Origin of the sequence: Rhodococcus sp. D-6 (genome assembly GCF_040256695.1) — a bacterium.
Classification (GTDB): domain Bacteria; phylum Actinomycetota; class Actinomycetes; order Mycobacteriales; family Mycobacteriaceae; genus Rhodococcus; species Rhodococcus pyridinivorans.
The window spans coordinates 2351576-2409246 of the sequence record NZ_CP132970.1 but is presented as its reverse complement, the minus strand read 5'-3'; the positions used below and the strand labels follow the sequence as shown (position 1 = coordinate 2409246).

At 68.5% G+C, this 57671-nt stretch carries 48 protein-coding genes, 3 tRNA genes, 1 other RNA gene and 4 pseudogenes (2 of these 56 running past the window's edge); 36 read left to right on the top strand and 20 right to left on the bottom strand.

Translation table 11 applies throughout. The annotated features are described in order from the left end of the window. Window positions 1-1727: the 5' portion of an NTP transferase domain-containing protein gene (locus tag RBB84_RS11340; RefSeq protein ID WP_019288474.1), read on the bottom strand. The gene continues 10 nt to the left of window position 1, outside the view; only the first 1727 of its 1737 coding nucleotides appear in the window; its start codon is at window positions 1725-1727; its stop codon lies off the left edge, out of view. A 143-nt stretch (window positions 1728-1870) separates the two neighbouring features. Between RBB84_RS11340 and RBB84_RS11335 the strand changes: the two genes are divergently transcribed. The 3 genes from RBB84_RS11335 to RBB84_RS11325 are packed head-to-tail and all read left to right on the top strand — an operon-like array spanning window position 1871 to window position 4225. Further along, window positions 1871-2284 (top strand): DUF6412 domain-containing protein, encoded by a 414-nt coding sequence (locus RBB84_RS11335; protein WP_033097107.1) that lies wholly within the window; start codon window positions 1871-1873, stop codon window positions 2282-2284. Next, window positions 2217-2870, top strand: a complete 654-nt coding sequence (locus tag RBB84_RS11330; protein WP_033097108.1) for an ABC transporter ATP-binding protein — start codon at window positions 2217-2219, stop codon at window positions 2868-2870. Before RBB84_RS11335 ends, RBB84_RS11330 begins: the two co-directional genes overlap by 68 nt. Continuing rightward, window positions 2861-4225, top strand: a complete 1365-nt coding sequence (locus RBB84_RS11325; protein ID WP_033097109.1) for a DUF6297 family protein — start codon at window positions 2861-2863, stop codon at window positions 4223-4225. The genes RBB84_RS11330 and RBB84_RS11325 overlap by 10 nt, the downstream gene beginning before the upstream one ends. On the opposite strand, the gene RBB84_RS11320 is transcribed toward RBB84_RS11325, so the two are convergent. Both RBB84_RS11320 and RBB84_RS11315 read right to left on the bottom strand, forming a co-directional pair. Further along, complete coding sequence (locus tag RBB84_RS11320) at window positions 4184-4525, bottom strand: MGMT family protein (protein WP_006550258.1); 342 nt, start codon at window positions 4523-4525, stop codon at window positions 4184-4186. The genes RBB84_RS11325 and RBB84_RS11320 overlap by 42 nt on opposite strands. Before the next feature lie 3 nt (window positions 4526-4528). Further along, the gene (locus RBB84_RS11315) at window positions 4529-5323 is read right to left on the bottom strand and encodes an alpha/beta fold hydrolase (RefSeq protein WP_019288472.1); all 795 of its coding nucleotides are present in this window, start codon (window positions 5321-5323) and stop codon (window positions 4529-4531) included. A 145-nt stretch (window positions 5324-5468) separates the two neighbouring features. Between RBB84_RS11315 and RBB84_RS11310 the strand changes: the two genes are divergently transcribed. Further along, on the top strand, window positions 5469-8795 hold the full coding sequence (locus RBB84_RS11310) for an ATP-dependent DNA helicase (RefSeq protein WP_033097207.1): 3327 nt from the start codon (window positions 5469-5471) through the stop codon (window positions 8793-8795). Next, window positions 8792-12148: a UvrD-helicase domain-containing protein gene (locus RBB84_RS11305; RefSeq protein WP_033097110.1), complete on the top strand. Its 3357-nt coding sequence runs from the start codon at window positions 8792-8794 to the stop codon at window positions 12146-12148. The genes RBB84_RS11310 and RBB84_RS11305 overlap by 4 nt, the downstream gene beginning before the upstream one ends. A 7-nt stretch (window positions 12149-12155) precedes the next feature. On the opposite strand, the gene RBB84_RS11300 is transcribed toward RBB84_RS11305, so the two are convergent. Together RBB84_RS11300 and RBB84_RS11295 are read right to left on the bottom strand one after the other, a co-directional pair. Then, entirely contained in the window at window positions 12156-13220 is a 1065-nt protein-coding gene (locus RBB84_RS11300; RefSeq protein WP_033097111.1) for an NAD-dependent epimerase/dehydratase family protein, read from the bottom strand. A gap of 49 nt (window positions 13221-13269) precedes the next feature. Beyond that, window positions 13270-13659, bottom strand: coding sequence for a membrane protein (locus RBB84_RS11295; protein ID WP_033097208.1), 390 nt, complete (start codon window positions 13657-13659; stop codon window positions 13270-13272). Between the two features lie 121 nt (window positions 13660-13780). Here RBB84_RS11295 and RBB84_RS11290 point away from each other — a divergent pair, with 121 nt between their 5' ends. After that, a complete protein-coding gene (locus RBB84_RS11290; RefSeq protein ID WP_006550264.1) occupies window positions 13781-14869 on the top strand; it encodes a potassium channel family protein in 1089 nt (362 codons plus the stop codon). 9 nt (window positions 14870-14878) lie between these two features. Further along, window positions 14879-15778, top strand: coding sequence for an NAD(+) diphosphatase (nudC, locus tag RBB84_RS11285; protein WP_006550265.1), 900 nt, complete (start codon window positions 14879-14881; stop codon window positions 15776-15778). A gap of 126 nt (window positions 15779-15904) precedes the next feature. Here nudC and RBB84_RS11280 read toward each other — a convergent pair whose 3' ends face one another. Next, the gene (locus RBB84_RS11280; protein ID WP_024101470.1) at window positions 15905-16159 is read right to left on the bottom strand and encodes a mycoredoxin; all 255 of its coding nucleotides are present in this window, start codon (window positions 16157-16159) and stop codon (window positions 15905-15907) included. Between the two features lie 121 nt (window positions 16160-16280). Here RBB84_RS11280 and RBB84_RS11275 point away from each other — a divergent pair, with 121 nt between their 5' ends. Continuing rightward, window positions 16281-18413 (top strand): ATP-dependent DNA helicase UvrD2, encoded by a 2133-nt coding sequence (locus RBB84_RS11275; protein ID WP_156666057.1) that lies wholly within the window; start codon window positions 16281-16283, stop codon window positions 18411-18413. Between the two features lie 666 nt (window positions 18414-19079). Next, complete coding sequence (locus tag RBB84_RS11270; protein ID WP_228044579.1) at window positions 19080-19406, top strand: WhiB family transcriptional regulator; 327 nt, start codon at window positions 19080-19082, stop codon at window positions 19404-19406. 19 nt (window positions 19407-19425) lie between these two features. On the opposite strand, the gene RBB84_RS11265 is transcribed toward RBB84_RS11270, so the two are convergent. The 3 genes from RBB84_RS11265 to RBB84_RS11255 all read right to left on the bottom strand — a co-directional run bounded on the left by RBB84_RS11265 (window position 19426) and on the right by RBB84_RS11255 (window position 23169). Continuing rightward, on the bottom strand, window positions 19426-20751 hold the full coding sequence (locus tag RBB84_RS11265; RefSeq protein ID WP_033097113.1) for an AarF/ABC1/UbiB kinase family protein: 1326 nt from the start codon (window positions 20749-20751) through the stop codon (window positions 19426-19428). Further along, window positions 20748-21638, bottom strand: a complete 891-nt coding sequence (locus RBB84_RS11260) for a hypothetical protein (protein WP_064255714.1) — start codon at window positions 21636-21638, stop codon at window positions 20748-20750. The genes RBB84_RS11265 and RBB84_RS11260 overlap by 4 nt, the downstream gene beginning before the upstream one ends. 85 nt (window positions 21639-21723) lie before the next feature. Further along, window positions 21724-23169 carry a zinc-dependent metalloprotease gene (locus tag RBB84_RS11255; RefSeq protein ID WP_024101466.1) on the bottom strand — a complete coding sequence of 482 codons (1446 nt, stop codon included), beginning with the start codon at window positions 23167-23169 and terminating at the stop codon, window positions 21724-21726. A gap of 115 nt (window positions 23170-23284) precedes the next feature. Here RBB84_RS11255 and RBB84_RS11250 point away from each other — a divergent pair, with 115 nt between their 5' ends. After that, window positions 23285-24310, top strand: a complete 1026-nt coding sequence (locus tag RBB84_RS11250; protein ID WP_006550272.1) for a PDZ domain-containing protein — start codon at window positions 23285-23287, stop codon at window positions 24308-24310. A gap of 63 nt (window positions 24311-24373) precedes the next feature. Here the strand turns inward: RBB84_RS11250 and RBB84_RS11245 are convergent, their stop codons facing one another. After that, window positions 24374-24979 (bottom strand): PPA1309 family protein, encoded by a 606-nt coding sequence (locus tag RBB84_RS11245; RefSeq protein ID WP_006550273.1) that lies wholly within the window; start codon window positions 24977-24979, stop codon window positions 24374-24376. A 192-nt stretch (window positions 24980-25171) separates the two neighbouring features. Between RBB84_RS11245 and RBB84_RS11240 the strand changes: the two genes are divergently transcribed. Next, window positions 25172-28186, top strand: a complete 3015-nt coding sequence (locus RBB84_RS11240; protein ID WP_174556232.1) for a UPF0182 family protein — start codon at window positions 25172-25174, stop codon at window positions 28184-28186. Window positions 28187-28281: 95 nt separating this feature from the next. Here the strand turns inward: RBB84_RS11240 and RBB84_RS11235 are convergent, their stop codons facing one another. Next, the gene (locus tag RBB84_RS11235; RefSeq protein ID WP_033097209.1) at window positions 28282-28806 is read right to left on the bottom strand and encodes a transglycosylase family protein; all 525 of its coding nucleotides are present in this window, start codon (window positions 28804-28806) and stop codon (window positions 28282-28284) included. A gap of 465 nt (window positions 28807-29271) precedes the next feature. Here RBB84_RS11235 and RBB84_RS11230 point away from each other — a divergent pair. Beyond that, window positions 29272-29348 (top strand) — tRNA-Met (locus RBB84_RS11230). Window positions 29349-29398: 50 nt separating this feature from the next. On the opposite strand, the gene RBB84_RS11225 is transcribed toward RBB84_RS11230, so the two are convergent. The 3 genes from RBB84_RS11225 to RBB84_RS11215 all read right to left on the bottom strand — a co-directional run bounded on the left by RBB84_RS11225 (window position 29399) and on the right by RBB84_RS11215 (window position 33961). After that, a complete protein-coding gene (locus tag RBB84_RS11225) occupies window positions 29399-31102 on the bottom strand; it encodes an acyl-CoA synthetase (RefSeq protein WP_052040031.1) in 1704 nt (567 codons plus the stop codon). A gap of 221 nt (window positions 31103-31323) precedes the next feature. Beyond that, window positions 31324-32538, bottom strand: coding sequence for an acyl-CoA dehydrogenase family protein (locus tag RBB84_RS11220; RefSeq protein WP_019288456.1), 1215 nt, complete (start codon window positions 32536-32538; stop codon window positions 31324-31326). Window positions 32539-32566: 28 nt separating this feature from the next. Next, the gene (locus RBB84_RS11215; protein ID WP_019288455.1) at window positions 32567-33961 is read right to left on the bottom strand and encodes an acyl-CoA dehydrogenase family protein; all 1395 of its coding nucleotides are present in this window, start codon (window positions 33959-33961) and stop codon (window positions 32567-32569) included. Between the two features lie 166 nt (window positions 33962-34127). Between RBB84_RS11215 and RBB84_RS11210 the strand changes: the two genes are divergently transcribed. Next, complete coding sequence (locus RBB84_RS11210) at window positions 34128-34361, top strand: MerR family DNA-binding transcriptional regulator (RefSeq protein ID WP_231912117.1); 234 nt, start codon at window positions 34128-34130, stop codon at window positions 34359-34361. Next, window positions 34288-34752, top strand: coding sequence for a GyrI-like domain-containing protein (locus tag RBB84_RS11205; protein ID WP_052040032.1), 465 nt, complete (start codon window positions 34288-34290; stop codon window positions 34750-34752). The genes RBB84_RS11210 and RBB84_RS11205 overlap by 74 nt, the downstream gene beginning before the upstream one ends. 45 nt (window positions 34753-34797) lie before the next feature. Here RBB84_RS11205 and hisN read toward each other — a convergent pair whose 3' ends face one another. Continuing rightward, window positions 34798-35583, bottom strand: a complete 786-nt coding sequence (gene hisN / locus RBB84_RS11200) for a histidinol-phosphatase (protein ID WP_006550344.1) — start codon at window positions 35581-35583, stop codon at window positions 34798-34800. Window positions 35584-35728: 145 nt separating this feature from the next. Between hisN and prfB the strand changes: the two genes are divergently transcribed. The 18 genes and pseudogenes from prfB (at window position 35729) to RBB84_RS11110 (ending at window position 48773) form a co-directional block, all read left to right on the top strand. Then, complete coding sequence (prfB, locus tag RBB84_RS11195; protein WP_006550345.1) at window positions 35729-36847, top strand: peptide chain release factor 2; 1119 nt, start codon at window positions 35729-35731, stop codon at window positions 36845-36847. Between the two features lie 90 nt (window positions 36848-36937). After that, a complete protein-coding gene (locus RBB84_RS11190; protein WP_230826288.1) occupies window positions 36938-37756 on the top strand; it encodes a mechanosensitive ion channel family protein in 819 nt (272 codons plus the stop codon). Beyond that, window positions 37753-38259 (top strand): hypothetical protein, encoded by a 507-nt coding sequence (locus RBB84_RS11185; protein WP_019288450.1) that lies wholly within the window; start codon window positions 37753-37755, stop codon window positions 38257-38259. The genes RBB84_RS11190 and RBB84_RS11185 overlap by 4 nt, the downstream gene beginning before the upstream one ends. A 55-nt stretch (window positions 38260-38314) precedes the next feature. Then, entirely contained in the window at window positions 38315-39004 is a 690-nt protein-coding gene (gene ftsE, locus RBB84_RS11180; protein ID WP_033097116.1) for a cell division ATP-binding protein FtsE, read from the top strand. 49 nt (window positions 39005-39053) lie between these two features. Further along, window positions 39054-39959: a permease-like cell division protein FtsX gene (gene ftsX / locus RBB84_RS11175; protein ID WP_006550352.1), complete on the top strand. Its 906-nt coding sequence runs from the start codon at window positions 39054-39056 to the stop codon at window positions 39957-39959. 69 nt (window positions 39960-40028) lie between these two features. Further along, window positions 40029-40505, top strand: a complete 477-nt coding sequence (smpB, locus tag RBB84_RS11170) for an SsrA-binding protein SmpB (protein ID WP_024101458.1) — start codon at window positions 40029-40031, stop codon at window positions 40503-40505. Then, on the top strand, window positions 40502-41359 hold the full coding sequence (locus RBB84_RS11165) for a DMT family transporter (RefSeq protein ID WP_051121498.1): 858 nt from the start codon (window positions 40502-40504) through the stop codon (window positions 41357-41359). Before smpB ends, RBB84_RS11165 begins: the two co-directional genes overlap by 4 nt. Before the next feature lie 255 nt (window positions 41360-41614). Next, window positions 41615-41983, top strand: a transfer-messenger RNA (tmRNA) gene (gene ssrA, locus RBB84_RS11160). Window positions 41984-42393: 410 nt separating this feature from the next. Next, window positions 42394-44022 (top strand): phosphoglucomutase (alpha-D-glucose-1,6-bisphosphate-dependent), encoded by a 1629-nt coding sequence (gene pgm, locus RBB84_RS11155; protein WP_033097159.1) that lies wholly within the window; start codon window positions 42394-42396, stop codon window positions 44020-44022. A 60-nt stretch (window positions 44023-44082) separates the two neighbouring features. Continuing rightward, a complete protein-coding gene (locus RBB84_RS11150; protein WP_033097228.1) occupies window positions 44083-45300 on the top strand; it encodes an MFS transporter in 1218 nt (405 codons plus the stop codon). A gap of 26 nt (window positions 45301-45326) precedes the next feature. Next, window positions 45327-45818 carry a MauE/DoxX family redox-associated membrane protein gene (locus RBB84_RS11145; RefSeq protein ID WP_006550358.1) on the top strand — a complete coding sequence of 164 codons (492 nt, stop codon included), beginning with the start codon at window positions 45327-45329 and terminating at the stop codon, window positions 45816-45818. Between the two features lie 41 nt (window positions 45819-45859). Next, window positions 45860-46609, top strand: a complete 750-nt coding sequence (locus tag RBB84_RS11140; protein ID WP_006550359.1) for a DsbA family protein — start codon at window positions 45860-45862, stop codon at window positions 46607-46609. 146 nt (window positions 46610-46755) lie between these two features. Beyond that, window positions 46756-46828: transfer RNA gene (locus tag RBB84_RS11135), tRNA-Ala, on the top strand. 73 nt (window positions 46829-46901) lie between these two features. Further along, window positions 46902-46974 (top strand) — tRNA-Ala (locus RBB84_RS11130). Window positions 46975-47116: 142 nt separating this feature from the next. Beyond that, a pseudogene (locus tag RBB84_RS11125) lies at window positions 47117-47278 on the top strand (IS256 family transposase); the annotation flags it as partial. Between the two features lie 208 nt (window positions 47279-47486). Further along, window positions 47487-47795, top strand: coding sequence for a hypothetical protein (locus RBB84_RS11120; protein ID WP_156666290.1), 309 nt, complete (start codon window positions 47487-47489; stop codon window positions 47793-47795). Between the two features lie 63 nt (window positions 47796-47858). Beyond that, entirely contained in the window at window positions 47859-48260 is a 402-nt protein-coding gene (locus RBB84_RS11115; protein WP_006550362.1) for a hypothetical protein, read from the top strand. 27 nt (window positions 48261-48287) lie between these two features. Further along, window positions 48288-48773, top strand: a complete 486-nt coding sequence (locus RBB84_RS11110) for a hypothetical protein (protein ID WP_033097161.1) — start codon at window positions 48288-48290, stop codon at window positions 48771-48773. Window positions 48774-49183: 410 nt separating this feature from the next. Here RBB84_RS11110 and RBB84_RS11105 read toward each other — a convergent pair whose 3' ends face one another. Then, a complete protein-coding gene (locus RBB84_RS11105; protein WP_024101449.1) occupies window positions 49184-50125 on the bottom strand; it encodes a helix-turn-helix domain-containing protein in 942 nt (313 codons plus the stop codon). A 107-nt stretch (window positions 50126-50232) separates the two neighbouring features. On the opposite strand from RBB84_RS11105, the gene RBB84_RS11100 reads away from it, so the two are divergent. Both RBB84_RS11100 and RBB84_RS11095 read left to right on the top strand, forming a co-directional pair. Beyond that, window positions 50233-50544 (top strand): antibiotic biosynthesis monooxygenase, encoded by a 312-nt coding sequence (locus tag RBB84_RS11100; protein ID WP_006247389.1) that lies wholly within the window; start codon window positions 50233-50235, stop codon window positions 50542-50544. Between the two features lie 989 nt (window positions 50545-51533). Continuing rightward, window positions 51534-51698: pseudogene (locus RBB84_RS11095) on the top strand (ISL3 family transposase); the annotation flags it as partial. A gap of 12 nt (window positions 51699-51710) precedes the next feature. On the opposite strand, the gene RBB84_RS11090 reads toward RBB84_RS11095, so the two are convergent. Genes RBB84_RS11090 through RBB84_RS11080 form a run of 3 tightly spaced genes read right to left on the bottom strand, consistent with a single transcriptional unit; the run spans window position 51711 to window position 55119 of the window. Then, window positions 51711-53516: an oleate hydratase gene (locus RBB84_RS11090; RefSeq protein ID WP_033097707.1), complete on the bottom strand. Its 1806-nt coding sequence runs from the start codon at window positions 53514-53516 to the stop codon at window positions 51711-51713. Between the two features lie 45 nt (window positions 53517-53561). Beyond that, on the bottom strand, window positions 53562-54419 hold the full coding sequence (locus RBB84_RS11085) for a 3-hydroxyacyl-CoA dehydrogenase (RefSeq protein WP_006550366.1): 858 nt from the start codon (window positions 54417-54419) through the stop codon (window positions 53562-53564). Window positions 54420-54432: 13 nt separating this feature from the next. Continuing rightward, window positions 54433-55119 (bottom strand): TetR/AcrR family transcriptional regulator, encoded by a 687-nt coding sequence (locus RBB84_RS11080; protein WP_230826274.1) that lies wholly within the window; start codon window positions 55117-55119, stop codon window positions 54433-54435. A gap of 190 nt (window positions 55120-55309) precedes the next feature. Here RBB84_RS11080 and RBB84_RS11075 point away from each other — a divergent pair. Further along, a pseudogene (locus RBB84_RS11075) lies at window positions 55310-55510 on the top strand (ISL3 family transposase); the annotation flags it as partial. Further along, window positions 55498-55653 (top strand): annotated as a pseudogene (locus RBB84_RS11070) (ISL3 family transposase); the annotation flags it as partial. The pseudogenes RBB84_RS11075 and RBB84_RS11070, both read left to right, overlap by 13 nt. Window positions 55654-55860: 207 nt before the next feature. On the opposite strand, the gene RBB84_RS11065 reads toward RBB84_RS11070, so the two are convergent. After that, window positions 55861-57671 carry the 3' portion of a siderophore-interacting protein gene (locus tag RBB84_RS11065; RefSeq protein ID WP_033097708.1) on the bottom strand. It continues 34 nt past the right edge of the window, so 1811 of the gene's 1845 nt are visible here — the last part of the coding sequence; the start codon falls outside the window, past its right edge; its stop codon occupies window positions 55861-55863.

The following is a 57671-nucleotide window of genomic DNA, read 5'->3' as shown; positions in this document are numbered from 1 at the left end:
AGCGGCAGCAATTCGACGCGGTCGCCGTCCACCGCTCCCGGTGGCACCACGGCGATCGCGCTGCGCCCGATGAGGCCGGCGAGATGCGCGGTACGAATCGTATTGTCGCACAACCATCGTCCCTGCACGTCCTGGCGGGCGGGGAGCAACCGCGTGATGTCGCCGACGACCTCCGAGGCGTTCGCCAGCGGAGCGGTCACAGGAGTCGCCGGGGTGCGGAGGGTGCGGCCGTCGACGATCGCAGGCAGCAGCACCAGCAGCGTCGACACCGCCGCCACCGGATTCCCGGGCAGTCCCAGCACGGCACGGCCGTCCGGCAGCGTCGCCGCGACCTGTGATCCGCCGGGCTTGCACCGCACCCGTTCGACGACCACCTGCGCGCCGGCCCGCGCCAGCGCACCGCGCAACTGATCGGCGGCGCCACCGCCCGTCGCGCCAACGATGACGATCGCATCGGCATCGGTGCCCGTGAACAACGCATCGAATCCGTCGGCGGTGTCGCGGAGATGCCCTTCACCGACCACCGTGGCGCCGCACCAGCGGACGAAGTCCGGGAGTACCGGACCCAGCGAGTCGCGCGTCTGCCCCTCGCGCAGAGGGCCGGTGCGTCGGATCTCGTCGCCGGTGAGCACTATATGCACCCGTAGAGGACCTCGCACCCGGAGTTCGGTGACCTCACCGCTGGCGGCCGCGGAGGCGACCGCCGGGCTCACGGCGGTGCCGGCCTCGGCGAGGACCGTCCCCGACTCCCAGTCCTCCCCGCGGCGCCGCGCGTCGTCGCGCACGGGCGCATCGGGCAGGCGACTGACGAGACCGCCTTCCATGCGGACGAACTCGTCGCGCACGACGGCGGTCGCGCCGGCCGGCAGGTGGGCGCCCGTCGCAATCCGGGCCGCTTCCCCGTCGCCGAGCGTGAGCGAGCCTCCGTCGCCCGCGTAGCGGATCTCGTTGCGCAACAACCACGGTCCGTCGCCCGCCACCGCGTAACCGTCCATCGCCGAGGTGCGGACGCGAGGCAACGCCTCCACCGCGACGAGCGGAGCCGCCAATGTGGCGCCCCGCGCCTCCTCGACCGGGACGGTGCGGAAAGGCAACGGCGACAACGCTTCCCGTAGGATTCTCCGCGCCCGGTCCGGATCGGCGGCCACACGGGCGGTCGCGGATCCGGCGCGCGCCGCCTCCAGATCGGCAGGGGTGTCGCAGTCGGTCGCCTCGGACACCGAGACGGTGACGTACCGCTCGGGCAACAACGCCTTCATGGGCCGGTTCGCGACGTCTCCACCGAGAGAGTCCAGACGCGCGGCCAGCGCCGGTGTCCGCCACGCGGCGAGCAGGAACTGCACCCGGCCGGTGTCGTCCACCGCGAAGGCGGCCTCGGCCGTCGCATCCTCGTTCAGGGCCTCCAGCAGGGCCGCAACCGTCGTCGGTGTGACGAACGGAAGGTCGGCGGCGAGAGTGACCACGAGATCGGCGACCGGATCCGCCGCTGCCAGCGCCGCGACCGGACCCGCACCGGGCGGTGTCTCCTGGATCTGCAGCACGTGGAGGTCGAGATCGTCGCGGTGCGGACCCACCACCGTCACCCGCGCGCACCCCTCGACCGCGCCCAGGGCGGTGTCGAGCATCCTGCGGCCGCCGACGGTCAGAGCGGGCTTGTCGACGCCTCCCATGCGGGTCGCGCGGCCTCCCGCGACGATCACGGCTTCGACGTGGGTGAGCGTGCTCATGTCTTCATGCTGCCTCATCCGCCGCGCTCGTGATCGTCTGTACTCGCCGTGTCCGGCACCGATCGCACTGCCGTGTCCGGCACCGATCGCACTGCCGTGTCCGGCACCGATCGCACTGCCGTGTCGCGGATAGACTGCCGGGTATGTTCTTCGGCTGGCGGAACGGCGCGGCGGTGTTCGTCGTCCTCATGTCCTGGCTCGTCTCCGCGGTCGTTCCGGTCACCGCGGTCTCCACCGGCGACACCGCCGGATTGCTCCTCGGCCTGCTGGTGGTGGTCGTCGCAGCACTCGCGTTCGTCGCCGCCGCGGAGGATCCGCTGTTCGCCTTCGGTCGCAGCATCCGGGGCCCGACCTCCGAGGAACGACGTCTGCGCGGCGGGTTCCGCCGCCACTCCCACCCCGACACCGCCGGACGGCCACGTCCGCGCTCACCCGGTTCCGTCCTCGCCCTCGACACTCCGTCCGACGAGGAACACCGGGAGATTTTCCATGTTCGATCCCTATCCGCACGGCACACCCGCCGTGTCCGTCCGCAGCGCCCACCGCTCGTTCGGTGACCTGACCGTCTTCACCGGGGTGAACGTCGACGTCGCCCCCGGCCGATGTTGCGCCGTGATCGGCGCGAACGGCACCGGCAAGTCCACCCTGCTCGGATGCGTCGTCGGCGTCGACCGACTCGACGAGGGCGTTGTCGAGATCCACGGCGTCCCCGTCGACGAGAGCTCGCCGACGCTGCGACGGCAGGTCGCCGCAGTCCTCGGCGACGTGGCGACATTCGCGCATCTCACCGCGCACGAACACCTGCAACTCGTCGCCACCGGTCACGGCGTGACCGACCCGTTCGACGCGGCGACACAGGTCCTCGAGACGGTCGGTCTCGCCGCGTCGGCCGATCGACTGCCGCTGACCTTCTCGAGCGGGCAACGCCGCCGGCTCGCGCTGGCCTCCGCGCTGGTACGGCCCCGGCGGTTGCTCGTCCTCGACGAACCCGAACAGCATCTCGACGACGCCGGTCGCCGGTGGCTGGCGTCCACACTGGAAGCCGAGAAGCGCGCGGGCGGCACCGTGCTGATGGTCTCGCACGATGTCGCGCTGGTGGACGCGGTCGCCGACCAGGTGGTGGAGGCGGACCGATGGAGCTGACCGGAACCGTCCCCAGCGCGCGCGACCTCCGCGCGCTCCGTCACGCCTTCGAGCGCCGGCGCGCGCCGCTGGTGGATCGTCCGGCCCTCGCTGTGCTGGTCGTCCTCGGCTTGTATGTCGGCGGGGGACTGGCGTGGTGGTTGTTCTCCCTTCCGGCGACGACCTTCGCGTGCGGGGACCCGATCGTGCGCGATTCGGGGTGCACCTCGGCGTGGGGATGGGCCGTCGTCGCGATCGCGGTCGCTGCGGGGACGGCGTCCACCCGGGCCGCAGGTCCGGTGACGTGCGGTACCGAGACGGAGTTCTGGCTGCTGTCCACACCGGTGGATCGCGGTGCGGCACTCCGCCCGAGAGTCGCGGCGCTCCTGATCTGCGGTGCAATCGCGGGTGCTCTCGCGGGACGGTTCGCGACGTTCGTGACCACCCCGGAGGGGCGCGTCGCGTTCACATGTCTCGCTGCCGCTCTCGGTGTCGGTGCCGTCGCCCTTCCGATGCTCGTGCAGTGCCGGGTACTCGTGCCCGCGGTCGTGCGGGTCGTGGTCGGGCTGTGCCTCGTCGCCGTTCCGGGCGTGGTGACGGTCGCCGCCGTCGGCGTCGCGGTGCCACCGCCGGGACCGTTGTTCGTGGTGGGGGCGTGGATCGCCGTTGCGGCACCGGCGGTCTCGGCGTTGCGTCGATGCGACAGGATCGCTGCACCGGAGTGGAGGGTGGGATCGGACACCGCGGTCGGTGTGTCGGCGTCGTTCACGGCACTCGATCCTTCGCTGCTGACAGGCGTGGTCGAACGGAAGGCCTGGTTGCGCATCGGATCCCGCCGCTCGCGGGCCCTGCCGCGCCGCCGGATCGCGGCACTCGTCCGTTCCGATCTGCTCTGCCATGTCCGTAGGCCCACACCCGTGCTCGTCGCGTGCGTGGCGCTGCTCGGCGTCGTGGTGCTGATGTCGGTCGTATCGCCGCCCGCCGCTGTCGTGGTGCAGCTCGTCGCCGTCTTCACCGTGGCGACGATTTTCGGTGCGGGTCTGCGCGACGTGAGCCGCGATCCCGATTTCGCCGTCCTGCTCGGTACGAGCGACACGTATCTGCGTCGCGCACTCTCGGCCGTCCCGGGGTCGGCCGCGGTCGTCGCCGGTGCCGTGACGGGATTCGCCGGGAGTGCGTCGGTGGCGAGCGTCGTGATCGTCATCGTCGGTGGGTGCGCGGCCGCCTATCGGATGCGCACGCGACCTCCGATCGGGTACGACGGTCTGATCCTCGAGACGGCCGTCGGGCAGATTCCGGTCGATCTGCTCCGGCAGTGGGCGCGGGGACCGGACCTACTCGTCGTCTGCGCGTGGCTCGCCGCCGTGCTCGCCTGAGCCCGGCGGGAACCGGTGTCGAGCACGGGTGAGATCGATCCGGTCGCCGGAGATCGGGACGCCCTCGAGTTCGAGACGCGCGAGTTGCCGGCGCGCGAGGTGCGAGGCCGGTCGCCCGGACGCCGGGACCACGCGGTGCCACGGCAGGTCGGCGGAATCGGTCCGCATGATCCATCCGACGGTGCGTGCACTCGACAGGCCCGCGGCACCGGCGATGTCGCCGTAGGTCGCGACCCGGCCTGCGGGCACGGAGGCCACGAGTTCGCGGACCCGCTCGATCTGCTCGTCCGTGGTGACCACCGGCTACACCATCCGGGCCACGAGTTCGGCGGTCTCGGCGGGACGCGCCTGGTCGATCATGTGGTCGCAGTCGAATTCGAGCAGGGTCAGGTCGTCGCCGAGTCGTTCCGCCAGGTCGCGACGGAAATTTGACGTGGTGTACGGGGGTTGCACCTTCCCGGCCTGCACGAAGATCGTCGGGATACCGGCCGGCGGCAGGACGGGTCCGCGGGCCAGCTCGCCCCACGAGGTCACCAGCGCAGGTACGCAGATCCGCCAGTTGACACGCCCCGAGTCGAGTTCGACGAGGTGCTCGGCGATCTCCTCGTCGAGCAACTCGGGGGCCACCTCGCCCCAGTCGCCGTGGACCTTCTCGGCCCGCGCCTCCGCCTCGTCCGTGTAGTCGGGGTTGTGGAGGGTGAGGTCGGCGATCTCGAGCATCCGGTCGGCCGGGAGGCCGATCGCCGGATCGAGGAGTACCAGCGCCCGCACCCTGTCGGGCACCGCGGCGGCGAGATGCAGCGCGAGGGCACCACCGAAGGAGTGGCCCACCACGGTGACGGGACCGGTGGTGTGTGCGTCCAGCACGGCCTTCAGGTCGGCGATGTGCGCCTCGCACGACCACGGGGGAGTCCACGGCGACCGGCCGTGACCCCGGAGGTCCGGAGCGACGAACCGCAGGTGGGGCAGGTGTCGTTCGGCGAGGTTCCGCCAGCGTCGGCCGTGACCGGTGAGTCCGTGCAGGGCGAGGACCTCCGGTCCGTCGACGGGGCCGAACAGATGGGTGTGCAGAAGATCCGTGGCACTCACGCCGACCACTATCCCAGTCGTGACTCCGCGGTGTGCCCCGGACGCTGTCGTACCCGTCTGGTGGGATGGGGTCATGCTCGACGTCGATACCGGCATCCCCGACCTGCACCCACCACGGGCGCAGGTCACCGACCTGCCCGCCACCGTCTCGCGCATGTCCGAACCGCAGATCCCCGATCGCGTCCGCCGCCCGGCCGCGCGCCTCGTGCGCAGGTCCGCCGAGGCGCCGGTGGCCCGCGAGTGGCCCGACGACGTGCGCGTGCTGTTCGACGACGCCCCGCCCTCCCTCCGCTGGCGGCCGTGGCAGGTCCTCGGCGGTCCCGGCACGGGCAAGACGTCCCTGCTGGTCGACCTCGCGGTCCACCGCATCGCCTCCGGCGCCGATCCCGAGTCGGTGCTCATCCTCACGCATTCGCGGCGGGCCGCCACCGCCGTGCGCGAGGCGATCACGGCCGGTCTGATCGCGCTCGGCGACGGCGCAGTGCCCCGCGCCACACGCGAGCCGCTCGTCCGTACCGTCCACTCCTACGCCTTCGCGGTGCTGCGGTTGCAGGCCTCGGCGCACGGCAATCCGCCGCCCCGTCTGATCACCGGCGCCGAACAGGACGCCGTGCTGCGCGAACTGCTGCGCGGCGACATCGATGACGGCGCCGGGATGTGGCCCGAGCGGTTGCGTCCGGCACTGGGCATGACGGGCTTCGCCGTCGAACTGCGCGACCTGATGTTGCGCGCCAACGAGCGCGGTCTCGGCCCGGAGGATCTGGTCGCGCTCGGGGAGCGCCGCAATCGGCCCGAATGGGTCGCGGCCGGGCGTTTCGCGGAGCGCTACGAGCAGGTGATGCTGCTTCGCGGTGCCGTCGGTCTCGAAGCTCCGGAGGCCACCGCTCCGGCACTCGACGCGGCCGAACTCGTCGGCGCGGCGCTCGCGGCGTTCGCGACCGATCCCGATCTGCTGGCCGCCGAGCGCGGCCGCATCCGCCACCTGCTCGTCGACGACGCCCAGCATCTCGATCCGCAGGCCGCCGACCTGGTCCGCGTGATCGGTACCGGCACCCGCACGAGCACGATCGCCGGCGACCCCGATCAGGCCGTCTTCGGCTTCCGCGGCGCCGACACCTCCTTCCTCGAGAGCCTCGGCGAGGCCGACGGATCGCGCCGCATCGTGTTGGGTGTCAACCATCGTGCCGCTCCCGAGGTGGCGTCCCTCGCCGACGGGATCACCCGCAGACTGCCGGGCCTGCCGCCGCACCGGGGTATGGCCGGGCACCGCGTCGAGGAGGGCGATCCGGGGCAGGTCCGCGTGGCGGTGTGCTCGTCGCAGGCCAAGGAGGCGGCACTGGTCGCCGACACCCTGCGCCGGTCCCATCTCGTCGACGGTGTGCCGTGGTCGCGCATGGCGATCGTTGTCCGGTCCGTGCCGCGGGTACTCGCGCCGCTGCGTCGCGCGCTGCTCGCGGCGGGCGTCCCGATGACGACCGCCGCCTCCGAACTCCCGCTGGCCCGCCAGCACAGCGTCGCGGGACTGCTGCTCGTGCTGCGCGCGGTATCCGACAGTGGCTTCGGCGGGGACGAAGCACTTGCCCTGCTGTCCGGGCCCATCGGCGGTGCCGAACCGGTCGCGCTGCGGAGACTGCGGCGTGGTCTGCGGCGGGTCGAGCTAGCATCGGGCAACGACCGCGACTCCGCCGAACTGCTGCGCATCCTGCTCACCGAGGGCGACGACACCGCCGGGAACTCGCATCTGATCCGCGGGCTGACCGACGTCGAGGCGGCACCGCTGAGGAAGGTGCTCGGTGTGCTGCGCAAGGCCCGCTCGGCGGCGCTGCGCGGGGGCGGTCTCGAGGACGTGCTGTGGGAGGCATGGCAGGCCACCGGACTCGAACGGCGATGGGCCGCCGCGTCGGCCTGGGGTGGGCCGATCGGGGCGCAGGCCGACCGCGATCTCGACGGCGTCGTGGCTCTGTTCGACGCCGCCGCCGACTACGTCGACCGTCTGCCCCGCGCACACATCGCCGGGTTCGTCGACTATCTCACCGAGCAGGAGATCCCTGCGACGGCTCGCACCCGTGTCGCCGCCGAATCCGAAGCGGTCACGGTCGTCAGCGCGCACTCCGCCGCCGGTCGCGAATGGGACGTCGTGGTGGTCGCCGGTGTCCAGGAAGGGCTGTGGCCGAGCCTGCGCGCCCGCGGCACCCTGCTCGGCATCGAGGCCCTGATCGACGCGGTCTCCGGTGCCGACGGCGGCGACGAGGCCGGTTCGCGGCTCTCCCGCACCGCACCGCTGCTCGCCGAGGAGCGGCGCCTGTTCCTGGTGGCATGCAGTCGCGCCCGCACCCACCTTCTGGTGACCGCCGTCGATTCGGTGAGCGGCGACAGCGAACTGGTCCGGTCCCGTTTCGTCGACGAACTGCGCGGTGTCGGCACCGACGACCTCGACGCGCCCGACGACCTCCTGGCCGAACCGGCGCCCGACGAGGTCCGCACCCGCGTGCTGGCCCTGCCCGCCCTCGTCGCCGAACTGCGCAGCGTGGTCTGCGATCCCGAGATCGCCGAGACCGAACCCGAACGACAGCAGCGAGCCGCCCAGCAACTCGCGCGGCTCGCGCGCGCCGGGGTGCGCGGCGCCCACCCCGACGACTGGTACGGCACGGCCGATCCCAGCACCGCCGACCCGCTGTGGGATCCCGACGACGACGCGGTGCGATTGTCGCCGTCCACGGTCGAACAGCTCACGACGTGTCCGCTGCGGTGGATGTTCGAGCGCCACGGCGGTTCCGACGGCGAGAACAGCCATGCCGTCACCGGCACGCTGGTACATACCCTCGTCCAGGCGCTCGCCGGGCGGATCCCTCCCGACCGCATCGACCAGGCCCTCGAGAAGGCATGGGACTCGGTCGATCTGGGTGCCGAATGGTATGCCCGCCGCGAGCTCGAACGCACCCGCCGCATGCTCGACACCTTCTCGACGTGGCTGCAGGGCACACGCGGAGAGCTCACCGAGATCGGCGTCGAGATCAAGGTCGACGGCATCCTCGAACCCGATTCCGACGACAAGCCCCGCGTGCGGCTCCGTGGTCGCATCGACCGGCTCGAACGCGACGCCGAGGGCCGCCCGGTCGTCATCGACGTCAAGACCGCGAAGAACCCGGTGTCGAAGGACGCCGCGCGCGATCATGCCCAGCTCGCCGCCTACCAGGTGGCCGCGGCGGCCGGCGCGATCGAGGGCGAACCGGCATCGGAGCCCGGTGGCGCGCGCCTGGTCTTCGTGGCGAAGCCGCACAACAAGGAAGGCGCGACGCAGCGCGTGCAACCGCCCCTCGACGAGGACGGTCTCGCGCAGTGGCGGGAGATCATCCACGACGCGGCGGCCGCGACCCGTGGCCCCCGCTTCGTTGCGAGGGTCAACGACGGGTGCCGGCACTGCCCGGTGCTGTCGAGCTGCCCGGCACACGACGAAGGCAGGCAGGTGACAGGGGAATGAGTGCACCACGGGTGAGCGCGAAGCGCCTGGCGGAGGCACTGGGACAGTTGCCGCCGACGACCGAGCAGGCCGCCGTCATCGAGGCCCCGCCCGGCCCGATGCTGGTCGTCGCCGGGGCCGGTGCCGGCAAGACCGAGACGATGGCCGCGCGGGTGGTGTGGCTCGTCGCCAACGGTCTCGTCGAACCCGAGCAGGTGCTGGGCCTGACCTTCACGCGTAAGGCCGCGCAGCAGCTCACGGCCCGCATCCGGGCGCGCCTGGCCAAGCTCGCCGGATCGGCGCTCCTGCGCGACCTCGATCCGAGCGGCGGGTTGCGCGCACGGATCCTCGGCAGCGAACCCGAGGTGAGCACATACCACGCATACGCCGGTCGCCTGCTCACCGAGCACGGTCTGCTGCTGCCCATCGAACCGTCGGCGACGCTGCTGTCCGAGACCGAGCTGTGGCAGGTCGCGCACCGCGTGGTCAGCTCGTGGGACGGCGAACTCGACACCGACCGCAATCCCGCATCGGTGACCGAGGCCGTTCTCGCCCTGTCCGGCCAGCTCTCCGAGCACCTCGTCGAGCCGGATCTGCTGCGCGACGCCCACGTCGAACTCGAACAGCTGGTGCACACCCTCCCGCCCGGCCCGGGGCAGCGCGGAGCACCGTCGAAGACGCTGCTCGGCTACCTCGAGACCCAGCACGCGCGGTTGCAGTTGCTTCCGCTCGTCGAACGGCTGTCCGAGACACTGCGTCGCGAAGGTGCTCTCGACTTCGGGAGCCAGATGTCGCTCGCCGCGCGGGTCGCCCGCGATCACCGCGAGGTGGGAGCCGGGGAGCGGGAACGATTCCGGGCTGTGCTGCTCGACGAGTACCAGGACACCGGGCACGCCCAGCGCGTGTTACTCGCCGCCCTGTTCGGCGGTGGCGCCGATCCCGGTCTCGCGGTCACCGCGGTCGGCGATCCCATGCAGTCCATCTACGGCTGGCGCGGCGCGTCGGCCGCCAACCTGCCGCGGTTCGCGACCGACTTCCCGGCGGCCGACGGCGAGCCGGCACCCACCCGCGAACTGCTCACCAGCTGGCGCAATCCGCCGCAGGCCCTCGAACTGGCGAACGTCTCGTCCGAACCTCTGCGCGATCGCGGGGTGTCGGTCAGCCGGTTGCGTCCCCGCCCCGACGCGGCCGCCGGCGACGTCCGCCTCGCGTTGCACTCCGACGTCGCGGTGGAACGCGACTGGGTCGCCGACCGGATCGCCGACGAGTACGCCGCCGCCCGCGAGGCCGGACGCACACCGCCGACCGCTGCGGTCCTCGTCCGGCGCAACGCCGACGCCGCTCCGATCGCCGAGGCGCTGCGCGCCCGCGACCTTCCGGTCGAGGTCGTCGGCATCGGCGGGTTGCTGCACACGCCCGAAGTCGCCGACGTGCTCGCGATGCTGCGCCTGGCGGCGGATCCGCTGGCCGGGAGCGCAGCTGTGCGGGTGCTCACCGGCGCCCGCTGGCAGCTCGGTGCCGCCGACCTGAAGGCACTGTGGGAGCGCGCCCAGGAACTGGCCATCGCGGGACGCTGGGGTGTCGCCGGTGCGGTGACCGATCCCGACGCGCTCGAGGACGCCCTCGATTCGGCGCTGCCCGGTGAATATGCCGACCAGGCCGGTCTCGCTGATGCGATCTCCGATCCCGGCGACAGCAGCCGCTATTCGAAGTTCGGCTACGCGCGCATCGTCGCGCTCGGTCGCGAATTGACCTCCCTGCGCGAGCGGCTCGGCCAGCCGCTCACCGAACTCGTCGCCGAGGTCGAGCGTGTGCTCGGTCTCGGCATCGAGACCGAGGCCCGCGTGGGCCGCCGACGCGGTGTCGCCGGCCGCGAGCATCTCGACGCCTTCGCCTCGGTCGTCGCGTCCTACGCGGGGCGGACCAACGCGACCCTGCCCGGTTTGCTGTCCTATCTCGCGGCGGCGGAGGAGATCGAGCAGGGGCTCGCGCCCGGTGAGGTGGAAGTCGACCCCGACCGCGTGCAGGTCCTCACCGTCCACTCCGCGAAAGGCCTCGAATGGGAGGTCGTCGCCGTCCCACATGTCGCTGCCGGGGTCTTCCCATCCTCCACCGCCGCCGCGACCTGGCTCGGTTCGACGACCGAACTTCCCCCGCACTTGCGGGGCGACCGGGTGCTGCCCGCCGACGATCCGGGCAGCACCGACGGTGTGCCCGTGCTCGAGCTCGACGACCTCTCCGATCGCAAGATGCTCGAGCGGGCCATCGACTCCCACAAGGACGCGCTCAAGCGCCGCAAGCTCGACGAGGACCGTCGGCTGTTCTACGTCGCTCTCACCCGCACCGAACGAACACTGTTCGTCTCCGCCCACCACTGGGCAGACACCGGATCCGAACCGAAGGGACCCTCGCCGTTCCTCGAGGAACTGCACGAGATCGTCACGGCCCGGCCCGAACTCGGTGCGATCGACCACTGGGCTCCGGAACCCGAACCGAAGGAGGAGAACCCGCTCACGGCCTCACCGCGCAGCGCACTGTGGCCGCGCGACCCGCTCGGTGCCCGGCGCACCGAGGTCGAACGCGGCGCGGCACTGGTCCTCGCCGAGTTCGACCGGACCGACCTCCCGACCGAATACGACGACGATCCCGACGAGTGGGCCACCGACGTCGATGCGCTCCTGGCCGAACGCGAACAGCGCGCCGAGCAGAGCGCCGAGGTGGTGCTGCCCGCACAGCTGTCAGTCAGCCAACTCGTCGATCTCGCCACCGATCCCGACGCCCTCGCCGCGCGTCTGCGTCGTCCGTTGCCGTTCCGGCCCAATCCGCTCGCGCGTCGCGGCACCGCCTTCCACGCGTGGCTCGAGCGCAGATTCGGCGCGACGCGCCTGCTCGACCTCGACGAGCTTCCCGGTGCCGACGACGAGGACGGCGACGATTCGCACTTCGACCGGCTCCAGGAGGCATTCCTGCGGTCGAAGTGGGCGTCGCGCAACCCCGTCGAGGTCGAGGTGCCGTTCGAAACGGCCCTGGGCGGCATCGTGATCCGCGGACGTATCGACGCCGTCTTCGAGGATCCGGACGGCGGTTGGACGGTCATCGACTGGAAGACCGGCGCCGAACCGGAAGGCGAGAAGCTCGCCGCGGTGGGTGTGCAGCTCGCCGCCTACCGGCTCGCCTGGGCCCAGTTGATGGCAGCGCGGACCGAGCGGCTCACCGGCCGACCGGCCGAACTGCCGCTGCACAAGGTCCGAGCGGCCTTCCACTACGTCCGCACCGGACGCACCGTCGCGCCCGAGGAACTGCCGAATGCGGCGATGCTCGAACGCCTCGTGCTCGAGGCGGGGAATCTGCGAGGGCGTGCCGACGGCGAGTGACGCAACCTCAGGGGCGCTGCCCGATACCGGTGGCCGCTTCGTGTGCCCGGCGTCCGGCGGTATCGGGTGCAAGGGGAGCGGTGGGCATCCCGGCTCCCTCCCGCAGTCCCGACAGGAATTCCTCGAGGATCTCGGGCGGCGAATACTGCGGTTCCCAGCCCAGTTCTGTGCGGGCGCGCGTGTTGTCGAGCAATGGAAGTTGCAGCACGGTGTCGAGCAGGCCGGGGGAGGCCGGAACGAGATGCGCGTGCCAGGCCGCCCGCACGGCCTTGCGGAGTGCTGCACGCGGTACGTGGATCTTCCTGGCGGAGAACATCTCTGCCAGGAACGCGCCGTCCACGGGCGGTTCCGTGGCGAGGTTGAACGCGCCGCGGACGGGCCGGACGGTCGCACGGACGAAGGCGTCGGCCACGTCGCTCGTGTGCAGTACCTGGGCACGCAGATCCTCGACCAGCGGCATCACGGGGAGCAGTCCGCTGCGCAGCAGGTTTCCCGGGAGCAGGGGGCCGACGAACAGGCGTCGCTGTGAGGTCGCCGATTCGCGCTTGAAGAGGAAGTAGGGCCGCATCCGTACGATGCGCATCTCCGGCGCCCGCAGTTCGAGGGTGTCGAGAAAACGTTCCAGATACGACTTCTCGCGGGGATAGGCGGCACCCGGCCACCCGTGCGTGGGCCAGTCCTCGGTGACGCGATCCGTCGAGCGTCCGGGCGAATAGGCCGCGACCGACGACGAGTAGATCAGCGCGGGAACCTTCTCCGCGGCAGCCGCCTCGAAGACAGAGATCGCGCCGAGCACATTGTTCTCCCAGGTCACCTCCGGGCGGTGCGTGGGTTGGAACAGCCAGGACAGGTGGATCACCGCGTCCGCGCCCCGCACGATGGGGCGGAAGTCGTCGGTGGTGGTGTCGGCGACCGTGAAGGTCGCCTTGGGGGACGTCCATTCCGTCGGTCGTCGCGCGACGCCGACGATCTCGGCGACGTCGGGTTCGCGTCCGAGCGCCTCGACGATCCCGGTTCCCAGATTTCCGGTCGCGCCGACGACGACCACCTTCAGACCACGTGCGGTGTCCATACCGACGCATACCCGCTCGCTGTGACCTCACTCACCGCGTGTGGTCAGCTCAGCGGGAGGATGTGCGGCGGACCTTCAGTGCCTCGGTGACGAGCGGGACCTGCAGCGGGAGCCGGGCGAGCGACACCGCCTTGGCGGCGGGGGAGAGCTTCGGGCTGCGCAGCCACGTCACGGCCATCTGCACGTTGGCGGGGAAGACCGCCAGGAACAGCGCCGCGGCCAGGGAACCGCCGAGGCGCCGGGTGCGGGGCACGGCGAGCGCGCCGGCGACGGCGATCTCCGCGACCCCCGAGGCGTAGGTGTAGGTGCGGGCATCACCCGGCAGGGCGCGGGGCACCATGCCGTCGAACGGTTCCGGTCGCACGAAGTGCAGGACCCCCACGCCGAGAAGTAGACCTGCCAGCCGGATCGCAGAGCGCTGCGACGCTTTCGTGGACATGCGTGCCACACTAGCGCGCGGCGGTACGCTGCGATCCGGTATCGGGCGCAGTTCGTTCGGTACCGCGACGACCGAGGGTGGCCACCAGTGGAGGCCGACAGCAGGAAGGTGGGACACCGCGATGCCCGGGAGGTTGCGTGCGCGGTTCAGCCGCTCCGATCAGCTCACCGAGCGCCCCGACTTCGCGCTCGTCGGTGTGCTGCGCGTACCCCAGGAACAGACGAGTCCCGGACTCGCGATCGCGCGTCGCATCGGCTACGCGTTCGCGGCGCTGTTCCTCGCGGTCGTCGTGGTCTACCTCGATCGCGATGGCTACCGCGACGCCCAGGGCGACGAACTGTCGCTGCTGGACTGCGTCTACTACGCCACGGTCTCGCTCTCGACCACCGGCTACGGCGACATCACCCCGTTCACACCCGAAGCGCGCCTGATCAACATCTTGCTGATCACCCCGCTCCGGGTGTTCTTCCTCATCGTGCTCGTCGGTACCACTCTGTCGGCACTGACCGAGAGTTCCCGGCAAGCATTCAAGATCCAGCGTTGGAGGCGCCGCGTGCGTAATCACACCGTCGTCATCGGTTACGGCACCAAGGGCCGTACCGCAGTCGACGCGATGCTCGGCGACGGGGTACCCCCGTCCGAGATCGTCGTGGTCGACACCGATCCGGTGGTTCTCGAGTCCGCGGCCGGCCAGGGCCTCGTGACGGTCCAGGGTTCGGCGACGAAGTCCGATGTGCTCCGGCTCGCCGGGGTGCAGCACGCGTCGGCGGTGATCGTCGCCGCGAACCGCGACGACACCGCGGTGCTCGTGACCCTCAGCGCCCGCGAGATCGCCCCGCGCGCGAAGATCGTCGCCGCCATCCGCGAGTCGGAGAACACCCACCTGCTGCGTCAGTCCGGTGCCGACTCGGTGGTCATCTCGTCGGAGACGGCGGGGCGACTGCTCGGCATTGCCACGACCACGCCGAATGTTGTCGAGATGATCGAGGACCTGCTCACCCCGGAAGCCGGGTTCGCCATCACCGAACGCGATGTCGACCCCAGCGAGGTCGGGGGATCCCCGCGGCATCTCAAGGACATCGTGCTCGCCGTCGTCCGCGACGGGCGGATGTGGCGGATCGGTTCGCCCGAGGTCGACGCGCTCGAAGCGAACGACAAACTGCTCTACATCCGGCTGGTGGGTTCGTCGCCGGGCGCCATGCGTGGCTAGGGTGCTGATGTGACCGGTTTCGCTCTGTCGGGTACCCCGCTGCTCTCACGTACCGTCGTCGACCGGGCGGAGGAACTGCGTTCGGACGAGGACGCCCTCCGCGCCGGCTGGGCCGGTGCGAAACTCCTGCGGGTCGATCGTCGCAACCAGGTCCGTGTCTCCGACAACGCGCTCGTGCTCGGTGAGGCGTCCGAACTCGGTCCCGAACCGGTCGAGGGCGCGATCTTCCTGGGTATCCGCGACGGACACCACGTCTGGGCGTCTCGCGTCCTGGCGCAGACGGGCACGGTGGCCGATCTGCGGCGCATCGGCGAGCGTCTCGACGATGCCGACGCCGATCTGATGGTCAGCGCGGTCGCGTTGCTGAACTGGCACGACAACGCCGGCTACAGCGCGGTCGACGGCTCGCCCACCCGTCCGACGATGTCCGGCTGGTCGCGGATCAGCACCGAGACCGGACACCAGGAGTTCCCTCGCACCGACCCGGCGATCATCTGCCTCGTACACGACGGACACGACCGGGTGCTGCTCGCCCGGCAACCGGTGTGGCCCGAGCGGCGCTTCTCCGTTCTCGCAGGCTTCGTCGAAGCCGGTGAGTCGCTCGAATCGTGCGTGGTGCGGGAGATCCGTGAAGAGGTCGGTGTCGAGGTGCGCGACGTGCGGTATCTCGGCAGTCAGCCCTGGCCGTTCCCTCGATCGCTCATGCTCGGATTCGCGGCGATCGCCGATCCCGAGCAGGCGCTGGACTTCCGCGACGGGGAGATCACCGAGGCGCGGTGGTTCACTCGTGACGAGGTCCGTGCGGCGCTGGCGACTGGCGACTGGGCGTCCGCCGAGGACGCCCCGCTGTTGTTGCCCGGTTCGATCTCCATTGCGCGCGGGATGCTCGAGGGCTGGGCCAAGGAGTAGCAGGCCGTGCGGTAGAGGGCACTGCGGTAGAGGGCACTGCGGTAGAGGGCGCAGGATCGAGTCGGGCCCGGACACGGGAGAGGCCGGCCGCGACGAACGCGACCGGCCTTACCGGAAGAGCGGGAGCTACAGACCCAGAGCGCGCTGGACCTCGGCGAGCGACGGGTTGGTCGCGGTGCTGCCGTCGGCGAACTTGACGGTGGGCACCACGTGGTTGCCGTTGTTGACGCTGCCGACGAACTCCGCGGCGGCCGGATCCGACTCGATGTCGATCTCGGCGTATGGGATGCCGTTCTGGTCGAGCTGGGTCTTCAGCCGCCTGCAGTAACCGCACCAGGTGGTGGAGTAGACGGTGAGGGCGGGTGCGTCGGTGGGCGTCATGTCTTCGAGAACATCACAGCCGCCGAACATGTTCCGCGACGGGGTGAGCTGTGGTCCTCACCACACCGGGTGATCTCACCGGTGGGCTGCGCTGTCGGCGGTCGCTGTCATGATGGAGGCCATGTGTGCGGATGTGGTGGACGGTCTCGACCCCGAGCAGGCAGCAGCGGTGCTCGCCCCACGCGGGCCGGTCTGTGTACTCGCCGGCGCCGGTACCGGCAAGACCCGCACGATCACCCGCCGCATCGCCCATCTCGTCTCGGCCGGTCACGTCTCCGCGAGCCAAGTCCTCGCCGTCACCTTCACCGCCCGCGCGGCAGGGGAGATGCGTTCCCGCCTACGCGCCCTGGGCATCGGTGGCGACGGTACGCAGGTGCAGGCCCGCACCTTCCACGCCGCTGCGCTGCGGCAGCTGCGGTACTTCTGGCCGCAGGTGGTCGGCGACACACCCTGGCAACTGCTCGATCGCAAGTTCGCGGCGGTCTCGCAGGCGGCGCACCGGTGCGGCTTCCCGACCGACACCGACACCGTGCGCGACCTGCTGTCCGAGATCGAATGGTCCAAGGGCACGCTCGTCGCGCCCGAGGACTATCCCGCCGCGGCCGCCCGCGCCCACCGCACCCCACCGGCCGATCCCGAGCGGGTCGCGCGTGTCTACGAGACGTACGAGCAGCTCAAGACCCGGTCGGGCGACGGGATGTATCTCGACTTCGACGACCTGCTGCTGCACACCGCCGCGGCCCTCGAGGACAACCTCGCGGTGGCCGAGGAGTTCCGCGACCGCTACCGCTGCTTCGTCGTCGACGAGTACCAGGACGTCACGCCGCTGCAGCAGCGCGTGCTCGACGCGTGGCTCGGCGCGCGCGACGACCTCACGGTGGTCGGCGACGCCAACCAGACCATCTACTCGTTCACGGGCGCCACCCCGAAGCACCTGCTCGACTTCTCCCGCCGGTTCCCCGACGCCACGGTCGTGCGCCTCGAACGCGACTACCGCTCCACGCCGGAGGTGGTCGACCTCGCCAACCGCGTGATCGGTGCGGCGCGGGGCCGCATCGCCGGCACCCGGCTCAAGCTCATCGGTCAGCGTCCGTCCGGGCCGGAGCCCACCTTCGCCGAGTTCGACGACGAACCCGCCGAAGCGCAGGCGGTCGCCAAGGCCGTCGCGAAGCTGATGGGCAAGGGGGTCCCGGCGGCCGAGATCGCGGTGCTCTACCGCATCAACGCCCAGTCCGAGGCCTACGAGCAGGCGTTCACGCAGGCGGGTATCCCGTACCAGGTGCGCGGCGGTGAAGGTTTCTTCAACCGCGCGGAGGTCCGGCAGGCGGTCAACGCGCTGCGTCAGGTGGGTACGCGCGACGACCTGCCGGAGGATGCCGGTCGCGGTGCCGGGCTGCGCAGCCTCGTCCGGGCCACCTTGGTGCCGCTGGGCCTGACCGACACCGAACCGGTGGGTGCGCAGGCACGCGAGCGCTGGGCGTCGCTCGTCGCGCTCGTGCAGCTCACCGAGGAACTGCTCGAGCACGAACCCGATCTCGATCTGCAGGGTCTGTTGCGCGATCTCGCGGCCCGTGCCGAGGCGCGCCAGCCACCGACGGTCCAGGGCGTCACCCTCGCGTCGCTGCATGCGGCGAAGGGCCTCGAATGGGACGCCGTCTTCCTCGTCGGACTCACCGACGGCACCCTGCCGATCACTCATGTCACCGGCGACAAGGACACACCGCCCGACGAGGCCGGCATCGAGGAGGAACGGCGGCTGCTCTATGTCGGTGTCACCCGAGCCCGTGTGCACCTGCAACTGTCGTGGGCGTTGTCCCGCACGGCGGGCGGACGTCGGTCGCGGCGACGCTCTCGATTCCTTCACGGGCTCATCCCCGACAGTTCACCCGCGTCGAAGATCGCCGAACCGTCCTCCCCGCGGAAGAAGCGCCCGCAATGCCGCGTCTGTGGCAAGCCGCTCATGGGCACCACCTCGACCATGCTCGGCCGCTGCGAGGGTTGCCCATCCGATCTCGACGAGAATCTGCTGGTCGCGCTCAAGGAATGGCGCCGGGAGCGTTCGAAGGAGATGAAGGTTCCGGCCTACGTCGTCTTCAGCGACAACACCCTCGTCGCGATCGCCGAACAGCAGCCGCGCGACGATCGTGCGCTGGTCGCCATCCCGGGGATCGGGGCGAAGAAGCTCGAGCAGTACGGTGCCGACGTGCTCGCCCTCGTGCGGGGGGAGCACACCGTCGACACCCTCGACCTCTGACGACTACCCGACCGTGTTCATTCGGCGCACAGGCAGAAGTAGTGCCCGGCCGGTCGCGGAACACCCGGAAGGTGCTTTTGTTCGAGCCGTCGTCGGCGCGCAACGCATCGAGCCGAGCCCGAGGACGAGGCGTTCGGCCTCGTCGAGGTCGGGCAGGAGTCTCGTGGTCGCGAGGGACATGCCCTCCGACTTTGGTGCGGGGACGAAGAACGCGGCACGAAACCGCAGGTAGAAAATAACTTGTGCCGATCGTGCTCACGAATCTAGTCTGGATGACGATGTCACGGGAGACGGTCCGTGCGCGACGAGAAAGTGAGGTGGCCCCGATGCTCGGTTTCGATGCTCTTGCAGCGGCAGCGGCCCCTCGTGTCGCTGGGGCCGCCGCTACCACTCGCACCGCCACATCTGTGGCACCCGCAGTGGCAGCCGCGCCGCGTGCACGCCGACGTGTGCACGCCGCCGCCGTCTCGTCCGTGGTCGGAAGTCGATCGGGAACTGTTTCCCGGTAGACCTTTCGTCTCCTCCAGGCCACGGACCCCGCCCAGCGGACCGTGGCCTTTCTCGTTCTCCGGCCGGGTTCGCATCGCATTCCACCGAACCAACGAAGGAGCTCACGTGCCGAGCGAATACCCGTCGAGCCTGCCGAACCGAACGGAAGGAGACGAGATGCGTTGTACCGACATCCTGTCGCGCAGCGACACTTTCGCGGTCTCCCGCAACGACCGCGACCGCGACACCCTGCCGTGCCACGACAACGACCCCGACCTCTGGTTCGCTGAGACCCCGGCCGATCTCGAGTACGCCAAGACGCTGTGTGCGGGCTGCCCGGTGCGTGCCCAGTGTCTCGACGCCGCTCTCGAGCGGGAGGAACCCTGGGGCGTGTGGGGCGGGGAGATCATCGACCGTGGTGTGGTCGTGGCCCGCAAGCGGCCGCGGGGCCGGCCGCGGAAGAATCCGCTGCCCGAACCCCGCAAGGAACTGGTCTGTGCGTGAATACGGTTGCCCGGCTTTGTCACTCCTCGACGAAGCCGGGTAGCCATTCACTGAGGATGCGCATGTACGGTGCCTCGGCGTCGAGCTGAGCGCAGATGCCCACCGAGCCGAGCAGCACCCGGAACACACTCACGTACTCGGGCGGAAGATTCAGCGTCCGAGCCGTCTTGAAGGTCGAACTCGAGAAGTCCGTGGCCGTGCCCGCCACCCGCTGCAGCCATGTGCGGGTGAAGTGGAACGACTCGGTGTGGATCGGGTCGGTGAACGGCCGGAGGTAGTCGGCGATCTCCTCGTCGGTGACCGTGCGGCCGGGCAGGACGAACTTGTTGTCGTAGAGCAGCCGGGTGAGTTCGTCGAAACGTTCCTCGAGGGCGAGTCGGACCATCCGTCCGAGCACCGGCGGGAAGCCGTCGGGCATCGACGCCGTGGCCCCGAAGTCGATGACTCCGAGACGGCCGTCGTCGAGAAGCATGAAATTGCCCGGATGCGGGTCGCTGTGGAGCAGACCGGCGCGCGCGGGCGAACAGAAGTGGAACTCCGCGAGCAGCGCACCGGCCCGGTTGCGCTGCTCCCGCGTGCCACCGCTGATGATCACAGACAGCGGAGTGGCCGAAAGCCATTCGGTCACGACGACTTTCGGGGCGCTCGCGACGACACGCGGGATCACGAACTTCTCGTCGCCGGCGAAGGCCTTCGCGAAGGCTCGCTGGTTGTCGGCCTCGATCCGGTAGTCGAGCTCTTCCTCGGTGCGTGCGGACAACTCGTCGAGCAGCGCACGCACATCGGCACCCGGCATCATCGTGGCGAACAATCCGGCGAACCGGGACAGCGTGCGCATGTCGGCGCGCAGAGCCTCGTCGGCGCCCGGGTACTGGACCTTCACCGCGACCTCGCGTCCGTCCGACCACACGGCCCGGTGCACCTGGCCGATACTGGCCGACGCGACGGGCACGTCGTCGAACGACTCGAAGCGCTCACGCCACTTCGTTCCGAGTTGCTGGTCGAGCACGCGGTGCACGGCTTGGGCGGGCAGTGGAGGGGCCTCCGCCTGCAGTTTGGTGAGCGCCTCCCGATACGGCTCGGCGAACTCCTCCGGGACGGCGGCTTCCATCACGCTCAGGGCCTGGCCGAACTTCATGGCGCCGCCCTTGAGTTCGCCCAACACACTGAACAACTGTTCGGCGGCCTTCGCCGTCATCTCGGCGTCGATCTCCTCCCGATCTCCGCCGGCGAGTCGACGGCCGAAACCGACAGCGGCGCGCCCGGCGATTCCCAGAGGAATGCTCGCGAGCTTGGCAGTGCGGGACGAGCTTCTGCGAGGGATGTCTGGCACGCCCCCCATCATGCCTGACCGACCCGAGCGATGGCCGAGCAGTCGCACCGGGGGTGACGGAACCATCGGCGCGTGACGATGCGGTGGGTTCGCAGGTCCAGTTCGAGTGTGCGGTCGACCGCCGGGGTCACGGACGGATCTGCGGAGAGGAACGCCTCGATCTGGCCGACGGCCATCGCCGCGGTCGCCGACGTCACCGCCCTGCCGGCGTGGCCCTGCCGCCCGTACAGCTGACTCGCCAGTCGCGGCCAGGACGGATCGAGATCGGCCCGCACGAGATCGGCGCAGCGCAGACAACTGCTCCGGCCGGGGAGTACGAACGGGCCGACGATGCCGCGTCCGTCCCTGATCCGCACCGCGAGATGGGGGATACCGGCCCGCACGAGCATGTTCACGAGATGGGGGTCGGGCACCTGCCCGTCGGCGAGGACGACACAGTCGGCCGGGTCCTGCAGTTCGTCACCGGACGACGAGCGCACCCACCGCACATCCCATACCGGGAGATCCTCGACGATCGCCGAAGCGAGCGGACCCGAGCCGTGAACCCGCACCCGCCGCGGTCGCGCCGGACCGTGCGACGCGGGGACCTGCCGGACCGCACCCGTCGCGGTGAGCTCATCGAGCACCTGCCGGACCCGTCCGGACGGAAGCCCGCGCTCGGCTGCGACGTCCAGCACCTCGTCGAGGGTGAGCCGGCCGTCGAGCAGTCGGACGAGAACGCCGAGGTCGAAGCTGTCCATGCCCTGGGGTGGCAGGACGACGGTCGCGGTGCCGGGACCCCAGCCGAGCTGGAGCGAGCCGTCGGACCGCTCGAGCACGGCCAGTTCCGGATCGACCCGGAGAACCGCAGCCTCGGCCGGCGCGGGATTCGTGGTCGTCTCGCGCGATGCGGTGATCATGGAGACAGACTGACAGTATCCGCGCCCGTGGACGGCTCACGAGGAGCAGTTTGTCCACAGGCGCGGGTGCCTCTATCGGGTCGTTCTAGGAGGTGCTGTCGTCCCCGGGCCGGTCCTCGCCGGATCCGTCCTCGGCCGCGCGATCCCGTTCGGCCTGCTCACGTTCCATGGTCGCCTGAAGCTGGGCGATCGGATCCTCGAAGGCTCCGGTGCCACCGCCGATCACACGATCGACGAAGGCCGTCGGGTTGTCGAGATCCGACGAGTCCGGCAGCAGGTCGGGATGCGCCCACACATGGTCGCGGGCCTCGGTGCCGGCGTCGGTGGTGAGGCGTCGCCACAGCGCAGCGGCCTCGCGCACCTTCCGGGGCCGGAGCTCGAGGCCGACGAGCGTAGCGAAGGTCTGCTCGGCCGGTCCGCCCGTGGCGCGGCGACGGCGCAGGGTCTCGGTGAGGGCCGAGGCACCCGGGAGCCGCTCGCCGAGCGCGTCGGCGACGACCGTCTCGACCCAGCCCTCGACGAGCGCGAGCATCGTCTCGAGTCGTTCGAGTGCGGCCTTCTGCTCCGGGGTGGTCTGGGGTTCGAACGCGCCCTGCTTGAGGATTTCCTCGAGCTTGGACGGGTCGGTGAGTGCAGACGGGTCGAGTCCCTGGGCGAGATCCTCGATCGACGACATGTCCATGCGGATGCCGCGTGCGTACTCCTCGACGGTCGCCAGCATCCGCTGACGCAGCCACGGCACGTGGCTGTAGAGGCGCTGATGGGCGGCCTCGCGTGCGGCGAGGAAGACGAGCACCTCCTGAGCGGGCTGCTCGAGTCCTTCACCGAAGCTCTCGACCGCGGCCGGCAGGAGAGCGGCGGTGCCCTCCGGGCCGAGGGGGAGACCGATGTCGGTGGAGGTGAGCACTTCCTTCGACAACTGGCCGAGGGCCTGGCCGAGCTGGGAGCCGAAAGCAACCCCACCCATCTGCGAGAACATCCCGAGCATGGGCCCGGCCATCGCACGGGCCTCCTCGGGTAGACCGTTCAGCATCATGCCGTTGACCTGCTCGGCGATCGGATCGCACAGGCGCTTCCACGTCTCGAGGGTGTTGTCGAGCCAGTCGACGGGCGTCCACGCCACGACCTTCGACGCACCCGCGGGCAGCGTGGTGGCCGCGTCGAGCCACAGTTCCGCGAGGCGCGCGGCGTCCGTCACGGCGTCGGCGGTACGGGGCGAGACCGGGTCGACGGACCCGATCTGCTGACGTGCGAGCTTCGTCGCGATGTCGTAGTTGACCGGACCCGAGCCGCCGCCGGAACCCATGGCGCTGCCCATACCGGCGAGCATCTGGCCGAACTGGCTGAGCATCTGACCGAACTGCGCGGGATCGAAGCCCTGACCGCCGAACGGGTTGTCGCCCCCACCGCTGCCGGGGAGTCCGAATCCGAAGGGCATGCCGCCACCGGCTCCGCCGCTACCGGAACCCTCGTCCTTCCTACGGTCGGGGTCGTCGTCGGGATTCGAGAATCCGAAGGGCGTGTCGCTCATGTATCCAACGGTACAAGGCGTCCAGGGCGGGGACCGGCGTCGTGGTCACGCTCATGGCGAACACGACACGGTCGTGGTGTGAAGGGGGTGGTCGGGCGACCGTTACCCTGGCCGGGTGAATCGTCGCTACGTCCTGCCGCTCGCGCTCGTGCTCCCGATCCTCGTCATCGTGGTCGTGGCGTTCAACGTCCGGGCGCCGTACGTGGCGCTCGGCCCCGGCCCCGTCTTCGACACGCTCGGGGAGATCGAGGGCACCCCGGTCGTCGCGCTCGAGGGGATCGAGGAGGACGAGACCGAGGGCAGTCTGTTCATGACGACCGTCGGGGTCACCGACAATCTCACCCTCGCGCAGACCTTCACCGCCTGGATCAGCGGGCGCTACGGCGTGGCGCCGCGCGAGCAAGTCTACCCGCCCGACCGCAGCAAGGACGAGGTCCAGGCCGTCGACCAGGCGCAGTTCGCCCAGTCGGAGCGGTCCGCCGAACTCGCCGCCCTGCACTATCTCGACCTGCCGGTGACCCTGCGGATCGCCGAGGTGGGCCAGGACGCCCCTGCCGCCGGGTTGCTCGAGGCGGGCGACCGGATCGTCGCCGTCGGCGGCGAGGAGATGCGCACGGCCGGCCAGGTCCAGCGCGCGGTCGGCGACGTGCCGCCCGGTGAGTCGGTGGACGTCACCGTCCGGCGCGGCGATGCCGAGGAGTCGTTCGACGTTCCTGTCGGTTCCCGGCCCGGCGACCCGGACAAGGGCTTCCTGGGCATCGCCACCGAGGAGGTTCCCGAGGTGCCCTTCGAGGTCACCTTCAACCTCGCCGACATCGGCGGACCGTCCGCCGGCCTGATGTTCAGTCTGGCCGTGGTGGACAAGCTCAGCCCGGGCCTGCTCAACGGCGGTCTGGACGTCGCCGGTACCGGCACCATCGACTCGGACGGGATGGTCGGTCCGATCGGCGGGATCACCCACAAGCTCACCGCGGCGTCGGAGGACGGCGCGACCGTCTTCCTGGTGCCCGCCGAGAACTGCGCGGAGGCGCAGAGCGGCGCCCCCGAGGGTGTGCAGCTCGTGAAGGTCGAGACGCTCGAGGGTGCGATCGACGCGCTGGCAGCGATCGCGGACGGACGCGACGCGCCCGCCTGCAGCTGATCCCGCCCGTCGGCAGCCGATCCCGCGCGCCGCACGGGGGCCGGCAGTGCGGTGATCGCCCTCTCAGTAGTCGTCGTCGCTCGCCTCGAGGGTCGCGTACAACGCGGCCACGACGTGCGGGGCGAGGTTGTCGTAGGTCCGCAGTTCAGTGCCCGCGAACGGATCGTCGTCGTCGAGGGGGCGCAACTGAAGGAGCGAGAGTGACGGCCCGTCGCGCAGGACCGCGGAGATGAGGCGGGCGGCGCGTCGTTCCGGGTGACTGTGCGCTGCGAGCCGGGCCGCCTCGTCTGCCGCGTGGGCGTCGGCGAGCAATGGCGTGAAGGCGTCGTCGAGTTCGTTCTCCGCGCTCGGCGGCAGCACGACCACCTCCTGCACGAGAGCGCACCCGGCAACCGATCCGGGCCAGGTGGTCGTGGCGAGGAACTCCTCGAGTGCGGGACTGCCGCCCTCGACGTCGTCGGGGAAAGATTCCTGCGCGATCGGGGTGTACTCGTGTCCCTCGTCGAGCTGGTCGGCGAGGGCGGGTTCGGCGGCTGCGAGAAGCACGGTCGGGACGAGCGCGAACATGACGGGAGGGCGGTCCCAACCCTCCGCATCCGCGAAATCGATGATCTCGTGGACGGCGCGCGCGAGTCCTTGTTCGGAAGGTACGGGAAGACGTTGGTTCACCGGCCTATCCTGGCACCCGTACGCGGGTGTGCGCTGCCGGACCTGCGTCGTGCGACCCCCTGTACGAGGATTCCGTAGAGTGGGGCGAAACGGTCACTCCGTGAGAACGAGGCGTGCTCGCACGCTTTCGTCGAGCGCGAGATGTACAGATGCGGTGCGATCGCGCCGCCGGACGAGTTGGGAGCGTGGCACGTGGGCATGAGGCCCCCGACCGGAGTACCTACATTGTCGAAGCGGAGCAGAGTTCTGCTGATCCTGGCAGTGGTGGCCGCAGTGCTGCTCCTGCTCGGACCACGGTTGGTGGACACCTACACCAACTGGCTCTGGTTCGGCGAGGTCGACTTCCGGGACGTATACGTCAAGGTTCTCCTGACCCGGATCGCACTGTTCCTGGCGGTCGGGTTGTTCATCGGCGGTGTCGTCTGGCTGGCGATGCTGCTCGCCTACCGGTCGCGCCCGGTCTTCGTGCCGACCACCGGACCCAATGATCCGGTGGCGCGCTACCGCACCACCGTGATGACGCGCATGCGCGCCTTCGGGATCGGTATCCCGGTCGTGCTCGGTGTGCTCTCCGGTCTGGTCGCCCAGGCCGGCTGGGTCACCGTCCAGATGTTCTTCAACGGCGGCGACTTCGGCACCACCGATCCGCAGTTCGGTCTCGACGTCGGCTTCTACGCCTTCGACCTGCCGTTCTACCGCTTCCTGCTCAACTGGTTCTTCGTCGCGATCGTGCTCGGGTTCATCGCGAACCTCGTCACCCACTACATCTTCGGCGGCATCCGCCTCGCCGGTCGCGGGGGAAGCATGTCGACGGCCTCGCGTGTGCAGCTCGCGGTCCTCGCCGGCCTGTTCGTCGCGTTCAAGGCGTTCGCCTACTGGCTCGATCGGTACGAACTGCTGTGGAGCAGCCGCAAGGAACCCACCTTCACCGGCGGTGGCTTCACCGACATCAATGCGGTGTTGCCGGCCAAGCTCATCCTGCTCGCGATCGCCGTCATCTGCGCGATCGCGTTCTTCGCCGCGATCTTCCTGCGCGACCTGCGGATCCCCGCGCTCGCGACGGCGCTGCTCGTGCTCTCGTCGATCCTCGTCGGCGCGGTGTACCCGCTCATGGTCGAGCAGTTCTCGGTGCGCCCGAACGCTGCCGACAAGGAGAGCGAGTACATCGAGCGCAACATCGCCGCGACCCGCGAGGCGTACGGCATCACCGACGACAAGGTGGCGTACGAGGACTACCCGGGTGTGGGCACCACCTCGCCCGAGAACATCCCGGCCGACATCACCACGATCGCGAACGCCCGCCTGCTCGACCCGAACGTGCTTCCCCGCACGTTCACGCAGCAGACGCAGCTGAAGAACTTCTACGGCTACCCCGAGTCGCTCGACATCGACCGGTACGAGCTCGACGGTCGTATGGAGGACTACATCGTCGCGGCGCGTGAGCTCTCGCCGACGAGCCTGACCGGCAACCAGACCGACTGGATCAACCGCCACACCGTGTACACGCACGGCAACGGTCTCGTCGCGGCGCCCGCCAACCGCGTGAACGCCGCCGCGAGTGCCTCGGCGGAGGAGGCCGCCAACAGCAACAGCGGCTATCCCGTCTACTTCGTCAGCGACCTGGCGTCGCTCGCTGCGGAGAACCAGGTCATCCCCGTCGAGCAGCCCCGCATCTACTACGGCGAGGTCATCGCCGAGGCCGATCCGGACTACGCGATCGTCGGCAACAGCGCCGACTCGTCCGGTCCGCGCGAGTACGACACCGACACCGAAAAGTACACCTACACCGGCTCGGGCGGCGTCGACATCGGCAACTGGTTCAACCGGCTCGCCTTCGCCGCGAAGTACGGCGAACGCAACATCCTGTTCTCGAGCGCCATCGGCAGCGACTCGAAGATCCTGTTCAACCGCGACCCGCGTGAGCGCGTGACGAAGGTCGCGCCGTGGCTGACGGCCGACGGCGACGCCTACCCGGCCGCGATCGACGGTCGCATCAAGTGGGTCGTCGACGCGTACACCACGCTCGACTACTACCCGTACGCGCAGCGCGCGTCGCTCGAGGGCCTCGTCGAGGACAGCATCGACCAGAACACCGGCCGGTTGCTGCCCCGCAAGGAGGTCTCGTACATCCGCAACTCGGTGAAGGCGACGGTCGATGCCTACGACGGCACGGTGACGCTCTACCAGGTCGACGATGAGGACCCGGTTCTGAAGGCGTGGATGGGTGTCTTCCCTGATGCGGTGACCCCGCAGGACCAGATCTCCGACGAGCTGCGGGCGCACTTCCGGTACCCGGAGGATCTGTTCAAGGTGCAGCGCGAGATGCTCGCCAAGTACCACGTCGACGACCCGCGCGAGTTCTTCACGAACAATGCGTTCTGGTCGGTGCCGGCGGACCCGACGGTCGACACCAGCGCGAACCAGCCGCCCTACTACCTGCTCATGGGCGATCGCGAGACGGCGGATCCCCGGTTCCGTCTGACCTCGGCGATGGTGGGTTACAACCGGCAGTTCCTGTCGGCGTACATCTCGGTCGAATCCGATCCGGAGAACTACGGGAAGTTCACGATCCTGCAGTTGCCGACGGATACGCAGACCTTCGGTCCGGAGCAGACGCAGAACGCGATGATCTCCGACACCCGAGTGGCTTCGGAACGGACCCTGCTCGAACGGTCCAACCGGATCCAATACGGCAACCTGCTCACCCTGCCCATCGCGGACGGCGGCATCCTGTACGTCCAGCCGATGTACACCGAGCGCAACGCGACGGCGGGTAGCACGTCGACCTTCCCGCAGCTGTCGCGCGTGCTCGTCAGCTACCGGGAGCCGGGTGCCAGCGGTGGCGTCCGGATCGGTTACGCACCGACTCTCGCCGGTGCGCTCGACCAGGTGTTCGGTCCCGGCGTCGGCGACGCGGCCACCGCTCCCGGTGGTGAGGCGCTGCCCACCGCCGAGGTGGAGGACGAGACGCGGGGCGAGGTGATCGAGGGCACCACGGACGAGAACCAGCCTTCCGATCAGCAGCAACAGCAGCCCACCTCGCCGGCGCCGACGACTCCCGCGAATCGCGATGCCGCGGTCGCGGAGCTCGATTCGGCACTCGCGGAGCTGGCCAACGCGCAGACCAGCGGCGATTTCGAAGCCTACGGACGGGCGCTGCGGCGGGTGCAGCAAGCCGTCGATGCCTACGAATCCACTGGCGGCTGAATCCACCGGCGGCTGATCCGGTAACGGAAACCGACACGACGAAGGCCCGCGGTTCGCACCGCGGGCCTTCGTCGTGTTCGCAGAGACGGTCTGCGTCAGCGACCGGCCAGCGTGATATCGACGATCTGCGCGAACTCGGCGCCGAAGCCGTACTGCTGGGCGAGCTGGTTCGCGGTGTCGACGGCCTGGGTGACCTCGGCCGGCAACTCGGGGGCGGCCGGAGCCGCGGGTGCCGGAGCCTCGGGTGCCGGTGCGGGCGCCTCGGGTGCGGCGGGAGCCGGCGCGGATTCGGTTGTCAGGTACTGACCGCAGACGGGCCACGCGCCGGGGCCCTGTGTCTGCAGGACGTTCTCGGCGATACGGATCTGCTCCGCCTTCGAGGCTTGGTCCGCGCGGCCGCTGCCGCCGTTGGCCTCCCAGGTGCTCTGCGAGAACTGCAGGCCGCCGTAGTAGCCGTTGCCGGTGTTGATGGCCCAGTTGCCACCGCTCTCGCACTGGGCGACGCCGTCCCAGTTGTGCTGGGCGGCGGACGCGGTGCCGGTGGCGAGCGCGAACGGAACCGCGGCGAGTGCACCGGTGACGACGGCAGTGCGGAATGCACGCGTGCTGAAGTTGGTCATTCTGTGGAGTCCTTCCCGCGCTCGCGGAGCGCGACGGCCCTCGTCGATCTCGGTCGACGGAGAAATGTCTCCGTCCGGATCGGGGACCACGTCGGTTGCGTCCCTGCCCCTCGGGTCTTCGTAGGCACCGGATCCCGCGGGGCAGACTGGCGGCGACGGGCCGGTGGTGGCTCGGCTGTTTCGAGCCGGGACCGACAGTACAAAGCGCTCCGCGGCGCGTCATCCCCCGCCGGGAGAGGTGTTTGTCCACCTGATGGGATGGGACGATTGAGTCTTCGCAGCTCAGGAAGGTGATAACGAGGGTCGATGCAAGATCGTTACACCGCCGTTATGTGTCGATAGTCATGGCGGAAATGTGAACCGAGACACCTCGGGGTTGCGATTTCGGTTGTCGTCGAGGCCCATCCGCGTCCGACGAGGCGATTTGCATTCCGTTTCCGTGCTCGTGTAAGTTCATTCATGCAACGCGGGGTGGAGCAGCTCGGTAGCTCGCTGGGCTCATAACCCAGAGGTCGCAGGTTCAAATCCTGTCCCCGCTACCACCACGAAGGCCGGTCGTCTCGGACGACCGGCCTTCGTTCGTTCGAGGGGGTCACCCCCGAGCGGTGGTGTACCCCTTCTCGGGATCCTCGGGCAGATCCATCTCCACCAGCACCCGGCGCAGCAGCTTCCCGGTGGCGTTGCGCGGCAGCTCGTCGAGGAAAACCACCTCGCGCGGAACCTTGTACCGGGCGAGATTCGACTTCACGAACGCCTTGATGTCCTCGGCGTTGCGGGAGGAGTCGGGGGAGGGAACCACGAAGGCTCGCAGCCGCTGCCCGAACTCGGGATCGGGGACACCCACCACGGCGGCGTCGAGTATGTCCTCCCGCTCGGCGAGCAGGTTCTCGACCTCGAGTGGATAGACGTTCTCGCCGCCGGAGACGATCATGTCGTCGTCGCGACCGTTGACGAAGAGCAGGCCGTTCTCGTCCCAGTGCCCGATGTCGCCGATCGACAGCAACCCGTCGATGCGTTCCTTGTCGCGACCGTCGGTGTAGCCGGCGAAGGACAGGCCGCTCGAGACGAAGATGCGGCCGGGGACGTGCGGCTCGGTGATGCGGTTGCCGTCGTCGTCGAACAGCACCACCCGACACGTCACGGGAGGGCGACCGGCCGTGCCGGGGGCCTGCCGGATGTCGTCGGGGGTCGCGACCGTCGCGACGGCGCATTCGGTGGAGCCGTACAGGTTGTAGAGCACGTGTCCGAACGCCTCCGTCGTCCGGCGACACACGTCGGGCGAGAGCGACGAACCCGCGGAGAAGACGATCTTCAGGCTCGAGGTGTCGTACTCGGCGATCTTCTCCGGTCCGAGGTCGAGGATCCGCTGCAGCATCGTCGGGACCACCACCAGCACGATCGCTCCGTGCTGCTCGACGAGGCCCAAGGTGTCGACGGGGGAGAAGCGCCGCATCATCACCACGGTCTGACCCAGTGCGAGGGCGAGCGCGAACTGCGAGACGCCGGTGCCGTGGAAGGCCGGGGCGGCCATGAGCATCGTCTGCCCGGGGCGCAGTGGAACCCGATCGAGGAACTGGACCGACGCGAACGGTGACGTGCGGCCGCGCGGCGCGCCCTTCGGGGTGCCGGTGGTGCCGCTGGTGAGCAATACGAATCCACCGAAGACCTCCGGCGCGGGCAGGGACGAGCCGTCCAGCCCTTCGATCGACTGCTCCAGCGTCGGGATGCCGGGGACCTCGTCGTCCGCCCAGGAGACGTACCGGCGCACGTCGTCGGGGAGCGCGGCTGCGACCTCGGCGAATTCGCTGTCGAAGACGAACGTCGAGACCTGTTCGCGCGCTGCGACATCGACGAGTTGCCGCGGCGCGAAACCGGTGTTCATCATCACCAGTCGCACACCGAGCTTGGCGGTGGCGAGCATCGTCAACACGAGACCGCGGTGATTCCGGGCCATGATGCCCATGACCGATCCCGGCTCCACCCCGGCGCGTTGCCACGCACGCACGAGGGCATTGGAGCGGGCCTCGAGTTCCTTGTAGGTGACATCGCCGGCCTCGTCGATCAGGGCGACGGCGTCGAGACCGCGTTCGGCCTGTGCGTGCACGGCGCCGGCGAAGGGGCCGTACTTGTTGGCCGCCATGATCGTCCCGATGCTGTGGTCCACGCGCGGAAAGTGCAGCAGACCTGCGCGATGGAGTACCGCGAGTGATCCGATGGTGTCCTTGACCTGGCCGATCGTGTCGTCGAGCGTGATCCGCCCACTCGTGATCCTGCCGAGAATGTCCTGACCGAGCATCCGTCCCCCTAGCTGTGTGTCGGCGTCAGCACACACAGTAGCCGTGACGTAGCTCACATTCCAGGCAATCTTCCACGGATGATCTTCCTGGAACGGGTAGAGCCCTCGCCGTACCTGCGGCGAGGGCTCTACCCCGATGGATCCTCCGACACGTCCGGTACCGTGCGCAGACACCGGTCCCATCCTTCCGGCGCCCGCGGACGGACCCCATGCCCCGAGCGTTACTTCAGTTCGGAGGACGACTTTCCGAGCACCCGCCGAGCGACGATGAGCTGCTGGATCTGCTGGGTGCCCTCGAAGATGTCGAGAATCTTGGAATCGCGTGCCCACTTCTCGAGCAGCGGCCGCTGCGAATACCCGTAGGTTCCGGCGAGTTCGACGGCCTTGAGCGAGACCGCGGTGCCGGTGCGGCCGGCCTTCGCCTTCGACACCGACGCCTCGAGGGAGTTGGGCTTCTTGTTGTCGGCCATCCACGTCGCGCGCAGCGCGAGCAGGTAGGCGGCCTCCCAGTCGGCCTCGAGCGCGAGGAACTCGGCGGCCGCGGCATGCTGGTTGTTCGCGGGGATGTCGTAGGAGACCTCGACGCCCGCCTCCTTCAGGATCGTGCGCAGTTCCTCGAGTACCGCACGACCGAGACCCACGGCCATGCCGGCCACGATCGGACGCGTGTTGTCGAAGGTCTGCATGACCCCGGCGAACCCCTTCTCGGTGTTCACCTCCGGGGAGCCGAGGATGTTGTCCTTCGGGATGCGGCAGTTGTCGAGCACGAGCACCGCGGTGTCGGATGCCTTGATGCCGAGCTTCTTCTCGAGACGCGCGACCGAGAGTCCGGGAGCCTCGCGCGGCACGACGAACGACTTGATCGCGGCGCGGCCCTTCGACCTGTCGACGGACGCCCACACGACGATGTGCGTGGAACGCTCACCGGCGGTGACGAAGATCTTCTCGCCGTTGAGGACCCACTCGTCGCCGTCGAGCACGGCCGTGGTCGTCACGGCCGCCGAATCGGATCCGAAACCGGGCTCGGTGATTGCCATGGAGGCCCACACCTTGCCGAAGCGTTCGAGCTGTTCGTCGGTGGCCACCGCGGCGATCGCGGAATTGCCCAGGCCCTGGTAGGGGATCGACAGGGTCAGGCCGACGTCGCCCCAGCACGTCTCGATGACATTGAGGAGTCCGGCCATGTTGCCGCCGTTGGCATTTCCGGCGGGGCCGTCCTGCTTGGCCTTGCTGTCGCGGCCGAGCGCGGCACCCGCCGCGCCCTGGCCGGAGTCGTTGAGCCCTTCGACCATCGCGGCCATGGTGTCGAGTTCGATGGGGTACTCGTGCTCGGCGAGGTCGTACTTGCGGGAGATCGGCCGGAAAATCTGCGCGGCGACCTGATGGGCCTGGTTCGCGGAAGCCTTGAGCTTCCGGGGAAGTTCGAGATTGATCATCACAGGTTCCTTGTTCGGGTCGGGCCGATCAGACGAGGACGACGCCCTCGGCGACTCCGATTGCTCGCAGGTCGCGGTACCAACGTTCGACGGGGTGTTCCTTGGTGTAGCCGTGGCCGCCGAGCAGCTGGACGCCGTCGAGGCCGAACTGCATGCCCTTGTCGGTGGCGAGCTTGCGGGCCAGGGCCGCCTCGCGAGCGAACGACAGGCCCTGCTCGGCCCGCGACGCACCGCGCAGGGTGACCAGACGTAGACCGTCGAGCTCGATCTTGATGTTGGCCACCATGAACGCCACCGCCTGCCGGTGGCTGATGGGCTCGCCGAACGCCTCGCGCTCGTTGACGTAGGGGACCACGTAGTCGAGCACGGCCTGACCGGTGCCCATCGCCAGAGCTGCCCAGCCCAGGCGCGACAGGCGCACGGCGTCGGCGTACTGCTCGGCGCGGACGTCGGCGTCGTCGTCGCCGAGACGTGCCGATTCCGGCACCGCGACGTCCTCGAGCAGAAGGCGGCCCAGTCCGGCGGCGCGCAGGCCCATGCCCGGATCGGCCTCGATCACGACGCCCTTGCTCTTCGCCTCGACGAGGAAGAGGGACGGCTTACCGTCGAGTTCGGCTGCCACGACGAACAGTTCGGCGCTGCCCGCCGCCGGGACGAACGACTTCACGCCGTTGAGCCGGTAGCCGCTGGGGGAGCGCACCGCCTTGGTCTGCAACGCGAAGGGATCGAACAGGGCGCGCGGCTCGGCGATGACGACCGACGCCTGGGGGACATCGTCGCCGGCGAAGGCCGGCAGGTAGGTCTTCTGTTGGTCCTCGGTGCCCCACTGTGTGAGCGCCACGGCCACACCGCTCGGCGCGAGGATCGGCAGGGCCAGGCCCATGTCGCCGTGCGCGAGGGCCTCGGCGACCAGCACGTTGGTGACCACGCCGCGCTCGTCGGCGGCGCCGTCGAACGCCTCGGGTACGTTGACCATGGTGATGCCGAGTTCGGCTGCGCGCGCGAGTAGATCGGCCGGGGCCGCGGCGGCCTCGTCGGCGTCGTGCGCGGCGGGGCGCAGGATCTCGGCGGCGAACTCACGCACCGTCTCCGTGATCATCTGCTGATCGTCGGTCGGGGTGAGATCGAAGAAGTCGGCGTTCTTCGCGGTGGTGAGACGCTGCGGGCCGCTCGCGCCGCCGGACATCTTCTTGAAGGTGCGCGTGGCGGCGCCGAGGGTCTTGAAGCCGGTTTTCGTGGACTGGTACGTGATCCGGTCGATCGTCTCGCGGATCTTGTACCGGTCGGCCAGTTCGGAACCCGTGATCCGGGTGAGCACGCGCATGGCAGCACCCATGGCGTCGCGTTTGATCGGATTGAGGCCGACGGCGGACGTGTCGCGAGGCGTGTGGCGGCCCACGCTGTCTTGCTTGCTCATGATCACCAGAAGTCTCTCGATGCGGCAGTGGACACTCCCGATCTTACTTCTGAGTAAGGTCACTGTCTACCGCGCAGTAAGTTCCGCGGTGGACGCGTGTCGCCCAGCATCGTCCGCTGTGTCGCGAGCACGAGTTGACTCTCACACCGTGTGAGGTCGCAGACTCGGCGCCATGGCCGACACCACCAGGTTGATGTCCATCGGAAAGTTCTCGTCCCTGACCCGGATCAGCGTGCGGATGCTGCGGCACTACGACTCGCAGGGAGTGCTGATCCCCGCCGTGGTCGACGAGGTCAGCGGTTACCGCCGATACCTCCCCGAGCAGACCGCCGATGCCGCGCGAGATTCCTCAGCAGACGTACGTCTGCCTCCGCGGCACCGTCGCCGACTACTCGGCCGAAGGTGAACTGTGGCAACGCTTCATGCCCGACCTGCAGGAGCAGGGCATCGTCCCGACCGGACCCGGCGGATGCATCGAACACGACGGCGAGTTCCGTGAGTCGGACGTCGACGAATCGGTGTTCCTGCCGGTGGCGCCGGGAACCACGGCCCGCGAGCCGCTGACGGTCCACGAGTTCCCCTCACGCCGGGCGGTCGTCGCCACCGTGACCGGGCCGTACGCCGAATCGATCCCGCGGGCCCACGAGGCGATCGCCGAATTCCTGACCGAACACGGCCTGTCCGCGGCCCGGGTCGACGACGACGTGGCCACCCACCACTTCAACGTCTACCTCGATGATCCGGGCGTCACGAACGAAGCCGACCTCGAGACCGCTGTGCATCTCCCGGTCCGCTGACGAACCCGGCCCCACGCGTGACCATCCGTGCGTGGGGCCGGCCACTCACTTCAGTCGACCGAGCACCTCGTCGTGCAGCGTGCCGTTGGTCGCGACCGCACTGCCGCCGTGCGGACCGTCCGCACCCTCGAGGTTCGTGAACCGTCCACCTGCCTCGCGCACCAGCACGTCGAGCGCGGCCAGATCCCACAGCGAAACCTCGGGTTCGAGCGCGATCTCGAGGGCGCCCTCGGCGAGCAGGCAGTAGGAGAAGAAGTCGCCGTAGGCGCGCACCCGCCACACGTCGTCGGTCAGGGCGACGAAACGATCACGGATGCCACGCTCGTGCCAGCCGCTCAGGCTCGAAAAGCTCAGCGACGCCGACGCGAGGTCGGTCACCTCCGACACCGAGATGCGCCGGGGCTCGGCACCGTCGTGCGACACCCAGGCGCCGCCGTCCGCGGCCGCCCACCACCGACGGTTCAGTGCCGGGGCGCTGACCACGCCCACGACAGGCACACCGTCCTCGAGGAGCGAGATCAGGCTCGCCCAGACCGGTACGCCACGCACGAAGTTCTTCGTGCCGTCGATCGGATCGACGACCCACTGCCGCCCGCGGAAGACCGCGTCGCCACCGAACTCCTCGCCGAGCACCGCGTCGTCCGGTCGCTGCTCGCCGAGCATCTCGCGGATGGCGCGCTCGACGGCGAGGTCGGCGTCGGAGACCGGACTCAGGTCCGGCTTGTCGTCCACCTTCAGGTCCAGCGCACCGAAGCGGTCGCGGGTGATGGCGTCGGACGCGTCGGCGAGTCGGAGTGCGAGGTCCAGGTCGGCGGTGTAGTCGGTGGTCATGGCGGAAACGCTAGCCGCCGTCGTCCGAGGCCGAGCAGCTTGCCGTCCACTCCGGGGTCGGCGCGGTGCTCGACCCGACCGGGCCCTGCCGTGTCGATCGCTGCCCACGGCGGGCCGGTTCGTCGCTCCGGTAACCTGTTGAATCGTGCATCCCGATGTTTCCGCAGCCCTGACCGAGCTCGACACGACCCTCCGCACCGTGGAATCGGTCCTCGACGTCGAGGAGCTGCGACGGCGCATCGACGAACTCGAACACCAGGCCGCCGACCCCGAGCTGTGGAACGACCAGGACCACGCCCAGAAGGTCACCAGCGAACTGTCGCACGCACAGGGTGAGCTGCGCCGGGTCGAGGGCCTGCGCCAGCGGCTCGAGGATCTCCCGGTTCTGTACGAGCTCGCCGAGGGCGAGGAGGGCGAGGCCCGCACCGCCGCCCTGGCCGACGCCGAGGCCGAACGCGAGAGCCTGCGCGCCGATATCGAGGCGATGGAGGTGCGCACGCTGCTGTCCGGCGAGTACGACCAGCGCGACGCGCTCGTCAACATCCGCGCGGGCGCCGGTGGCGTCGACGCCGCCGACTGGGCCGAGATGCTCATGCGTATGTACATCCGCTGGGCCGACAAGCACGGCTACGGCGTCGAGGTCTACGACACCTCCTACGCGGAAGAGGCCGGCATCAAGTCCGCCACCTTCGCCGTCAAGGCGCCCTACACCTACGGGACCCTGTCGGTCGAGATGGGCACGCACCGTCTCGTCCGCATCAGCCCCTTCGACAACCAGGGCCGCCGCCAGACCTCCTTCGCCGAGGTCGAGGTGCTGCCCGTCGTCGAGACCACCGACCACATCGACATCGACGAGAACGACGTCCGCGTCGACGTCTACCGCTCGTCCGGCCCGGGAGGCCAGTCGGTCAACACCACCGACTCCGCCGTGCGCCTGACGCATATCCCGACCGGCATCGTCGTCACCTGTCAGAACGAGAAGTCGCAGTTGCAGAACAAGGTCGCGGCCATGCGTGTCCTGCAGGCCAAGCTCCTCGAGCGCAAGCGCCAGGAGGAGCGCGCCGAGATGGATGCGCTCAAGGGCGACGGCGGCAGTTCGTGGGGCAACCAGATGCGCTCGTACGTGCTGCATCCCTACCAGATGGTCAAGGACCTGCGCACCGAGTACGAGGTCAACAACCCCTCGGCGGTGCTCGACGGCGACATCGACGGATTCCTCGAATCGGGCATCCGCTGGCGTATGCGAGAAGAGCAGAAATCGTGATCGGAAACAGGAGAGGGGCCTGTGCCGTTTCTTCCCGGAGCTAGACTGCTCGACTGGTTGTCGACGAGCGGGCTGCTGATCGCACTCACGATTCTGGGTGCGGTTCTGATCGCCCGGTTCGTCTCCTGGATCGGCAGCCGCATCACGCGCCGCATCGACGAGCGCTACACGCAGTCCGACGACCTCGTGCGGTCCGAGGCGACGAAGCATCGCCATTCGGTCGCCCAGGTGGTCACGTGGATGGCGATCTCGTTCGTGTACATCGTTGCGACCCTGAAGGTGTTCGACTATCTGCAGCTGCCCATCGGCAGCCTGGTCGCGCCGGCGACCGTGCTCGGCGCGGCGCTCGGCTTCGGTGCCCAGCGCATCGTGCAGGACATCCTCGCGGGGTTCTTCATCATCACCGAACGGCAGTACGGCTTCGGCGACACCGTGCAGATCTCCGTGACCGGTGCGTCCGAGGACGCGATCGGCACCGTCGAGGACGTCACGTTGCGCGTCACCCGGGTGCGTAGCACGGCGGGTGAGGTCATCACCGTCCCCAACGGGCAGATCAACAAGGCCGTCAACCTGTCGAAGGACTGGGCGCGCGCCGTGGTGGACGTGCCGATCCCGGTGACCGCCGACATCGCCGACGTCACCGAGATGCTGCGCGAACTGGGTGTCGCCGCATACAAGGAACCCCGCCTGCGGGAGCTGTTGCTCGACGAACCGAGTGTGATGGGTGTCGAGAGCCTCGAGGTGGATCAGCTCAGCGTCCGCATGGTCGCGCGCACGCTGCCCGGCAAGCAGTTCCAGGTGGGCCGTCTGCTGCGTGCGCGGATCGCGCGAGCACTGCGTGAACGGGGCATCACCGTCACGCCCCAGCTCGACACCGCCAGCGTGGTCGATCGAGTGGAGGCACAGTGACACCGGGTGGAGGGACGTCGGGTGGGGGCGCGGCCACCGAGCCGGAGGAGAAGCACCGCAGGCGCATCCCGTCGCACCTCCTCGGTGGGCGGATCAGGACCACGACCTTCGCGTTGTGCACCCTGTGGCTTGCGCTGTGGGTGACCTACCTGTTCCTCAACCCGCCCGAGGACACCCCCGATGCGCCGTCGACCGCCGTGATCATCTCCGAGACGCCCTACGTGCCGTACGTGCCGCCGGCGACCACGGCCCCGCAGGAGAAGTCCGTGCCGGAGACCACCGACACGCCCTATCCGCCGACGACCTCGTCGACCTTCCCGCCGACGACGGCGACCGGCGTGCCGGGCAGGGAACAGGGCGGGACGCCGCCGCAGGATGCCACGACGACTGCGCCCCCCACCACGACGAACAGGCAGTTCCCGTTCGACCTGCCCACGATCCCCGGACTGAACGACCAGCAGGATCCGACGGTGACCGAGGACACCGACGCTCCGTCGTCGTAGAGCACCGACGAGCCGGTGCCGTAGGTCACCGTCCGGTAACGGTTAGCATGTCCACGTGATCCGGCTGGAGAATGTGTCCAAGTCCTACAAGACGTCCACGCGTCCCGCGCTCGAAGGGGTCTCGGTGCACGTCGAGAAGGGTGAGTTCGTCTTTCTCATCGGTCCCTCCGGATCCGGGAAGTCGACCTTCCTCCGGTTGCTCCTGCGAGAGGAGAAGCCCACCACCGGCGACATCCACGTGGCCGATTTCCACGTCAACCGGCTGCCGGCGCGTCGCGTACCGAAGCTGCGCCAGAATCTCGGATGCGTCTTCCAGGACTTCCGGTTGCTCCAGCGCAAGACGGTCGCCGAGAACATCTCGTTCGCTCTCGAGGTGATCGGTAAGCCGCGCGGAGTGATCGAACGGACGGTGCCGGAGGTTCTCGAGCTGGTGGGACTGTCCGGCAAAGCCGACCGGTTGCCCGCCGAACTGTCCGGCGGCGAGCAGCAGCGTGTCGCGATCGCGCGTGCGTTCGTCAACCGGCCGCTCGTGCTGATGGCCGACGAACCGACCGGCAACCTCGACCCCGAGACCAGCCAGGACATCATGCTGTTGCTCGAACGCATCAACCGCACGGGCACGACGGTGCTCATGGCGACCCACGACCACCACATCGTCGACTCGATGCGGCGACGGGTCGTCGAACTCGATCTCGGACGCGTCGTGCGCGACGAGGCACGCGGCGTCTACGGCGTCGGCCGCTAGATCCCGTCACCCGAGCATCCCCACCAGGCAACCGAAGGAATCCCACCCGATGCGTGCCAGCTTCCTGTTCAGCGAGGTCACCACCGGCCTGCGCCGCAACCTCACCATGACCATCGCGATGATCCTCACCACGGCGATCTCCCTCGCGCTGTTCGGTGCGGGGCTGCTCGTGGTCCAGATGGCGGGCAAGACGGAACGGATCTTCCTCGACCGGGTCGAGGTGCAGGTGTTCCTGACCGAGGACATCTCCTCGCTCGATCCGGAGTGCGAGCAGGATCTCTGCTCCACCCTGCGCAGCGACCTCGAGAGCACCGACGACGTGGTGTCGGTCCAGTACCTGAGCCGCGACGACGCCGTCCTCGACGCCACCGATCGTGTCTTCGCCGATCAGCCCGAACTCGCCGAACTCGTGAGTGCCGACAGCTTCCCTGCCTCCTTCAAGATCAAGATGTCCGATCCGGATCGATTCGCGGCGATCCAGGACGATTTCGGTACCCGGCCCGGCGTCGACAGCGTGCTCAACCAGCAGGATCTCGTCGAGCGTCTGTTCGGCGTGCTCGGCGGCATCCGCAACGGCGCGTTCGCCATCGCCACGATCCAGGCGATCGCGGCCGTGCTTCTGATCGCGAACATGGTGCAGATCGCGGCCTTCACCCGCCGCACCGAGGTCGGCATCATGCGGCTGGTCGGCGCGACTCGCTGGTACACGCAGCTGCCCTTCCTCCTCGAAGCGGTGATCGCCGCGATCGTGGGTGCCGCACTCGCCATCGGCGGACTCTTCGTCGCCAAGAGCATGTTCGTCGACGACATGCTCACCGAGGTCTACGACGCGAACATCGTCGCCCGCATCACCGACAGCGACATCCTTCTGGTCTCGCCGTTCCTGGTCCTCGTGGGCGTGGGAATGGCCGCTCTCACCTCGTATGTGACCTTGCGTCTGTACGTGCGTGAATAAGGTGTCGTGCGAGGTTCCTATGCTGGACGGTGTTCTGTTCGATCGATCGTGGACCGGAAAGGCCTGCACGTGAAGGAAAAGGGCCGGAAGGTCATCGCGACCAACCGGAAGGCGCGCCACAACTACACCATCCTCGACACCTACGAGGCGGGCATCGCCCTCGTCGGTACCGAGGTCAAGAGCCTGCGGGAGGGAAAGGCCTCCCTGGTGGACGCATTCGCGACCGTCGACGACGGCGAGGTGTGGTTGCGGGGTCTGCACATTCCGGAATACGGGCACGGCACGTGGACCAACCACGCTCCGCGCCGCACCCGCAAGCTGCTGCTGCACCGTCGCGAGATCGACGCGCTCGTCGGCAAGACCCGGGAGGGCAACCAGACCCTCGTGCCGCTGTCGATGTACTTCTCCGACGGCAAGGTCAAGGTCGAGCTCGCGCTCGCCAAGGGCAAGCAGGACTACGACAAGCGTCAGGATCTCGCCCGCCGGACCGCCGAACGTGAGGTGACCCGCGAGCTCGGCCGGCGAGTGAAGGGCATGAGCCGCTGATCGCGGTCGCGCTCGCGCTCCTCGCGGCGGTCGGGTACGGCCTCAGCGATTTCGCCGGGGGTGCCGCCTCCCGTCGCGCGAGCGCACTCGGCGTCGTCGCCGTCACCTACCCGGCTTCGCTCGTCGTGTCCCTGATCGCCGCGTCGATCGTCGGCGGCGACCTCACCGCGGCGTCCCTCGCGTGGGGTGCCGCAGCGGGCGTGGCCGGCGGCATCGCCGTCTGGTGGTTCTACCTCGCACTGGCGAACGGGCCGATGTCGGTCGTCTCACCGGTCACCGCTGTCGTCGTGGCCGGAATCCCCGTGCTGTTCGGGATCGCGACGGGGGACCGGCCCGGTCTTCTCGCCTATCTCGGCATCGTCGTCGCGGTGATCGCGGTGGGGCTGGTCAGCCGCGAATCCGACGAGACCGTCACCGGTGTCGGACACCCGCGCTTCACGTCGAGGATCGCGTGGTGGACGGTCGGATCGGGCATCGCCTTCGCGTTGTCGTTCATCGGCCTCGGTCAGGTCGGCACCGGCACCGGCCTGTGGCCGCTCGCCGCCTCCCGCGCGACCGCCACCCTCGTGGTCTGGCTGGTGATCGCCTTCTCGTGGCGCACCGTGGTGTGGCCGATCCGGTCGCTCCTGCCGATCCTGATCGGGATCGGCGTGATCGACGTGATCGCGAACGGTGCACTGCTGTTCGCCTACCAGCACGGCCTGCTGTCGCTGGTGAGCGTGATCGCGGCGCTGTATCCGGCGGTGACGGTGCTACTCGCCGTCATCGTGCTCGGAGAGCGCGTGAGCCGGGTGAAACTGCTCGGCCTGCTCGCAGCCGGACTGGCCGTCGCACTCGTCAGCCTGCCCGGCTGATCCGGGGTGGGGTGGGAAGAACACGAATCCTGGAGGCGCTGGACCCGGCATCGTGGAAAGCGCGTCACCGGACGGAGCGCTACGGGTGACACCCGGCGACGCCGGACTCGGGTCACCCCGACCCGGTTCCGTTGCCGGTGAGCGGCGGTGTGAGTAGGCTCATGACCCGGCAACGAATCGTTTTCGAAAATGGGAATGACATCGGGCCTTCGGGTCGTTACAGTAGGTAGTCCTGCGAAGGTCGCAGGCGCGTACGGGGCTGAACGGTTTCGACTGCGTACGTTGAGCAAGGGGAAGCGTGTCGGTGCAGGCAAGAGACCACCGTAAGCGTCGCTGCAACCAATTAAGCGCCGAGTCCACTCAGCGCGAGTACGCCCTCGCTGCCTAAGCGAGCGCGTCTCTGTCAGCCCGGGTTTGCTCTCGACCCGGATCCTGGCATCGACTAGAGAGCTCTACCGTACGGCTCGGTCGCGGAGACGTGCGGGACAACAAACAGCGACTGGGATCGTCATCTCGTCTTGTTCGCGAGAACGGGAGATCCGAGTAGAGACATAGCGAACTGCACACGGAGAAGCCCTCGCGAGGCGGCGGAGGACCCGGGTTCGATTCCCGGCAGCTCCACCATCGACCCGGGTAGGTGATCGACCATCGATCACCTACCCGGGTTTCTTGTTGTCCGGGTGAGCCTGATCGGCAGCTTCGGGAAACGGCAGTGCCCGCCGTCGAGACTCAGAGGGTGAGTGTTCTCGACGACGGGCACGGTCGCTGTCGGTCCCGGAGACGTCGGAGACGGCGCCGAAACAGCGAGAGCGAAACGAAGAAATGTCCTCCCCGGCATCGTCTTCATTTCGTTCACTGAAGTTAGCCCACCTAATTGTGAACGCCAATACTACTTTCGGGTCAGAAACTCTGGTCCCATGGCCGTGATGACCTTTTCGTCAGTATCCGTACCGACGCGCGGATCGGGGTACTCATCCCGCGCGTGCCGCGGATCGGCGGCAAGATGAGAACACCACCATCGACGAGGAGAGCACATGGCGCACGAACGAGCGGGACAGCCGGCCACCGCGGCGGATCTCGAAGATCTCGCACACCTTGTCACCGCCTACTACACCGTGCAACCGGATCCCGAGAACGCCTCGCAGCAGGTGGCTTTCGGCACGTCCGGTCATCGCGGCTCGAGCCTCGACGGTGCGTTCAACGAAGCCCACATCCTCGCGACCACCCAGGCCATCGTCGAATACCGCGCCCAGCAGGGCACTTCGGGCCCGCTGTTCTTCGGCCGCGACACGCACGCCCTGTCCGAACCGGCCTGGACGAGCGCGCTCGAAGTGCTCGTCGCGAACGGCGTCGAAGTGGTCGTCGACTCCCGCGACCGCTACACCCCGACTCCGGCCGTCAGTCACGCGATCCTGCAGCACAATTCCGGCTCCGGTGCCCGCGCCGACGGGATCGTCGTCACCCCCTCGCACAATCCTCCGCGCGACGGTGGCTTCAAGTACAACCCCCCGTCGGGTGGTCCGGCCGACAGCGACGCGACGTCGGTCATCGCCGCTCGCGCCAACGAACTGCTCGCCGCCGGACTCGACGGGGTGAAGCGGGTGCCGCTCTCGTCGGCGCTCGCGTCCGCCGGACGACACGACTTCCTCGCCGCCTACATCGACGATCTGCCGAACATCGTCGATCTCGACGTCGTCCGTGCTGCCGGGGTACGGATCGGCGCCGACCCGATGGGCGGTGCGAGCGTCGACTACTGGGGCGAGATCGCCGAACGGCACGCCCTTGACCTCACCGTCGTCAATCCGCTCGTCGACGCCACCTGGCGGTTCATGACGCTCGACACCGACGGGAAGATCCGCATGGACTGCTCGTCGCCGAACGCCATGGCATCGCTGATCGGCAACCGCGAGGCCTACGACCTCGCGACCGGCAACGACGCCGACGCCGACCGGCACGGCATCGTCACCCCCGACGCCGGTCTGCTCAATCCGAACCACTATCTCGCCGTCGCGATCGACTACCTGTTCCGCAATCGCCCCGGTTGGGCGGAGTCGAGCAAGGTGGGCAAGACGCTCGTGAGTTCGTCGATGATCGACCGGGTCGCCGCCGGCCTCGGCCGCGACCTGCTCGAGGTGCCGGTGGGCTTCAAATGGTTCGTTCCCGGGCTGAGCGACGGTTCGCTGGGCTTCGGCGGGGAGGAGAGCGCCGGTGCGTCCTTCCTCCGGCGCGACGGCGCGGTGTGGACCACCGACAAGGACGGCATCGTCCTCGCCCTGCTCGCGGCGGAGATCACCGCGGTGACGGAGAAGAGCCCGTCCCGCTACTATGCCGAACTCGTCGATCGGTACGGCGACCCCGCTTACGCGCGCGTGGACGCCCCGGCGACGCGCGAGCAGAAGGCGGTGCTGTCGAAACTGTCGTCCGAGCAGGTCGGCGCCACCGAGCTCGCCGGCGAACCGATCACCGCGACGCTCACTGCGGCACCCGGCAACGGTGCCGCGATCGGTGGCCTGAAGGTCACCACCGAGAACGCGTGGTTCGCCGCCCGCCCGTCCGGCACCGAGGACGTCTACAAGATCTACGCCGAATCGTTCCGCGGCCCCGACCATCTCGCCGAGGTCCAGCAGGCGGCACGCGAACTCGTCTCGTCCGTCCTGTCCTGAGCCCGCTCGCCCACCGCGCGACCGGGCGAGGTCGTGCGCCTCGCTAACATCGTGGGCATCATGCGGACACGTGATGCGGCTTTGCCGCGGGAAATCTGGGTTCTGGTCGTCGCGAGTTTCGTGATCGCGCTCGGCTTCGGTCTCGTCGCTCCCGCGCTGCCCCAATTCGCGCGAAGCTTCGACGTCGGTGTGACGGCGGCGACGGTCGTCGTGTCGTCGTTCGCGGCGATGCGACTGCTCTTCGCACCCGCGAGCGGGTCGCTGGTGCAGAAGTTGGGGGAGCGGCCCGTCTACATCACGGGCCTGCTCATCGTCGCCCTGTCGACGGGCGCGTGCGCATTCGCGGCGAGCTACTGGCAGCTGCTCGTCTTCCGGGCCCTCGGCGGCATCGGGTCGACGATGTTCACGGTGTCGGCGCTCGGTCTGCTCGTGCGGATCGCGCCCCCGGACGCCCGCGGGCGTGTGTCCGGCCTGTACGCGACCAGCTTCCTCATGGGCAACATCCTCGGCCCGCTCTTCGGCGGTGCCCTTATCGGACTGGGGCTGCGCGCACCCTTTCTCATCTACGCCGTGGCGCTGCTCGTCGCGGCCTCGGTCGTGGGGATCAGCCTGCGCTCGTCGGAACTCGCCCGTCCCGACAGTGGGGACGGCGTGCCCGTCATGCGCCTGCGCGACGCGCTGCGCTCGCCGGTCTACCGCGCGGCGCTGGGATCGAACTTCGCCAACGGCTGGGTGGTGTTCGGGGTCCGCGTGGCGATGGTGCCTCTGTTCGTCGTCGAGGCGCTCGACGAGGGTGAGGCGTTCGCGGGTGTCGCGCTGACCGCCTTCGCGGTGGGCAACGCACTCGTCCTCATCAAGTCGGGCAAGCTGTCCGACCGGTTCGGGCGGCGACCCTTCGTCCTGGCCGGTCTGGTGGTGTGCGGGGTCAGCACGATCGCCATGGGATTCACCGAGAGCGTCGTCTGGTTCCTCATCACCTCGTTCGTGGCGGGTATGGGGTCCGGGCTGTCGAATCCCTCGCAGCAGGCCGCCGTCGCCGACGTCGTGGGCAGCAAGGCCCGGGGCGGGCCGGTGCTCGCGACCTTCCAGATGGTCGCCGATGTCGGCGCGGTGATCGGTCCGGTCGCCGCAGGCTTCCTCGCGGACCGGTTGTCCTACTCGACGGCCTTCGCGGTCACGGGTGTGATCATGCTAGCGGCGACGCTGCCGTGGTTCGTCGTCGGACGCCCCCGGGTCGTCGAGCAGGCGACACAGGTGACCGACGACACGGCGCGGTGAGACGACCGCCCGGTATTGTCGCCGGCATGTGGGTCGGTCTCGTCTCCACGCTCGCCCGATACGGTCTGGCGGCGGTGTGGCTCGTCTCCGGTTGGGTGAAGTTCTCGGATCCGACGCAGACCGTCGTGGCGGTACGGGCGTACCAGATTTTGCCCGCCGGCTGGGTGCGGCCGTTCGCCGCCGCCTTCCCCGTTCTCGAACTGGCCCTGGGCCTGGTCCTGCTCGTCGGTCTCGCGACGCGCTTCGCAGCGCTCGTCAGCGCCTTGGGGCTGGTCGCGCTCGTCGCCGCGATCGCCTCGGCGTGGGCGCGCGGCCTGTCGATCGATTGTGGCTGCTTCGGGGGAGGAGGTGTGGTCGAGGGCGTCGACGGCCGCGACTACGCGATCGAGATCGCCCGCGACGTCGGCTTCCTGGCGATGTCGATATGGCTGGTCGTCCGGCCGCGCACCTGGTTCGCGCTCGGTCCGGGTTCATGTGCTTCCCTCTCAGCGGCCCCTCAGCCGTCGATGGCAGAGTGAGATCGTCCTTCCCCACCGACGAGCAGTAGAGGGCAGCATCCGTGAGCGCGAAGAAGGTCTCATCCGGCAAGTACACACCGCAGCCGACGTCGAACAGGGTCACCTACATTCTCGGCGGCATCGCGATCCTGGTGATCGGTGCGCTCGTCATCGGTGGTGTCCTGTGGTCGTCGGGCAGCGGCGATCCCCGCAACGATGGTTACGGCTCCGTGCAGAACGGCGCGGTGGAAGTGTCGATCGAGGACGACGGCGCAATCCTGCTGGGCCGCCCCGACGCCCCACGGACCGTCGACCTGTTCGAGGACCCGCTGTGCCCCTACTGCGCCGAACTCGAACACAAGCACTCGCAGGAGCTCGCCCAGGCGATCGACGACGGCCAACTGGCGATCCGGTACCGGATGCTCGCTTTCCTCGACCGGGCGTCGAGCAGCGGCGACTACTCGACCCGCGCGGTGGCGGCGGCGCAGTGCGTCGCCGAGAGCGGCGATGCCCGCGCGTTCTCCGCATTCCACGACGCCCTGCTGTCGCCCGACAACCAACCGGCCGAGGGTGGCGACGGTGACATCGACAACGCGGGTCTCGCGCAGATGGCGCGCGACGCGGGTGCCTCCGAGGACGTCGCGCAGTGCATCACCGACGGCGCCCGGATCGATCAGGCCTCGGCCGACGCGGAGGCGGGACGCCGTCTGCTCGCGACGACCGGAGCGGCCGGCACGCCGGCTGTCGTGTACGAGGGGACCGTTATCGACGCCCTCGGCGACGAGAACTGGGTGACCGAACTCGTCGGATAGACGGAGCGGTGGCGGGAGCTGCGCACGGTGCGTGCTCCCGCCACAGTCACGCTGTCTACCAGCCGATTTGTTGGCGTCGAGCGCGATGGTGTAGTTTTCTTTCAGCGCGAAGGGGTCAACCGGAGCGCAACGGTACAACCGAATACGGGGCTATGGCGCAGCTGGTAGCGCACCACACTGGCAGTGTGGGGGTCAGGGGTTCGAGTCCCCTTAGCTCCACAAGATCGCTACAGGCGAGAGTTCACGCTCTCGCCTGTAGTCTTCGGTGGCGGTCCCCGTCAGGGCCGTGCAAGGGGCTATGGCGCAGCTGGTAGCGCACCACACTGGCAGTGTGGGGGTCAGGGGTTCGAGTCCCCTTAGCTCCACGTAAGTTGAGAAAATCGAAACCTGCCCCGCCTGAGTGCGGGGCAGGCTCGTTTCTGCGGTCACCGGCTCGGGGATGTCGGTGTTGACGTGATCCGGGTCGGCCTGACACGCCGAGCAGCGAGCTTGGCGGAAGGATCGACCATGACGGAAACACTGGAGCCCATGGCGGACGAGGTGAACCAGCTGGAGTTGGCGCAGCAACTACTGGCCCAGGCCGAGGAACAAGGCGTCTAACTGATGGGCCCGAACGGACTGCTCGGGCAGTTGACGAAGACCGTGCTCGAAACCGCACTCGACGCTGAGGAACGAGCCGACGAGAGTGTCGACGCGGTCGAGGTTCAGCCCGGCGACGAATTCGTCAAACGGGTGCAGGGCATCAGCGAGGATCACCCCGTGTCATACCTGAGTTCCACAAGTTGACGTCGTTTCTAGCCAATTCGTTAGGATCGCTGCAGGTCACGAGTTCGAGCATGTGGCGCGCGGGTCACTAATCGAGCGGAGTATGGAGGTGGTGGATCTGTACGTGGTGCAGTCCAAGACCGCCTCCGGGGCCATCGGCGTGCAGATGTGGGAGAAGATCCGCGGTCGGCGCCAGATGATCGCGCACATCGGCTCGGCCCACACGCCCGGCGAGCTTGCGGCATTGATCGAGATTGCTAACCAACGAATCAACGCTAACCAGCACGAACTCGATCTCGGGCTGGAGGATCGAGCCTCGGCGGTGGTCCGAGGTGAGATAGTTTTGAGCCACCCACCGGATGGCTCTCGGGCATCAGAAGTTACCGTTGGATACAGTTCACTTGGCCCCCCGAAACCATAACCGAGAGATTCAAAAACGAGGCAAGCCAGACGTTTAGCCGATCAAAGATAAAGTGATACAGCAATGCCAACCACATTGACAGTTGATAACGAAACAGTCGAAGCTCTTGTCGAGAAACTCGCCAACGACCGCTATTTTCTCGCCGAGTATCCCGCAGACCACGCTGCCTTTATCCTCTTTTACGAGTCAAACACAATAAAACTCCTTGCCGCCGCTTATGGGCCTCAGCGTGAGGATAACGTCGGCGACATCCACCCCAAGACGTTTGGGATTCTAAAAGCGGTAGTCAACAACACTTGGCTCGACAACCGGGAAGACCAACCCGGCGAACCTGTCGCAGGGGTGATCCAGTGCGACCTCGAGGCGAAGTCCGCAACCGTGACCTACCACCTCGGCAACGAAGCCGAGGCCTGGCGCTTCAACGATGACAACTCCATGGAGCTTCGAGCCGCGCTGGCCCCCTGACCCGACCCCCACTGAGAGGACTTGGCAATGCCCGCTCCCCAGACGACTGACCCGACAGCGCTGCTCGGCCGGTGGGAATTGACCGGCTTCTCCGAACAGGACGCCGGACACCGCTCGGGCAGCTACGCGATCATCTTCCGCGACCGTTCGCTCTACACCCCGGAAACCATCTCCCCCGCCGGAGGCGAAACGCTCGAGATCACCGACTCCGACGGCGAGGTCCACTTCTCGATGCGAGGCGGCGCCAAGGTCCCCTGGACCTCCGCCGAGAAGGAGCAGGGCGTCCTGACCGACTCGATCGAGGACCAGGACGGACGCATCGTCAGCAGCGTGGCGCCATACCTCCGCATGGAGCGACTCGTGGACGGCACCTGGGTGAGCAAGTACTCCGACAGCGACCTCGACATGAACAGCAACCTGTTCACCGACGGCCCCGACCTCATCCTGATGGTCACCACCATCGTCGACGAACTCTACGTCACCAAATACTTCTACCGCTTCTCCCCAGCCTGAGCATTCCGTGCGACCATTACAGGCTCTTCCCAGATGACGGTGTAGGTCGGCCGGGCGCGTCGGTCCGCAGATAGACGTCGAGGTCTCCCGACGATGGAGGTTCCTACGCCATCCATCCGAAAGACCTCGACGTGTCCGACGCTACCCCGCCGGCCGGCTTCGGCCGCGCTGACCGCCTTCGCGGCTCATCCCAATCGACCCTGATCGGGTCTGCTGACCCCCTCGACGAGAACGTAGCGACACCACAGCCACCCGACCCCGACCGTCCGGGAAGCCGGGGCACGTCACATGGCCGGTGCTGCGGGCGTGTCGAGTGGGTCGTCCAGGGGCGACGCAGGAGCGTCGACGCGACGTGCTGAGAGGTGGTTCCAACCGAGCGCTAGGACACCGGCTACAGGCATGGCGATAGGTCAGGAACGGCGTCGCTCCCTGCGCAGGAGGGAGCGCAGAGTCTCGGCGTTCGCGTAGCCGACCCGTAGCGCGATCTCGGCGGAGGTGAGGTCCGTGGTTGCTGAGAGGTGCCGAGCTCGTTCGATGCGAAGCCGTTGGACGAAGCCGAGCGGAGTGAGGTTGAGCGCCGCACGGACTCGTCGTTCGAGGGTGCGCCGGCTGGTGCCGAGCGACTGCGCGACGAAGGCGACGTTGAACGGTTCGTCCAGGCGGGCGCGCACGAAGCGTTCGAACTCGACGACGATCGGGTCCTCGTGCCGGAGATGTTCGTAGGCGACGAAGGCCGCCTGCGACGGACGCTCGTCGATGATGAGGAGCTTGGCGACATGTTGGGCCAGGTCGGGGCTGATCGATCGCACGAGTGAGAGCGCGAGGTCGATGTGGGCGAACGCGGCGCCGGCGGTGACGAGGTTCCCGTCGACCACGACCATGGTGTCGAGATCGAGGGCGACGGTCGGATAGCGCTTCAGGAACTCCGGCCCCAGGAACCAGCTGGTCGTCGCCCGCCGATGATTCATCCGTCCGGTCTCGGCGACGGCGAACACGCCGGTGCACGCCGCGGCGATCCGGGTGGTCGCGTCGTCGAGGCGCCCGAGTGAGGCGATGACCGAACGTGCATCTCGGCTCTGGAGGGCGTCGTTGGTAGCGGCGGCCGTGAGGGTTCCAAGCGCAGGGACGATGACCACGTCGAACTCTCCGGACTCCGACAGCGGGTGGTCTACCGACAGGGTCATCGATGCCGTCGTGGTCACTCGCCGTTTCGGTCCGAGGATGGCGAGTTCGATCGGGTCGATCCGCGGGTCGACATCGCCGCGGGCTCCGTCGGCCACCCGCACGATGTCGATGACCGACGCGACAGCCGAACCGAAGCAGCCGTCGATCGCGATCAGTCCGATACGCATGGCGCGAACAATAGCAATACTGTCGTATACGCCACTCCCCACCGGCCCTCGCTCGTCATACGCTGAACTCGCCCCACGAAGAACCCCGACTTCAAGGAGAACCCCTCATGTCCACACCAGCATCACTTCCGTATGCATTCGTCGCCAAGATCGTCGCGGCCGATGGACAGCACGACGCGCTCGCCGATCTGCTCGCCGGCGCTGTCGCACTCGCCAACGAAGAAGTAGGAACGATTGTCTGGTTCGCGGCTAGGACCCACGCCGACACCTTCTGGATCTTCGATGCATTCCCCGACGAGGCCGCTCGCGACGCCCACGCCAACGGCGCCATCGTCGCAGCCCTGATGGCCAACCAGCACCTCCTCGGCGCAGCACCCGAGATCCTGGCGGCCGACGTCCTCGCGTCCAAGCTCCCGTAGTCCGCCAACGCACGAGACGATCGCGCCCCGCCGAGCCGTCGGACCCGACCGCCTCGACACCCGCACCACGTTGACGATCCCCGACGGGCCGATCACGAGGAGGCCAGGCAACACCAGGCGCAAGCCTGGAGCGGCACTGTTTCACCGGTGGTCGTCGAGAGAGCCAGCGCGGTTCCATGGCAGCGCAACTGTGTCAACTTGCCCTCCGTCCCGCGAGGCGCCGTGGGCGGGTCGTGGTTGCGATCCGTTGCCGTGACGGGAGACGCTTTGCGCGTCGCAGCGATGACGGGTCGTTGGCGTCCCGGGGCGTTGCGTTCGTGCGCGCCGCGCGTGCGGCATGGAGCATCTCGCTGCGCACACAACGATCGCTGCGCCGACGCACCGTTGACACCTCGCAGTTCAAGTCGCGACACAACGCCACGCCGCGTTGCCGAGCGGAGCGAGGCCTATCGGCACACGGGCAGGATGCCGGCCGCGAGCGCTCAGCCGGCGAGGGGTCCGTCGCAGAGGAGAGCGACGTCGGTGTCGGGCAGAGCCGTGAGGCCAGCGCATCGCGCGACCACCAGAACCGAACCGCCCCTGCCCTGCGTTTGCGCAGGTCAGGGGCTGTTTGCCGGAGCCGCCTGTCGGAATCGAACCGACGACCTAGTCACGTCGGCTTTGCGCCTATCGCTTGATGCGCCCACTGGGCGAACGAGCCGCTGACCTGCGCAAACGACGAGCGTGGCGGACGCTGCCATCCGGTGGTGACCGACGACGACCGACCAGTACCGACCATTTTACCGGAGCTCGCGGCGGCGTCGAAGCCGAGCAAGCTCCATTCTTTAGTTCACCGCGCCTTGCTCCTCGCCGGTCCCGTCGTCGTCGAAGACGTTTCAGGGCTCTTCCCAGATGAGGGTGTAGGTCGGCCGGGCGCGTCGGTCCGCAGATAGACGTCGAGGTCTCCCGACGATGGAGGTTCCTACGCCATCCATCCGAAAGACCTCGACGTGTCCGACGCTACCCCGCCGGCCGGCTTCGGCCGCCCTGACCTGACCGCCTTCGCTCGACTCGACGGCCTCGGTCTGAGCGTGACCGGGGAACGACTTGAACCGGATCGTGCGGTCCTTGCGTGCCGCGTGGTGGAACCAGATCAGTGGTGCCGACGGTGCGGCAGCGTCTGCGGGTCAGGCTCCGGCGTCATCGGCACGGACTCGTTTCGTCGTGCCGTCGAGCTCGGGGATGAGTCCGAAGTCGGTGAGGAGTTGTCCGATCTGAGTGTGGTCGAGGTGCTTGATGATGCGGTTGCCAACGAACTTCGGGCCGGGGAGCTCTATCTCCTCGCCGTCGCGCAAGCGCGCGGTGGCCTCGAGCAGGAACCTGAGATCATAGGTGGAGTTGAACACCTCCGGCACGCCGCGATCGATGCCCAGCAGCTGGTAGGCGGCCTCCATCGCAGTACGCACCGAGTACTCGGTGGTGAAGATCGTGTCGCGCGTGGTTTCGGCGAACTGGCCGATGAACGCGAAGTTCACTGCGCCCTCGGGCACCACGTCGGGGCGGTCACCGGCGGTGCGGGGCATGAAGAACGAGGTGACGTAGGGCATCATCACAGGCACGGTCTTCGCGCCGTTTGCCGCGAGCTCCGGGATGTCCTCGACGGGCACACCCAAGTGATAGAGCCATTCTTGGGTGATCTCTTCGCCGGTCGACTCCTGCATTGTCTTGCCGGTGAAGTCGCCGGGCACGTCTACGAACAGGCCGTAGACCCACACGACGATCTCGTCGGGTGCTTGCGCTTTGAAGTGCGGCTGGCGGTTGACTGTCCAGCTGAGCAGCCAGGACGAGTCTTTCGCGGTGACGATGCCGCCGGTGACGATGTTGCCGGAGAACGGGTCGCGCTTGGCGATCTTCTTGATGTACCTCGGGATCTCAGGGCCGATGGTGGTGACCGTCGCTGACTCCCACTTCGTCTTCGAGATGTCGCCGCAGAACACCTCGGGGCGTCCGAAAGAGGGGTGCTTGGCCGCGATGCGCCGCCACAGGTCCCACGCCGGCGCGGGACCTTCGTCGAGTCTGGCCGCATTGTGGTGGGTGCCGTCGTCGGAGTTCTCTGTGAGCGAACCGATCGTGGCGAGCACGAGGTCGTCGGTACCGAGGTCGACGCCGCCGGGCACGCCGCCCTTTGTCCAGTGGATGCGGGTGGCCTGTTTACGGTCGCCGTCGAAAACGAAGTCGATGTCGGTGACCTCGGTGGAGAACTCGAATCTCACGCCCTGGTCCAGGAGCCAGCGGTACATGGGCAGCACGAGCGATTCGTACTGGTTGTACTTTGTGAACTTCAGCGCCGAAAGGTCGGGGAGCCCGCCGATGTGGTGCACGAACCGGTGCAGGTAGAGCTTCAGCTCGAGTGCGGAGTGCCAGTTCTCGAACGCGAACATCGTCCGCCAGTAGAGCCAGAAGTTGCTGCTCAGGAACTCTTCACCGAAGATCTCGTCGATGCGCTTGTCTTCCATCTCCTCACGCGAGGCGAGAAAGACCTTGACCAACTCCTTCTGAGCTTTCTCGCTCAGGCCGAACTCATTGTTGGTGACGAACTCCTCGCCCTGCCGGTGTGTGACCCGGTTGAGTGAGTAGTTGGGGTCGTCTTTGTTGAGCCAGTAGAACTCGTCGAGGACGGATCCGTCGACCTCGAGCGACGGGATGGTGCGGAACAGATCCCAGAGGCACTCCATGTGGTCTTCCATCTCGCGCCCGCCGCGGATGACAAACCCTTTGTCCGGCTTCTTGATACCGTCCAGCGCGCCGCCGGGCAGGTCCAGGCGCTCGAGGATTGTGATCTTGTCGCCGGAGAGTTGCCCGTCGCGGATCATGAACACCGCCGAGGCCATCGAGGTGAGCCCGGCGCCGACGAACCAGGCGGTCTTGTTCTCGACTCCCTCGGGCTTGCGGGGGCGGGCGAAGGCTTCGTAGTTTCCACTGCTGTAGTACATCTGGCTTGCACGTCCTCTCGTGGACTGTTCTGCCGCGGTCGTGGGTCAGTTGTAGGTGTAGAAGCCCTCGCCGGTGGCGACGCCCAGCTTGCCGTGGTCGATGTACTCGCTCTTCAGCCAGGCCGCGAGCGCCTGGTCCTCCTCCCCGCCGTGGGCGAGGATGTTGTACGGGGTGACCAGGCCGATGACATCGGTGATCTGGAAGGGGCCCATCGGCGCTCCCGTGCCGATCCGCCACACGTTGTCGATGTCCTTCGGCTCGGCGTATCCGCCGGCGGCGAGTGCGTACCCGGCGTTGAGGAACGGCACCAGTAGCGAGTTGAGGACGTAGCCGGACTTCTCCTTGTACACGGGGATCGGAACCATCCCGATGTTGCCGGCGAAGGCGACGACCTCGTCGAACACGGCCGGATCGGTGTCGGCGGTGCCCATCACCTCGGCGGTGTTGAACTTCCAGACCCGGTTCGCGAAGTGCAGCGCGAGGAACTTGGCGGGGCGTCCGGTGGAGTCCTTGAGGTCGCTGGGCAGAAGTGTCGACGAGTTCGTTGCGAAGATCGTCTTCTCCGGTGCGAGCTCGCCGAGCCTTCGGTAGGTGTCCTGCTTGATGGACAGTACCTCGGGGATCGCCTCGATGACCAGATCCGCGTCCGCGACCGCGTCGGCGAGGTCGGAGGAGAACCGGACGCGGGTGAGCGCCTCGTCCGCCTTCCCCTCGGCTGCCCCCGCGACTCCGTCGTCCTTGTAGGTGGTGACGAGAGCGTCGAACCGCTTCTTGGCTGCCTCGATGGCATCGCTGCTGATGTCATATGCGGTGACCTGGAAGCCGCTGTAGGCGGTCTGGAAGGCGATCTGGGTGCCGAGGACTCCGGTTCCCAGGACGGTCACGTGTGTGATGTTGCTCATTGTTCTGTTTCCTTCATTCCTTCTCGGGCGGCGGATCCGGCCGCCGGGGTGTGTGCAGCACGCCGGTCACGATGAGCGTGACCTGACGTCTGAGGTCGTCGATCGCGTCAGCCTCGGGGATGTCCGAGGCCGTCATCCGAGCGATCGCGAGATGAGTGACGGCGAACAGCGAGGATCCTGCGACGCGTGCCTCCCCGTCGCTGAGGGTCGGAGCGGCGCGTCGTAGCGTGTCGGAGAGGGACGCCTCGAGCTCGAAGATCAACGCCATGCCCTCGGCCCGGAACTTCGCGTCGTGAGGGCCGAACAGCAGCTCCCGCTGGTACGCAGCACTGTTCTCCGGCTCACGTGCGGCAGCGACGACGAGGGGGTGCAGGCGGGCGAAGACCGCGGCGGCAGGATCCGGCGTCAACGCCGCACGCGCGGCGCCCTCATCTATCGATGCCCGGAGTGCCTCGTTGTAGACCATGAGCAGCAACTCGCTCTTGGTCGCTGCGTACCGGAACAAGGTCCCCGCTGCGACCCCGGCCGCGGCGGACACCTCCTGCGTCGTCACCGCGGAGAACCCGCGCGCACGCAACAGATCGGACGCGGCGCGAAAGATTCGCTCCCGCTTGAGCCGCATGTTCTGCTCGCGGCGGGACTCCATCTCCCGAACGCCCGGGCGCCGTCCGCGCTCTGAAAGCTGCTGCACCTCGCTCACATTAATGAGTGTACTCATTTTCTTGCGGACCGCAAAGGGCGTACGCACGCGATCGGCGACAGGTGTGGCCGGTGTTGTGGCTCTTCGCAGTTGAGGGGGTGGGTGGCTGAGCGCGTCGGTCGCCGGATGAAAGTCGAGGCCTTCCGATGATGGAAGTTCTCACACTGACCATCCGCCGGAAGACCTCGACGTGCACCACGCTACCTTCGCGCCCCCCGACCTGACCGTCTTCTGACACCTCGACGAGCTCGGTCTCGTGGCCGTCGGTCAGCTGCTCGAGCCGGATCGCGCGGTGATCGAGTGCCGCGTCGCCGAGCCGGACCCGTGGTGCCGGGGATGCGGTAGCCGGGCGCTCTCGCGCGGGACGGACACGCGGCGTCTCGCCCACGAGACATCCTCGCGTTCTTCGACCGGACCGGCACGTGCAACGGCCCGACCGGGACCGTCAACGGGTGCCTGGAGCGCCTCCGCGGCTCGGCCCTGAACTTCCGGAACCTGACGAACCTCATCCGGTCGAGACAGCTGAGGAAGGCTCCGCCTCGGTGCGCCTGGTGGACACGCACGCTTCGAATGGCCCTGTGGCTCGCGACCATCCGTGCCAGCGCTGGGGCAAGTTTCGACAAGCCTCCCGCTAGGTCCACCGTTCGGAAGACATTCCTCGCGGGAGACTTCCTCGCAGCAGCTCTTCTCGTCGTTCTGCAGCGGCCCCGCGCGTCGCGAGGCCGCTGCATTCTCACGATCTCAGCCCGCCGAGCCGGTGGACGTGTACAGCGTCATGCCCCAACCCACCGTCGTGCGCTCGGGTTCCGCGAGGCCGGCTGCCTCGAACAGTGCCAGGTGGTCCTCGTGCGTACGACCACCGCCGCCGCTGAGTGCGAAGTCGATGAGATCGTCCTCGTAGTCGTGCTCACCGGCGATGTCGTCGAGCACAGTGCCGAAGACGAGGACCCGGCCGTCCGGATTCAGTCCCGCCGCCGCCTGCTGCAGCACGTGCACGGCGTCGGCATCGGGCAGTTCGTTCAACCGCCCGGTCAGCAGCACCGCGTCGACCGGTTCGGGGCGGGTTTCGAGCATGCTGCCCGGCGTATAGGCGACGCGCTCGTGCTCGCCGTGGACGCGACGCAGGACCTCGATCTCCGACGGCGCGGCCACCACGGTCGCCCGTACCGACGGATTCGCCGTGACGAGGGCGTGGGCGTAGGAACCGGCGGCCTCACCGGAGACCGCGATCGTCGAGACATCGGAGGGCACCTTCGCCGCGAGGGCACTGGCGAAGTAGACGGCCATTTCGGCTTCCTGCTCGTACCGATCCGTCAGGAGAGCGGTGTCGTCTGTGACGCGCTGCGCGAAGCTCTTGCCGAACCGATGTGCGTCGTCCCCGCGACCCGTGCGGACGGCAGCGAGCAGTGCGAGCATGCCCGCCAGTTCCCGCTGCGCGTGCACACCGTCGAGTCGCAGTTCCTCGAGGTGGTGGTCGTCCTCGAGTTCACGGCCGACGCCGGTGAGCCGGAACCGGCCCTCGCCCAGATCCTCGGCCACCCCCACGGCGACGAGATAACGGAGAAGTTTGCCCAGACCGGTGCGGTCGGTCCCTGTCTTGGCCACGAGTTCGTCGAGGGTGCGCGGCGACGCGTCGAAGGCCGTCGCCAGTCCGATGGTCGCTGCGACCCGCAGCGCGAAACCCGGTGCGATCTCGGTCAATTCGTCGAAACGGTCGCGTTCGTCCTCGGTCGTCTCGAAATCGGGCAGGGAGGCGTCGGCCTCCGACACCGCGACTTCCTGACGACGCCAGTAGCCGGTGACCTCCACCTGTTCCTTCGGCAGGCCCTTCTCATTGCGCAGCCACCGCCGGATCGGGGTGAGCGTGAGGGCTTCACCGGCCACCCACGCGAAGACCGTGCCGTCCCACCACTCGGCGGCCCGGAGGGCATCGAACAACAGGGTGGTCGTGCCCGGCTCGGCGCCGTCGCGGCTCAGCCAGGTCAGCTCCACACCGGCGGGAACGGGAAGATCCTGCCGATTCGAGTCGTCGGCGATCTCGACGAAGATCCGGCCGCGTGCACCCTCCGGCCAGTTCTCGAGCCAGCGCCCGATGGCCGGCAGCGCCGTCTCGTCGCCTGCCACGAGCGTCCAGTCCACGCCCTGCGGGTGTCCGGCCGACGACTTCGGTCCGGCGATCTGGATGGTCTCACCGGGTTCCGCGCGGTACGACCAGCTCGACGCGGGACCCACGCCGTGGCGCACGAAGTCCACGTCGATCTCGCCGGCGGCCGGATCCCAGCGCCGGACGGTGTAGGTGCGCATGAGCAGCTTCGGATCGCGCGGCCAGTTCACCACGCCGTCGGCCTGGGTGGGGCCGAGGGCCTCGTCGAGTTCGGGATGCTTGAACATCAGCTTGAACTCGTCGTCCACACCGTCGGACCGGAACGCCTCCACCGGGAATCCGTTCGGCGCGACGTGCGCCCGCAACTGTTCGCCCCCGAGGGTCACCCGCCGCATCCCGGGGCTCACGTCCGTCACGCGGAGCACCTTCAGGTACCGCGTGGTGATCG

Excerpts from the sequence above, each read along its gene's own strand:
- ftsX (WP_006550352.1), top strand. The coding sequence starts at position 39,054 with ATGCGTGCCAGCTTCCTGTTCAGCGAGGTCACCACCGGCCTGCGCCGC.
- RBB84_RS11105 (WP_024101449.1), bottom strand. The coding sequence starts at position 50,125 with ATGCGTATCGGACTGATCGCGATCGACGGCTGCTTCGGTTCGGCTGTC.
- RBB84_RS11110 (WP_033097161.1), top strand. The coding sequence starts at position 48,288 with ATGCCCGCTCCCCAGACGACTGACCCGACAGCGCTGCTCGGCCGGTGG.
- RBB84_RS11305 (WP_033097110.1), top strand. The coding sequence starts at position 8,792 with ATGAGTGCACCACGGGTGAGCGCGAAGCGCCTGGCGGAGGCACTGGGA.
- RBB84_RS11280 (WP_024101470.1), bottom strand. The coding sequence starts at position 16,159 with ATGACGCCCACCGACGCACCCGCCCTCACCGTCTACTCCACCACCTGG.
- RBB84_RS11085 (WP_006550366.1), bottom strand. The coding sequence starts at position 54,419 with ATGAGCAACATCACACACGTGACCGTCCTGGGAACCGGAGTCCTCGGC.
- RBB84_RS11150 (WP_033097228.1), top strand. The coding sequence starts at position 44,083 with ATGCGGACACGTGATGCGGCTTTGCCGCGGGAAATCTGGGTTCTGGTC.
- RBB84_RS11235 (WP_033097209.1), bottom strand. The coding sequence starts at position 28,806 with ATGACCAACTTCAGCACGCGTGCATTCCGCACTGCCGTCGTCACCGGT.
- RBB84_RS11115 (WP_006550362.1), top strand. The coding sequence starts at position 47,859 with ATGCCAACCACATTGACAGTTGATAACGAAACAGTCGAAGCTCTTGTC.
- pgm (WP_033097159.1), top strand. The coding sequence starts at position 42,394 with ATGGCGCACGAACGAGCGGGACAGCCGGCCACCGCGGCGGATCTCGAA.
- RBB84_RS11100 (WP_006247389.1), top strand. The coding sequence starts at position 50,233 with ATGTCCACACCAGCATCACTTCCGTATGCATTCGTCGCCAAGATCGTC.
- RBB84_RS11265 (WP_033097113.1), bottom strand. The coding sequence starts at position 20,751 with ATGATGGGGGGCGTGCCAGACATCCCTCGCAGAAGCTCGTCCCGCACT.
- RBB84_RS11210 (WP_231912117.1), top strand. The coding sequence starts at position 34,128 with ATGGCCGACACCACCAGGTTGATGTCCATCGGAAAGTTCTCGTCCCTG.
- RBB84_RS11145 (WP_006550358.1), top strand. The coding sequence starts at position 45,327 with ATGTGGGTCGGTCTCGTCTCCACGCTCGCCCGATACGGTCTGGCGGCG.
- RBB84_RS11090 (WP_033097707.1), bottom strand. The coding sequence starts at position 53,516 with ATGTACTACAGCAGTGGAAACTACGAAGCCTTCGCCCGCCCCCGCAAG.
- RBB84_RS11290 (WP_006550264.1), top strand. The coding sequence starts at position 13,781 with ATGCCCGGGAGGTTGCGTGCGCGGTTCAGCCGCTCCGATCAGCTCACC.
- RBB84_RS11260 (WP_064255714.1), bottom strand. The coding sequence starts at position 21,638 with ATGATCACCGCATCGCGCGAGACGACCACGAATCCCGCGCCGGCCGAG.
- RBB84_RS11330 (WP_033097108.1), top strand. The coding sequence starts at position 2,217 with ATGTTCGATCCCTATCCGCACGGCACACCCGCCGTGTCCGTCCGCAGC.
- RBB84_RS11310 (WP_033097207.1), top strand. The coding sequence starts at position 5,469 with ATGTCCGAACCGCAGATCCCCGATCGCGTCCGCCGCCCGGCCGCGCGC.
- RBB84_RS11220 (WP_019288456.1), bottom strand. The coding sequence starts at position 32,538 with ATGATCAATCTCGAACTTCCCCGGAAGCTCAAGGCTTCCGCGAACCAG.
- hisN (WP_006550344.1), bottom strand. The coding sequence starts at position 35,583 with ATGACCACCGACTACACCGCCGACCTGGACCTCGCACTCCGACTCGCC.
- RBB84_RS11300 (WP_033097111.1), bottom strand. The coding sequence starts at position 13,220 with ATGGACACCGCACGTGGTCTGAAGGTGGTCGTCGTCGGCGCGACCGGA.
- RBB84_RS11335 (WP_033097107.1), top strand. The coding sequence starts at position 1,871 with ATGTTCTTCGGCTGGCGGAACGGCGCGGCGGTGTTCGTCGTCCTCATG.
- RBB84_RS11205 (WP_052040032.1), top strand. The coding sequence starts at position 34,288 with ATGCCGCGCGAGATTCCTCAGCAGACGTACGTCTGCCTCCGCGGCACC.
- RBB84_RS11225 (WP_052040031.1), bottom strand. The coding sequence starts at position 31,102 with ATGCTCGGTCAGGACATTCTCGGCAGGATCACGAGTGGGCGGATCACG.
- RBB84_RS11255 (WP_024101466.1), bottom strand. The coding sequence starts at position 23,169 with ATGAGCGACACGCCCTTCGGATTCTCGAATCCCGACGACGACCCCGAC.
- RBB84_RS11270 (WP_228044579.1), top strand. The coding sequence starts at position 19,080 with ATGCGTTGTACCGACATCCTGTCGCGCAGCGACACTTTCGCGGTCTCC.
- RBB84_RS11325 (WP_033097109.1), top strand. The coding sequence starts at position 2,861 with ATGGAGCTGACCGGAACCGTCCCCAGCGCGCGCGACCTCCGCGCGCTC.
- RBB84_RS11295 (WP_033097208.1), bottom strand. The coding sequence starts at position 13,659 with ATGTCCACGAAAGCGTCGCAGCGCTCTGCGATCCGGCTGGCAGGTCTA.
- RBB84_RS11275 (WP_156666057.1), top strand. The coding sequence starts at position 16,281 with ATGTGTGCGGATGTGGTGGACGGTCTCGACCCCGAGCAGGCAGCAGCG.